The following is a 57,671-nucleotide window of genomic DNA, read 5'->3' on the forward strand; positions in this document are numbered from 1 at the left end:
ACGTTCGATTTCTAGTTCAGATATGCCTAAAATAGTACCTGCGTGGGACACTTGTATTCTCCATTAAATGATTCTTCGCAAAATCAGTTTAATGAATGCGGGTGTCCCCCGTTAATGATGAAGAGCCCACAAACCGACGAAAGTCGGTTTTTTTGTGTCTGAAGTGATGGTATCGCTTCTTAATGATTTTGTATTATTTATCTTTGCTTAGAAATTGAAAAACTCATCGAACTACAGTTTTTTCCACACTGTGTCGATTCATACTAACAATCATGCGTACCTAGACTAATATATATCTAGTGGGATTATATTTGAGTGGTAGCTATTATAGGGGATACCGCGGATGAAACGGTTTAAAGTTTTGCATCAAACGGTGTATGAATATGCAACCCCTGTTCAGTTACAGGATCATACGCTCCGGCTAAGACCCCGTGAAGACCATGATCAACAGATTGAATCATTTGATCTGAAAATCAGTCCGCACGCGGAGCTCAGATGGCACCGTGACGTGGAAAGCAGCTCAGTTGCGATAGCTACCTTTACTGCCCCCACTGCTCGTTTAATGATAGAAAGCACGACGGTTATCCAAAAATATGATGTGTCGCCACATGATTTTTTAATTTCAGATTATGCTGTGACTTATCCATTTGAATATCTGAAGGAAGACCGCATTACGTTAAAGCCTTACTTGCGCGCTAAGAACACAGACAATAATGACCAATTAGATAATTGGATAAAACATATTTTAGTGCAAGGCCAGGCTAATCAGACATTTGAACTTCTTTTGCTATTAAACCAACAAATCTACAAATTTATTCACTACATCAAAAGAGATGATGAGGGTGTACAAAGTTCGTATATTACCCTCAATACCAAAAAAGGATCGTGCAGAGATTTAGCCAGCCTGTACATTGATGTTGTCCGTCACCTTGGGTTTGCAGCGAGATTTGTTAGCGGTTACGTTCACACCGAGTCTTCTGGCGATCTGCCTGAGACCACTCACGCATGGGCTGAAGTATTCATTCCCGGGGCCGGGTGGAAGGGTTTTGACCCAACCCATGGATGTCTGGTAGGCGCTCATCATATTGCAGTAGCAGTTAGCCGATTGCCTCATTTAGTTCCGCCGGTGTCCGGGGCATTCTGGGGCACGCCAGGTTCCTCGCTTACTGTCAACGTCTGGACGACAGACTTGAGTCAATAAACTGTGAGGGAGGAGTAGAAACCCGTTTTATGCATAAAGAAGTGATGGATACGGTAAAGCAGTTAAATCAACCCCAGCGAACTCAATAAACCGAATGCGAAGTAAGCTTAAGATGGCTGATTGGGGGGGTGATTACCGAACAGAACTAACTTTTGGTTAAAAGAATGCGGTTGCCCTGGTACTCACGTAACAAAGGACGGGCCAGTTTTGCAATATATCGCGGGGAATGTTAACTTCTCCGAAACTGTAATTTAACTCTACTACATATGCTTAATTTGTCTGTTGGTCATGGTTATTCAATCATATCTAGAAATTTTTGTTTTATGCTTGCCAACGTTTCTGGCCAACTTAAACCAATAAAATTAACGCTTCTGGATTTACCTCTTATTTACGCAGCACTGCGCTCATCGCACGATATTGACAAAGTCACAGATTATGTAACAGCCAACCCGTTGACAAAAGTAATTGCACCTAAATTAGGGTATTCGGATGTGTCAAATCGATTTATGACATTAGCGCCAGCAATTAAGCCTAACTTAGATAGCAATACATTAACTATATTAGCGTTACCAAATGTGGCTGAAAACGCTACGTTGCCAGAAGAGAATTTCTATTTAAGCAACAATCATAGTATTGAACTAACCAATAATGGATTTGTTACATGGTCAGCTAAACACGATTCATTCTTTCAAATAAGTGATATTGATGTAGCAATTTTATTTTCATTTCAGGGTGGGAAAACAACCCAGCAAGCAATTGACGATATCCAGATTAACGATATGGTCGATTGCAAATCTTCAATCCTGAAACTGATTGAAGCGGGGTTGTTAGTAAAAAAAATAGTGGAAACCCAATCGCTAACTTCAAGTGATGCTAGTAAACCATTTATTGTGGAAAGTGAAGAAGGACAAAAACCAGAAGAAATTGATTGGAAAAATATTAAACCTGATGGAAGAACACCGGTTTATTTTGTTCCGCATATGGAAAATCATTTACCCTTGGCATTAGGTGTATTATTTAATGCGCTAGCCTCACACGAAAACGGAAATTTGCTTGAGCATTTTTTGCTGGTACCTTTGCAATATCTAGGACCTGGTGAGCTTTTAAATGGACCATATAAAAAGTTTGGAAGGGGAGTCTGGCTATTTTCAAATTATATGTGGTCAATCGAACTTAATCTGCAAATAAGCGAAGCAATTTTTAAGCATGACCCTAAAAATATAACGATTCATGGTGGGCCTAGCACACCAGATTATGAACGTGCGTCTGAAAAATTTATGAATGAAAATCAGTCGGTTAGTATATCTGTGCATGGAGAAGGTGAAGTAACAATAACTGAGATTTTTGATGTTTTAAGCTATTCCAGAAATAGTTCTAGTGGTTTTGATTCATTTAAAATGAGTCAAGTTCAGGGAATAACGTTCCGTGACGCATTGTCAAATAAGATTATTCGTACCGAATCTAGAGTGAGAATGAAATATCCCGACGCAATTCCTTCACCTTATTTAAGCGGCACCTTTAATAATTATGGCGGTAGGGTAGAAGCTGCAATTATTGAATCCAATAGAGGATGTCCTTACGGCTGCACATTTTGTGATTGGGGTTCAGCGACAAATCAAAAAATCAGAAAATTTGATTTATCCAGAGTTTTAGATGAGATTACCTGGATTGGTAATAACAAGATAAAGGTAATCTGGATTGCAGATGCAAATTATGGAATGTATGAGCGCGATATCGAAATTTCTGAACATATTGTTGCTACAAAGCGAAAGTATGGATACCCAAAAGAAGTTGTTGTTAATTATACAAAAAATTCGAATAAACGACTTGTAGATATTATTAAAATCTTCAATGAAGGTGGAATAATTAGTCAAGGAATTATATCTATTCAAACTACTGATGAAAAAACGTTGGAAGTTATTAACAGAAAAAATATTAAGACAGAGAGGTATGATGAGTTGTCAGCAATTTTTGCTGAACAAAAATTACCTCTTTCAACAGACCTGATGATTGGGCTTCCAGGAATAACCGTTTCTGCGTTTGAAAAAGATATACAACATTATATAGATATGGATGTGACTGTAAAAGCATACCCTACTCAACTTTTGCCTAATAGTCCCATGGCCGATCCTGACTATATTGAAAAGTATAAAATAAAAGTAGATCAACAAAATTTTGTGATTTCAAGTTTTAGCTTTTCAGAGGACGATTTGAAGTATATGAAGGCATTCTATCAAACTTATGTAATGGCTGACGGATACGGTTTGCTTCGTTACATTATTCGTTTTTTGCAATGGGAATATGGTGTCCAAGCATCAACATTTTTGAGAAGGTTATTGGAGAAAGCCACTGAAAATCCAGGAGATTTCCCGCTGATTACTTGGGCTGTAAAATATTTCAATTCTGATAAGTGCATGCCAGGTGGTTGGAATGCTTTCTATTTTCAGGTGAAAAGTTACTTGATTTCAGAACATGGCGTAAAGCCAGGTAGTGATCTCGATGTGGTTCTCGCGGTCAATAAGGCATCAATGCCCGATGATGGACTTTCTTATCCACTATCTATCTCGATAGAACACGACTTTACATCTTATTTTGTAAGCGGCAAAACCAATTTTATTCCTCTAAAATCGTATTCTGAAGGGGTTTTTGAAGTGAAAGATCCCAATAATATGACAGGCATGGACTTAAATTCTCTCCAGTACGATTCTCACCAGTATTTTTGGGAGTTAAACTCATCCGTTGCACGGCCGAAATCTGTAACTAAAAATGATGAAGCTGCGTAGTAAATGGGAAGTTGGAAGTGGTAACCGAGAGTCTTCTAGCCAGAAGGCTTAAGTGAGTGCGCGAACTACTATAGTGAGATAGTCATGTTCGCTAGAGGCTGTTGGTCTTTGTAAGAAAAGTAATCGGCATAGCAACAAGGTATAAATGTTTCGCCAAAAATAGTTAACCGTAATGGTGCTACGTGGTAAGACCCCAGCAATCTAGATATCTTTAAGCTGCTAATAGTACTGTTCTTTATATTCTATTGGAGGTAGTCCTCCATTTGCACCATGGTTTCTTCTTGGATTGTAGAAGCCTTCAATATAGTCGAAGATATCTGCACGGGCTTGCCGCAGGTTTCACCAACACTTTTTAAATCAATCGTAATATTGCGATAAACATAGGTACAACCGCTTTCCAGCCAAAACTGTGTACTTTTACCCAGTAAGCGGTTGTCGTCTTTCGCTTTCGCACTCGACGGCTGTTTCAGCCACGCATAAAAGCCACAGCGCTCTATGTTGAACACATAACACATGGTTTTAATCGGGTAACGCGGGAGCCGCTCCCTTACGAACGCGTCCTTTTCTTTGGCTCCCCTGCAACCTACAGCGGCTTTCTTCAATAGGTCTCGTTCCTGCGCAACTCGTTTTAATTTTGCTCTGAGTCTACGCGGTGAAGCAGCCTGATCGTCATCTTTTTTTCATTGGCTCGCTGGCTTGTCGTATCGTTTAACCCAATCTGACAATGATTTGTAGCTGACACCTAATCGTTCCGCGACAGACATTAGTGAATGACCTTGCTTGATAACTTGCTCGACGGCCTGAATTTTAAATTCTTCGGGGTAGCGCTCTCCGCTCATGCAAACACCTCAAAGTTTATGCAATTATAAAATTATAAAGTGTCTAGTGCGCAAAAGGCTTACTAAAGGTGTCATTTGTGCCTATTAAAAAGACCTTGGATGTAGTGAGTTTTACCACCTAATTGTGCAAACCTCCCCTAATTATTTACATTGATATTTAACGTTTGCAGCCAACTCGGGTTATGTTAACCGTTTCCATTATGTCAGCTCATTGAGGGTCTCGCGAAGCATGCTTTGTTACACTGGAACATGATTAGGTTCATCGTCAATTTTCAAAACACGTAATGAAATAAGGACGAGTTTTTCTATATACTTAAAGTAGAAGCAGAGTCCTTCCCACTTCAAGTTGTCTTCGAGTTACCGATACCAGTGAAAGCAGTTAAATCAATCCCATTGAACTCAACAAACCGAATGCGAATAAAGTAACTGGCGCGGATATCAGCGTAGTGACGGTGATGATGCTCGCAGCAAGCCTGTGGTCGCCGCCCATGTTTCGTGCCATGACATAGGTAACCGTCGCACTGGGGGCCACGGTTAGAAGGAGAACAATCCCCAGGCTCATTCCACTACCACCCGCGAGGTAAGTAATCAATACCATGAATGCGGGGTAGATCAGACACTTACTTATGGTACTGATAACAATGTTGAAGCCATTTTGGGTAAATGAGCGAAGTTGCAGTGAGGCCCCCGTGCAAATTAACGCTAAGGGTAAGGTTAGCTGAGTAAGATATTCACCCGTCTTAAGTACTAATTGTGGTAGAGGTATTTGGAAATAGTTGAAAGGAACAGCGAGAAGAATGCCAATAATCAATGGGTTTGTCGCCACACTTTTGATGATTTGTCGTATCGAACTTTGGCCGTCTCTGTAAAAATCCAAAATAAAAACGGATAACACGTTATATGCAATGGTGATACCCCCGAGGTAAATCGAGGCTGCAGCCAGGCCGTCGCTACCATAATAATTGACACAATAGGCTAAACCAATAATTCCCATGTTAGCCCGAAATCCACCCTGGATAACGACGCCTCGAGCATTAACATCGCTGACTATGAAGTGACTAAACAGTGTTAGTAGCAAAAAATACGCGACTGTACCAACTACACCAATTACCAGCAACTTCGTATCGAATGTGCTGCCAAAATCGGCCTGGCTAATTGAAAAAAACAGCAGTGCCGGAAGTGCAAGATTGAAAACGATTTTTGCGCCAGACTCGACGAATCCTTCGTTGAGCATTTTATAGTGAAACAGTAACCAGCCCAGTAGCAACAAAAACAGGACTGGAAACAACGTGACGGATATAAAATCAAAGACCATTTTTGTTAATCACCACGTCACAAAATGCGGATGAGAGGTTAGTGTTGAGATTGAAGTTAGGTTGTTATCCGTCACGCTGTTTTAATTTTTGATTCTTAATCGGTTCCTAATTGTTGCGCAAATAACCACGAGAGTAAATCTGGCTCTGCTAAAGCGGGATCCCAACTATTGTGGTTAGCCTCGGGGTAGAGTGTATACTTCACCTGCTGCCCTCTTTTGGACATGGCATCTGCCAACTGACGCGAATACTTATACTCTACGATGTCATCCTTTGCGCCGTGGAAAAACCACAGTGGCAATTCCTCTCGGTAGACGTTTGCCAGCGCGGGGTCAGCGCCACCACAGATAGCAAAGGCGGCGGCAAACATATTTGGCCGTCTGGCTAATATCTCTAACGTGCCCATTCCGCCCATCGATAATCCGCCAATGTAAATACGGCTGTTATCAACATATGCTTCGTCCTGCAAATGGTCCAAAAATGACAATAATCGCGTCATTGCAGCCGTCGGCTCAACCGCATCTTTACCGCGATAAGGAAACTCAAAAGTATAGGGTTTCTTTGATCGATCAGCATCAATCGATGCCCAGTATTCTTGCTCAGGTATTTGTGGAAAAACGACGATGGCCGGAAATGATTCGCGCTTGTCCAAAAACAACTCACCGCCGTGGGTTAATTGTTTTTGATTACTGGCTCCCCTTTCGCCTGCGCCATGCAGAAACACCACTAAAGGATATTTTTTATTTGGATCAAAGTCCGTGGGTAGCAACTTCCTATAAAGTAATTGTCCGGAAGGCGCGTCGTAGGTTTCAAATGAATACGCTGAGTAGTCTTCTGCAACCGTTTCAGACGTTGCCAATAGTGTGATTAAAAGTAATGCCGTAGATAACATTAAACTACGCAACATAATAGTCCCTCTCATCTCAACTTGAGCCAAGTTTGTTAAGCGCTATACCATTGATTGCTGCATCACCAGAAAAGGTAAGCTTCAATCCATCCTGTCCGGCTTTTACAGTAAATTGCTTCTCAAAGGCGACGGTATTTTTTGTAAATTCTGAAATATGTCCTGAAAATAGGACGGAGCCATTCGCTGAAATAGTCATCTCCTCACTATTGTTATGAGTAAGGTTGGCCAGATAAAAGGTCACGGTGTATTGCCCAGCCGGTATATCAAACTGGTATTCAAATTCACCCTGACGCTGCGTTTGAAAAACAGGTTCATTGGATGTATCAAGAATATTCTTATCCGTGCCCACTCCCCGATCCCGGGTCATGAGAATTTCCCCTCCTGTAACGCCCCAACGACCTTGCTGATATGGCTCATCAGGTAACCAATGGCGGTTTTCATTCTCATCAAAAAAATAGAAAGGGCTACCACTGTTAATGAATACGCCTTCGAATTCCTCCGCAGCAAAGTCATCACGGCTAAGCAATTCCATGTTAATGACTGCTTCATCGCTATATTTCTTACCTGCGGTTTCCGTCACGGCGCGCAGATAGTTTTTACCTTCAGCCAGAGGCACATTCCATATAGCCTGATGATCCTGTATACGCTTTTCACCCAGTGACCTGCCATTCAGATAAAGTGTTACTTTTTCTGAATTGCTGTAAACCGGGAATGTCTGGGAGACCACATCATCATCGCCGGGAGCAGGCTGGCTTACTCTATCCACCCAGTTTTTTGAGCCGATATGCAGGATTGTCTCTTTATTGGCCCAGCTTTCAAATAAATAAAAACTGTCCTTCGGCTTTCGATCGAACGTCATCAACCCTTTGCTATTAATAAAAGGCACGGCATCGTTGCGCCCCTGTGAGCCGAAATCAAACATATTCCACACGGCACTGCCGGCAACAAACGGTCTTTGCTGAATCTGTTTAAGGTTTTGCTGCATGAACTCATTTTGCCATTCTATTGAAAAATCAAAGCGTACCGGGTCGAGCGAGCGGATCCGCGGATCCGATCCGGCACCGTATTCGGTGATTAACGTCGGCGTATCGGGATAATGCGCATGGTAGTTGTCGAAAAAGTCCCCTAACCCATCGATGTCTTTTTCGTACCAGCCGTAATACAGGTTCCACCCGACAATCATAGGAATATCAAGTAAGCCCGATTTTTTGTACAACTCGAAATCACCGTGATTCGGGATCATGGTGTAACGGCTGGGGTCTGCTTCTCGGGTAACCTTTTCCAAAACCTTAGCAAACTCGGTAATTTTCATTATGAGAGGCTTATCCCGTTGCCAATTTCGCCCCAACAGCATTTCATTCATATAAGCCCAGATAACGACACTTGGGCGATTGAAGTGTTGATGGATCATTTCCCGTTGCATGCGAATACTATTCTGATAGAAGTCTTCGCTATCAGTGATATCGTGATCCAAGGGTATTTCCATTGTTACTACCAACCCTTGTTGGTCTGCAGCATCGAGTAACGCCGGATCTTGCGGATAATGTGCAGTGCGTAAAAAATTACTGCCAGATGATTTGATCAGTTTTATATCATCTTGGTGCTGGCTGTTTGATAAAGCATTACCTAACCCGGCAAAATCCTGATGCCGATTAACCCCAATTAATTTCAATTGCTCACCGTTTAAGATGAAGCCTTTTTTGCCGTCAAATTTAAACCAGCGGAAACCTATCGGCGTGCTTAGTTTGTCGAACAGTTTCTCATCATTGAGATAAACTTCACTTTCTAATGTGTAAAGGTGAGGATGGTCCGGGTGCCAAAGTTTGGGCTTCGCAACTTCAGGCAAGGTGAGATCGACTTTATTTAGACCTGCTTGCAGCGAAAGTGCCTGTTCGTGAATAAATACTTGTTCCCCGTCAGGAGCGAGGAGTCGGTTAACCAATTTCGCTTGTCGTTCCTGACCGTGATTGTGCATGTGAACTTGTGCAGAAATTGACGCTTCATCGGCACTCACTTCAGGCGTTGTCACATAAACACCGGAAGAGGCGTATTCCCCTCCATCAAAGTGGACCTGGTTGAGTACTTCAAGCCACACATCACGGTATATTCCGCCGTAAAAGTTAAAATCGCCTTTCAACGGTGGAATATTGGCATCGTGTCGATTATCTACGCTAATTAATAACTGGTTATCTGAACCGCTCTTCAAATGTGGGGTGATATCGACAACAAAGGCAGTATACCCCCCTTTGTGCGTAGCCAGTTTCTGCCCGTTTAGATACACCTGGGCCACCTGATTTACGCCCTCGAAACGCAGTAAATATCGTTTTTGCTTTTGCGGCGTAAACGATAGTGTCTTTCGGTACCAGCCCATTCCGCGATGGTAATCCTGGCCTTCAGTAAAGGGATCAGCATTATTCCAGGTGTGGGGTACTGATACGTTTTTCCACCCCAGGGTCGACTCAGTTAATGGGGCGTTATTTTCAGATAAAATAAATTCCCAGCCAGCATTAAGCGAATGGATTTGACGTGCTGAAGACGCAGCGCTTACCTGTAAGGTAACCAACAGTAAAATAAAACAGAAATTTTTTATGCTCATAGAAAAAAGTCCGAACACGCCCCATCACGTAGCAATAAGACCTATTCGGACACCTTGTAAGTTGAAATGTAATCAGGAAGAAGACTTTTTATTTTTAACCCAAACGTTTTCCATCTCTTCTAAGGTTAATCCCTTGGTTTCCGGGATAAATCGCCAGACAAAGAAGATAGTCAGTACGCAGAAGCCGGCAAAAATAAAGTATGGCAAAGCACCATTGAATTGTTCGTTATTTAATTGACTGCCATTCACCAACGGAAAGCTATTGGCAACAATGGCATTAAATAGCCATTGTGCTGCCACCGCAATCGACATGGCGACACTTCGCACGGAGTTCGGGAAAATTTCAGACAACATTACCCACACTACCGGCCCCATGGAAAGTGCAAACGAACCGATAAATGTCAGTATGGCAATCAGCGATATCACGCCCATTTGTCCTGTGTATATGGTCAGCCCCAAGGTCATCAAGCCCAACAACATCCCCAGAGTACCTGTAATCAACAGCGGTTTACGCCCCCAGCGATCGACCGTGAAAATAGCAACAAAGGTAAAGGCGAAATTTACCGCGCCCAGCCAGAGCTGCTGTTTCAGGGCGTCTTCAGGACCGTATCCCAGCGCATTACTGAAGATTTCCGCGCCATAGTACAAAATCGCATTGATACCTGTAACCTGTTGAAATACAGATAGCATCACGCCCAGGAAGAGCACGAACAACATGTTTCGTGTTAGCAATGAAGGACGGTGGTGACGCGATGTGTCCGACAATGATATGCGAATATCATTCAGTTCAGATTCGGCATCATCAGCGGTTTCAGTCAATTTACGCAATACTACCCGTGCTTCATCTTCCCTTCCTTTCATCATCAACCACCGCGGGCTGTGGGGGACGAAAAACAGCAATATAAAAAACGCTAAGGCCGGCAGCAATTCAGACCACAACATGATGCGCCAGCCTTGCTCGACATTGTGATGATGTAACTGTGCAATATTCTCAGGTGATAGCCCTTCGGTGTTTCCGCCACCAATAAAATAGGTTGAAAGAAATACCACGAAAAAGCCGGTTACGATGGCAAGCTGATACAGCGACACCATGCGTCCCCGCTCTTTTGGAGGTGAAATTTCTGCAATATACATAGGGGCAGCCATAGATGCGATTCCCACACCGACCCCGCCTATGATTCGGTATATCACCAGCATATCCAGGGAGTCGGCAACACCCGACCCCCAGGCTGAAATTGAAAATAAAAAACCAGAAAGGATTAACGTGTATTTACGACTGATGCCTTTGGTGAGAATGCCCGCGATCATTGCGCCAAAAAGGCAGCCCCAGATTGCGCTGCTTACGGCCCATCCCTGCTGACCCGGACTGAGCTGAAAATACTCAGTAAAATAAAGCTGACTACCACCAATCACGCCAGTGTCGTAACCGAAAAGCAATCCGGCTAACGCGACGACGATAGTATTACGCAAAATCGTCCGACGATATCCGGGATTGGATTCTGCATCGTTATTCATTGTTTGAGCATTCACAGCGATTCCTCTTATTTTTATTTTTAAATCTTGTTTTTGTAAACCGCGGTTGTACGGGGTTCATCCAGCGTATTGTTATCATGATCGTTATAACGCAGAAATTTCGCTTTTAATCGCGTGATTTCTGATTGATAGCGTTGGTTATCGATCAGATTGTTCTGTTGCTCAAGATCAGTTGCCAGGTCATACAGTTCAGTCGCTTCGTTATGTTCATCTACAACTAACACCAGGCTGCCTTCGCGAATAGCACCCACCTGAGAAAACCCTGCCTGATAAAGCACAAATTCACGTAACGGCTTATTTTCTGGATGCTTGCCAGTTAACACAGGCATCAATGAAACACTGTCCATAGCTTGATCTTCCTGCATCGCTTGTCCAGTCAGCTCATACATTGTAGCTACCCAGTCATGCCCTACAATTAATTGGTCTGACTGACTACCAGGTTTGATAAAAGAGCCTGCCTCTGTGCCATCACCCCACTTGGCAATGAAGGGCACCCGGTGGCCGCCTTCATACACACTGGCTTTATAATCCCGCAACGGTCCATTGTTATCGTGGGCAGGATCACCATAATGCGTAATTCTCGGCCAGAGTGCACCGTTGTCGCTGGTAAAGATGATCAAAGTATTGTCAGCAATGCCCTTCTCTTCAAGTTTAGCGATAATTTTACCCACTTGAAGGTCGAGTTCATAAAGCACATCTGAGGTAATAGCACCCGTTTTGTCTTTGACTTGCTCATCAATTGTAGAAGGGTCTCCATCAAAGTCGAAAGGTGCGGTATGAGGAACATGTATCGCCTGTGAAGCAAAATACAACATGAAAGGTTGTTCGGTGCCCTCGGCTTCAGTTTGGGCCGTGTGATCGTCAATGAAATCCAATGCTTTTGAGGTCAGAATAATCCCTGACTGGCTTGAGTCATAGTCAACGTCAGCACGTGCTGGGTTGCCCTTTGGCGCTTCTACAATTTCTGACAACCCATTGTCGCTAACCCGGTAAAAACCATCTGTTACCAGGTGAGTGGAACGGTTATCCGCAGGCTTTTCAGGGTCAACGGGTACATACTTGCCATTCTCAAAATAAGCATAGGGTTCATGCTGGATACCACTTTGCAACCCAAACGAGTAGTCGAAACCATGTTGATTTAGCGTATCGTCAACACCGCGAGAAAAGTCCATTGTGTTTAACTTATTCTTTTCACGGATGACGTTACCGTCTTTGTCATACACAGTGCCGCCCAAATGCATCTTGCCGAAAAATGCAGTTTTATAACCTGCCTGCTGCATAATATCGCCAACAGTCAGGTGCTTTCCTGCTTTTGTCTTGTCGCCGTTATAGCTAAAGCCCGAACTAAAATTAACATCCCAGCTTCCTCCCGCACGACCGTTTCGATAAGGGTAGCTGCCTGTCATATAACTAAAGCGCGAGGGCGCACATAGGGCTGCCGGAGAATGGGCATCGCTAAAGCGCATGCCCTGTTCTGCCAACTTATCGATATTCGGTGTAGGCATTTTTCCGCCATAGGCACCTAAATCGCCGTAACCCACATCGTCTGCCAAAATAAAGACCACATTAGGCAATGTTTCAACCGCTTTGTCAGACTGTGCGGCCTGGTCCATTTTTGCCTTCGCACAACCACTGACAATCAAAGCAGAGGCAACAAGTGTAGTTAGTTTTTTATTCAACATACTTTGCCTCATTATTTTATTGATGACCACATGGGGGCTTTGGCAGGTTGTAATGTTTTAGATTCCGTCAGCGTAAAGCTGGATTGCTTAACATCAGTAGAGCTGGAGCCAATATAAACATCAAATTCACCTGATTCGTATCCATAGCTCATATCTGCACCATGAAAGGCCAATTGTTCTGGTCGAATTTCAAACTCTACCTGACGACTTTCTCCTTTAGCCAGCATGATTTTTTCAAATCCTTTCAATTCTTTCACTGGGCGTGTGACAGAGCCAACGCGATCACGAATGTATAGCTGCACCACTTCTTCGCCATCATAGTCTCCAGTGTTGGTCACCGTTACCGACGCTTTAATGCTGGCGCCACTGCTTAACGTATCTGCACTTAAGGTGATATCACTGTAACCAAAGGTGGTGTAACTTAAACCAAAACCAAAGGGATATAAGGGTGTATTCGGCGTATTCAGGTAACGAGATACATATTTTTGCTCAGGATCTTCTGGCTTTATAGGACGACCCGTATTCTTCATATTGTAATAAATCGGTACTTGTCCTACCGCACGGGGGAAGGTCATTGGCAGTTTACCCGATGGGTTGTAGTCTCCGAACAACACATCAGCAATCGCGTGTCCACCCACAGTTCCTGCATACCAGGTTTCTAAGATTGAATCGACATTCTCATCCGCCCAGTTGATGGTCATCGGTCGGCCATTCATTAAGACCAAAACCATGGGTTTGCCAAGCTTTTTAAGCTCTTTCATCAATGCCTGCTGATTACCAGGTAAATCCAGATCCACTCTGCTGGCAGCTTCGCCAGTCATGCGCCAGTTCTCACCCATAGCCATCACAATCACATCAGATTTTTTAGCTGCAGCAATGGCTTCATCAAAACCTTCGGTACCTTTGGCATCGAATTCGTAACTTGCACCTTTGGCGTAATGAATCTTCGCCTGATCGCCAAGCTTTTCCTTCAAGCCTTGAAATAGGGTCACGGGCTTGTTCCAACGCTCACCGGCTGCTGACCATGAACCGATCATATCCTGTTTGCTGTCAGCTAATGGCCCTATCAGAGCGATGCTTTGCCCTGATTTTTTCAATGGCAGTACTTGCTGTTCGTTTTTAAGCAAGACCATTGACTTGCGCGCCATATCGCGGGCAGCTTCGATAAATTCCGGTTTATAGATAGTTTGTTCCTGACGTTCCTCATCTGAGTATCTGTAAGGGTCTTCGAATAGTCCCAAACGATATTTCATTTCCAGAATGCGACGAACCGCATTGTCAATTTTCTCGATAGACACCTTGCCTTCTTCTAAAGACTCATTCAGGTGACTAGTGAAAACCGAGCCCTGCATATCCATATCAACACCCGCGTTTAAAGCCAGTTCACCGGCATGTTTTTCGTCTGCTGCGAAACCATGAGGCACCATCTCGTTGATCGCGGTGTAGTCAGTCACAACGAAGCCTTCGAATCCCCACTGGGTTTTAAGCACGTCATTTAACAGGAAATTACTACCGGTTGCTGGAATACCGTTGAGTTCATTAAATGCCGTCATGAAACTGGCAGCACCTTCGTCAACCGTCGCTTTAAACGGCGGTAAGTAGGTGTCCCAAAGTTCGCGTTCAGACATGTTTGTGGTGTGATAATCCCGACCGGCCTGGGCCTGACCATAGGCAGCATAATGTTTGGCACAGGCGAGCACGGTATCAAGTGCTTTGAGGTCGTCGCCTTGAAAACCCTGAACGCGCGCCCTGGCAATTTCAGTGCTTAAGAACACATCTTCGCCTGAACCTTCAGATACACGACCCCAGCGAGGATCGCGAGAAATATCGATCATTGGCGCGAAGGTCCAGTGAATACCTTCCGCAGCCGCTTCAGTTGCAGCGATTCGTGAGCCTTCTCTAATCGCGTCCATATCCCACGATGCCGCTTCGCCAAGAGAAATGGGGAAAATAGTGCGATGTCCGTGGATCACGTCATACCCAAACAACAACGGAATACCAAGTCGTGTCTCTTCCACTGCAACGCGCTGCAGTTCTTTGGTATATTTGGCAGTGAAAGCATTAAAGATAGCGCCCACTTTTCCGCTCTTAATCTGTTCCAGATAATCATCGCTCATGGTGGGGCCAGTTGTGTCCCAATTACTGGTTAGCAAATTAAGTTGACCAATTTTTTCTTCGGTTGTCATTTTTGCCATCAGTTCACTGATGAATTGGTCCATCTGAGTGCTATTGTCTTTCCATATCGTTTGCGAGACGCTATTTTCCTTCGCAGGTCGAACTGACGCATTCGGCGTATCCATACATCCGGCGAGTGTCAGGGAAGCGCCCAATCCGACCAGAGCAAAAAGTTTTGTGATTTTATTAAGTTTCATAAAAAGGTTCCGTACTAAATAAGCAGAATTACGCTGAGCACCCAGCATCACGCCAAATGAAAAATTAATGCGCGTGACGCCGGGATTTTATTGCTCTAAGGGATCAGGGCTGTTCGTTATTGACAGTAAAGCCCAGTTTATTAAGACCACGACGCACATCTGGGTCGCGCATGAAGTAGCGCCACAATAACCCGCTACGATGATTCTCAATCATGCCGACAATCGGCCCCTGATCGATTGCCAGATAAGTTTTTCTGACTTGCTCTGATGGATCATCACTGACACTCAGATTGATACCATCATAAAATCCCATCTCACCAAACAACTCGCGACCATGATTTCGATACAAATTTTTCAACACTTTCATCGACTCTTCTGGCGTATAAGGCATTGAAGATAGCGCTGCAGTAGGTGTTATTGTGCCGTGATCGCGTTGGAAACCCGGTGCATGTGCAGTGTACCCTTCTGGTACTTTATCTCCTGCGGTCAGACCCCAGAAATCTTCACCATAGCCTTCCCAGCCATAGGGATTATCTAAACAGTAAGCGCGATTGATCAGCGTATGTCTGACATTCTGTTGCCAGTAATTGGCATAGCGATCCTGTAACCCACGTGGGTCAAGTCCCATGAAAGAATAGTGCGCAAAAAACAGCGGGCCACCTTTGTGCTCCTTGTTTCCAAGAGGCAGTGACATACCGTAATAATCCTCATAATTGCGGAAAGTAGGTACATTCCAACCCGCCCATCCCTGATGATAAGGCTTATCGCTGGTGCCATGTGTTGGAGAAGAGGCAGCTAACACATAAACAATCAGGGCTTCGTTATATCCTTTAATAGGATGGTCCATTTTCCAGCCATGGTTTTTCGACCAGTGCCAGTAAATAACATCTTCACCCTTGGTATACCAGTCCCACTCCATGGCTTCCCATAATTCGGTAATCTCTTTTCGGAGTTGTTGCTCTTCTGCGCTGTCACCATCGAAATATTGTCGTGCTGTCAGTAAGCCCTGTGCCATGAAAGCTGACTCGACGGTGTCTCCGCCGTCATCATATTTACTGAAGTGAAAAATTTCCTGCGTATCCGCTTGATACCAGTGGCCCCACATACCGTGAAAGCGTTCAAATTCGCGCAATGACTTGGTGAGTTTGAGCATGCGGTTAACAGCCTGTTCCCGGGTTATCCAACCACGCTCTGCACCGGTTATCACCGATGCAATGCCAAAGCCTGTGCCACCTGAAGTGATGATATCGCCATCTTTCATATTAGGGCTGCGTTCTCTTGCCCACCCGGATTTTTCATCAGCAAAATCCCAGAAATAGCGGAAAGTGTATTGCTGAACCATATCCAGCAGTTCGTCGTCATTAAAAACACGCGTTTTTGCGCGCGCTTCAGCAACTTCTTTTTCTTTGCCATTGCTAACGTCAAAGAGCTTATATTTAAGGGATAGCGCGGTGCCCAGGTCATTGACGAAATCGATTACTTTGGATTCTTTCGTCGTGGTCCGCACAGCCCAGTCATCCCCGCCTGTAGAAACTCTTAACTCATATTCAGCACCCTGCTGATAAATGTCAGACCAATCCAGTTCAACGTGACTGTCGTACCCCTCTGCTGTCATGCCTGCTGCGAGCACAAAATGACTCCCAACCAACTGTAAGGTAGATAACAATATTATCGCCCCAATATTGTTAAACCATCGATTATGTCTCATTACGATTCCTCACTGGGTAATAATGAATAAGTAATAAATAAAAATTGATAAGTGAAAAGGCATCAGATGATTCACAGCTGATGCCTGCTAATTTCAGGGCGCTTGAAAAATAAAGCTGCCCTTGTCTTTTAGAAACGCCAGCCAGCCGACAATTTCACCATACGACGCCCATAGGTTGAGCTGTTCAGATTGGGATCACCAAACTCATCACTGTTATCACCCAATATAAAGTCGCGGTAGTTACTGTGATTAAACAGGTTGCTGATATCAAGGCGCACCCAAAGAGCAGAGTCTTTGATTACATAATCTGTCGCAAAATCTTTGCTGATTGACACATCGACACTGTGATATTCAGCTTCATCAGGCTTAATACGGTCAAAGAACTGCTGACCAGGCCCGTTCGCGGTATTAACATACTGTTTATACGGTGACGACTTATAAGTGAACTTACCTGACAACATGATTTCCCATGGCAAATCGTAAGAACCAGTTATAACCAGTACATGATCAGGTACTTCAGCAACCGGGTAAGAACCATAGCCAAAATCTGTAGGGTAATCTAAATTGAACAGATTATTGGTCAGACGGTTTTCGTTCCCATCAGAGAATGTATAGGAGAGGTTCATTCCCCAGTTATCCGTATGCGGGCGATTTAATTTAAAGAAAATGCTGTCAGTGGTTGTTTCGCCGTCATTGCGACCAATAAGTAAGGAACGGCCACGGTCAGGTAACCCAAATCCCCATGGAGGGCCCCAAATTTGACCCGGCTCAAAGAATTCACCATTTTCACGACGGTTACCTAAATACCAGCTAAATTGGTCGTGACTTTCTACCCGGGAGATGCTGATTTCAGTTTGCCATTCACCCAGATTGCTTCTGACCCCGAGGCTCGCTTGATCAGCGTAAGGCAGGTCAAGATCATTTGGAAGCAGGTGAGCTTCATCCTTAACCTCGATGCTCGTTGCCAGACTATCCAGGCCAGCTTGTGTTAAGTACGCAGGATCCCACTCAACACAGTTATTTTGAGCAACATCACACGGGTTGTCCGGATCACCTAGAAAGTTGAACTGAGCTGTGGCGAATGAACCACGGAACACTTCATTTTTAATGTAATCAAACTGGTTACGATCGTAAGAGCGTCCGAAGCCACCGAATAAGCTGTGATCTCCATTATCATCCAATAAATAGGTAAAGCCCACTCTAGGAGCCCAAGCACCGCTATAATTGCTGCGTTCGCTGCCTGTACTAATATATTTACTGATGTCATAGTCAGTATTCTGTACGTTATCCCAGCCGTTTAATGTCGCCACTAAGTCAGCAGGTGTAACATAATCAGTGTAGGTAGGGTTGTCTTCGTAATCGTAACGAATACCCAGGTTTAGTGTAAGACGCTCATTAACTTCCCAGTCATCCTGAATATAGAAACCATACTGTTTCTGTTCTGAAACAAACTCACCGCCAACTTCACTGCCAGCAGCAGGAACAAACCAATCAACCTGATAAGGCTGAACCAGATTGAATGTTCCCGCCCCATTAAACTCTACATTGTATCTGTATTGAGGGTTTGTATTGTGTTGTTGCAGAATTTCAAGGTCGATAACTTTGTACTTAACGCCTGTTTTAATAACGTGATAACCATTCCACTCCAGGTCGAAAATGGTTAAATCATTCTGGATTGACCAACCTTTTTGCCCTTTGGTTTGCAGACCACCGTTTCCACCTACGTTTAACAAACGTTGACGGCTGGCGGTTTCAAGTAACTGTGCAGGTGCAAACTGGGCGGGCGCCTGTGACCACTCTACATCTTCTGTGGTCAGACGTACTTCGTTAGTAAAGTAATCGCCGTCGTAAGTATATTTGAGATTGACACGCTGTTCTTCAACTTGAGAATTTCCAGCATGACTCAGTGTGCTGGCGCCACCAAAATTGTAGCTGTCTTCGTCTCTTATTTTGATTGAGCCTTCCAGCATTTGTCTGTCATCAATGGACCAGTCAAGTTTTCCAAAGAATAACTGTTCGTTAAATTCGCCAGGAAAAGAACCCAGCATCGCCTGATATTCTGCAGGCAAGGTAAAATTGGTAATTTGGTCGCCACCAACTACGTCTTTTGGTGTTTCATACGCTTTTTCTTCGTAAGAAGTCAAAAAGTGCAAGCTGTCTTTAATTATCGGTCCTGAAAATGTCGCGCCATACTGCTCTGTCGATGACGGCGTTTTACCATCAGCTTCGTTAGGCTCTGCTTCGCGTAACCCTTCATCAGTGAAGTCGTAAAACACTTCGCCATGGAATTCGTTGGTACCCGATTTAGTTACAGCTGTAATGGCTGCGCTGCTGACATGCTCGTATTCAGCTTTGTAGTTTTGCGTAATAACTCTGTATTCGCTTATTGCTGCTTGAGGAAAGGGGTTTCCGCGACTGGAATCCTGTCCGGTTACACCACCTTTGAGTACATAATCTTTCTGGCTGACACCATCAAGGAAGACGTTAATCTTATTGATATTCTGAGCGCCACCACGAACGTTGATTTCACCATTACCGCCCCTTTCGATTTGAACACCGGGAGCTAAGTCAGCAAAAGCCAGAAAGTTTCTATCCCCTTGTGGCAAACGTTGAATCATTTCCGGAGTTATGTTTGTGCCCACTTCGCCGCCAGAAAAGCTTTCCAGTCGAACACCTGTAACACTGATGCGCTCAATGTTGTCGCCGGGTGATTGCTCCACATCAAAGTTTACTTTGGCACTTTGTCCGACTAATAAAGTCACCTGTTCGCTGCTTCCGGCGACAGTAACCAGGTACGTTCCAGGTTTAAGACCGGTAAATATATAGGAACCGTCGGCACGGGTTTTCGTTTTGCTTGTGTAGCCCCGTTCAACGTCTCGTGCAACTACTTCAACTCCAGCTTTAGGAATAGTTTGCTCTACAATCTTCCCTCGCAGAGTCGCATCATCAATCCCAGCTAAAGTTGGCAGTGATACAACGCTGAGACTGGCAACAGCCAACGCCACTGAGAGTGCGTTTCTTTTGAACAATCCTGGTTTAATCTTCATGGTTTCACCTTCTAGTTTTCTCTAAGAGCGCTCTTAGCGTTGTTTTGGCGACTAGATAAAAGCGCAAACAAATGAAACCGATTCCCAAATAAAAGGTATTATTGCTATTTTTAATGATACCGATTTCATTTTGTTTCAAAAAAAAGTTCCGCGAGGGGAACGTGAGAAACGATAATATTCATTCACTCACGTGTCAACAATTCATTTACCTATGTTAAAACTTTATTAAAACTAGTTTATTGTTGAACTGTTGTCACCCCCGCGAAGCGTGGCATCACTGATGCCACCTGAATATTCATTACACCGCTCATAGTGCTGGTCCAGCAGCAATCGTTAATCTAACAGACGATCTGCAGCTTGCCAGCTACCTCGGCGCATGGGGACATTCATTGCGTCATCGGCTGCCAACCGATCAAACAAGTCATTTCGCATCTCATTTCGTATCTGCTGGAAAGCAGGAATGTCAATCAGATTATGCTTCTCTTCGGGGTCATTCTTTAAGTCGTATAATTCATTCTTGTCCCAGATACCGTGATAGTAAATGTACTTATACTGCGTCCCTCTAAGCGCGAACGTTGTGGGCGTATGTGGAAAAGCGTGTTCCCAATAATACTCATAAAGAAAATCACGGTTCTTTCCCGAATCTTCGTTTTCTTTTAGCAAACCTAAAAATGATTCACCATCCATTGAAATGTTCGTTTTGCCACCGGCTAACTCTAAGATGGTAGGGGCAATATCAATATTTCTAACCAGAACCTCAGATTTACTGCCTGCTTTGAGCATACCCGGTCCCCACGCCAGCATGGGTACACGAATAGATTCTTCGTAGGCATTGCGCTTATCGATCAAACCGTGTTCGCCCAGTAAGAAGCCGTTATCACCCATATAAACGACCAATGTATCTTCATCCAGACCATGCTGCTCGAGGTACTTTATGACACGCCCGACACTGTCGTCCACGCCCAACAAGGTTTCAGCATACCGTTTATAGAAATCTTCAAACTTCAGATCGCCATGATAGGCATAGTCGACACCATGCCAGCTATCGCGCTGAGCTCTTACCCAATCAGGTTTGCCTTGGTAATTTGCTTCTGTGTTGTCCATGGTTTTGGGGTAGTCTGGCTGCGCGTCTTCATATTGATTTTTGTGCCGGGGGGCTGGTTCAAATTCTGCGTGGACGGCTTTGTGAGATAAGTATAAAAAGAAGGGTTTGCCCTGCTCGCGTTTATCAAGCCAGTCCAGTGCGTAATCTGTCAATATGTCGGTTGTATAGCCCTCATGAGGTATTTTTTTACCGTCCACATTTAATAGCGGATCGGTGTAACGCCCCTGCCCCTTAAAGCTCACCCATCGGTCAAATCCCGCTTGCGGTTCATCATCCACTTCGCCCATATGCCATTTGCCTACGAAGGCAGTCTGATACCCTACGGTTTGTAAATCTGCAGGGAAAAAGGTGGTTCCTTCTGGTATTGGGCTGGTGTTATCTACAATCCCATGATGGTGCGCATAGCGACCAGTCAGAATAGATGCCCGACTGGGTGAACATAACGACGTGGTGACAAATGCATTTTTGAGGTGAACTCCCTCTGCGGCCATTTTATCTAACGATGGCGTCTTTAAGAACTTTGGCGCCTTGGGCATAAAGCTCATAAAATCATAACGATGATCATCGCTTAAAATAAAAATGACATTTTTCTTTTCAACTGCAAATGCGGGCAGCATGAATAGTGTCAGCAAGGTGAACACACATTTTTTAAACATGATTAGTGGCCTTCGTAATGTAAGCTATTAGCAAGTTGTTTGGCTTGTTGTTCAGAAATCTGGGGCATTTCACCCAATAATTTTTCCACGGTCGGTAATGCTTTTTGCATTCGCTCTACTACCTGGGGTGTTGACTCAGGCTGATAGTAAATTTGCATTGGCGCTTCTATGATGCGGGATACCGCTTCAGGCATCGTTGCTCCCCAATCGTCCTCTGCTGCCATTAATTTTAATCGGTTTCCCATCGACTGCAGACGCCTGAATGTGCCAGCTACACCATTGAGGTTTGCGCCAGATTTGGCATACGCTATCTCAATATCCACATCGTTTTGTACTGACATAGCGGGAATGTCTACGATCGCGTGTAATTTGTGTGCATCGTAATTCAGATGGTTGTCTGGCAGAGGCTTACCGTTCACTTTCACACTTAAAAGCGGTAGTCGGTTGGGCAACTCAAGCTGATAGCTGCGCATTTTTCTCATGCCTTTATAACTCCCCTGCACCGCTTTTACTTTTAGCTTAAGACCACCTTTGTGAGATTGACTGCCGATTTCTGTCCAGGCAGCTTCGCCGCGTTGATAGGCCTGCGAGTTTCCGTCATCTTCATATAGCCGAATCGCGTCATCGCCACCGGGAATGAGGGTTAATACCAGTTGCTCTGGGGTGTCTTGCAAATCCTTTACCTGTGGATAACGCGGAATGATACTCCCAGCTTTGATATAAATCGGTATTTCGTCCAGGGCAAAGTTGCGCTTAACCAAATCACCACCGTCTATCAGCGTACCGCTGAACCATTCGAACCACTTTCCCTGCGGGAGCCATGTCGATTGTTCAGCTAGTTGACTGCTTTCATCGACGGGGGTGGTTACCGGTGACACAATCATATCGTCACCCAACATATACTGTTGTTCGGCGCTATATGCAGCCTGCTTTTCAGGGTAGTCGTAATACATCGGTCGAATTATCGATACGCCGCTATCGTAAGCCTGTCGGGCGGCAGTATAAATATAGGGAACCAGTGAATAGCGCAGTTGGATGGCGTCACGCATCATCGGGAAATGCTGTGGGTACATCCAGATCCGCCTGTCAGCAACGTCACTTTTGGATGCATGGGTGCGCAGTATGGGGCTTAAGGCACCGAACTGAAGCCAACGTAAATAGAGCTCACCATCTGATGCCAATTTCTTGTCATTGACAATATGCCCACCAATATCGTGGCTCCAATACCCATAACCTACATTAGACGCAGTAGCGGTAAAGTAGGGTTGAAACGCCAGCGAATTCCACGAGATCACCGCATCACCTGAAAAGCCTACCTGATACCTGTGATTTCCCAGTCCGCCCCAGCGATGAAACAGCAAAGGGCGCTTTTGTGGATACTGGTCCTTCATATCAGTGAAGAACTGGTGGTTTAGCCAAAATGTATTAGACAGGCCCTCAACATATTTGCTGGTTGGCCATTGCTGCCAGTCAAGCCACCAAAAATCAACGCCTTGCTTCTCTAAGGGACGCAACATGTGTTCGAAATAGTTAGCTGACCAATCAGGATCAGCGAGACGGTAAGGTATCCATCCGTCCACAGTGGTTTTATCTTTCAGCCCTTCAAGCATGTCTGGGTACTGATCTTCAAACGGTGCAATGCCATCGGCGGGATGAAGGTTTAGCGCGACTTTCAGGTTTTGCTGTTCCGTCCAGTCCAAAAAACGTTCCGGGTCAGGAAATAATGCCTTGTCCCAGCTATACCCTGTCCATCCTAACATCCCGTTAAAAGGCGTTGGTTCAGGATTTTTGGAAGTTAACCTCATGGTTTTATGCCAGTCCATATCGACAATAAGCACATCCAACGGAATATCATAGCCGTCTATTGTTTTTACAAGTTCACGCAACTCCCAGTCAGAATAACTCCAGTAACGCGACCACCAATAGCCAAAAGCATAACGCGGAGGCATCGGAATTTTACCAGCCACCCGGGTAAAGTCTTTTAACGCCGCTTTATAATCCTGACCATGAGCAAAGAAATACCAATCCATTTGTTTATGGTCGCGGTTAATCGCTACTGAGTGACCATCTTTTTCCTCAATCAGCTGTGTTTTAGAATCGTCTATCAGGCTCCAGCCTGCACGGGATAGGAGGCCTTGTTCCAAGTGAAGTGTGGATCCATCAGATAACTTGGTACGACCTTCGAATCCATCCACGGTTCGCGTGGTACCCATTAAATTGGCCGTATTTTCTATCCCGGGATGCCACTTAACCTCTTTTCCCTCCATCTGAAAAATAATGATTAAATTTTCAGCATTAAATTTACCGCTGTCCTTTTTATAACGCAGCGACATTGCACTCGTCTCGATGACTAACCAGCCATCGTCCTCACGCATATCCAACTCTGGTACGGGTAATATTCTATCGATAAATGCGAGGGATGGACGGTCTTCAAATATACCCTGTTCCTGATATTCCAAACGAACCAGCTGAGGTGTCAATACGGTGAAACGGGCATTGCCTTCAACAACCATTGCCTCATTGGCTGCCGCATCTGAGGGAAATGCCATCAGGGGAATTACAAGCATTATCAGCATAAGATGCAGTTTATTTTTCATTCTAAAGGTCCAGTGGTTGTAGATTTTGAACTGTGTCCGGCAAAATGATACCGATTTCATTTTTTTAACATTAATAAGTTGTTAGTGTCAAACTAAACCGTTAATATGAAATTTCATTGTTATTAACAAACTTAGCCGGTTGTGAACGGTAAATGCCCGAAAGAAAATTGACTTATGCCAGATACTAAAGATTTTGCCATGCAGGATATCGCTAAACGCGCCGGCGTTTGCAAAGCTACTGTATCCAGAGCTTTCAATACACCTGACAGAGTATCTGAAAAAACCCTGAATAAGGTCATGAAAGTTGTCGATGAGTTAGGTTATACCCCGAACAGATTGGCAGCAGGGTTGCGACAGGGGCGTTCCAGAAATATAGCGATAATGTTACCTGACATTACCAACCCCTACTTTCCACCCTTAGTCCGTAGTATCGAGAAAATTGCTCAGGCGCGGGGATATTCAGTCATTTTAAATGACACGCAAGATAATCCAGCCTTAGAACGTGCTTTTGCCAGTATGCTAAAGACCCGACAGGTTGATGGCGTAATCACCAATTCACAGCGCCTGCCCTTTGATATTGATATCATGGATCCCCTGGACAAAGAACTGCCACCTATCGTAAATACATCAGAGTTTTGCGCGTTCGACGGCGTCACCAAGGTGGGTGTTGATAATGTCGCAATAGGCCGAGACGCAACGCGGCACCTCCTGGATTTAGGTCATACCCGAATTGCCGCCATAATGGGGACGCCTGAAATCTTAAGCTGTAAGCAACGTGAACAAGGCTTTCGTGAAGAATTAAGTAAGTCCAACATAAGCTTAGATGATCGCTTACTGTATTCCGGAGACTATTCCAGCCAGTCCGGCGTGGATGGAGTGCGGAAATTGATGCAACTGAAAGACCGCCCCACAGCCATTTTTTGTTTCGGTGATATGGTCGCAATCGGGGCATTACACGAATTGAACGAACTAGGGTACCGGGTTCCGGACGATGTGTCAGTGATTGGTGTCGACGGCATTGCTTTGACCCAATACAGCCATCCCCCCCTTACCACCATCGCCCAGCCCATTCAGGAAATGGGACAACTCAGCATTACCCTGCTTTTGGATATGATTGAGGGTAATGCACCAAAACAGAAGCTAAATATTTTACCCCATCAGTTAGTTGTCAGACGCAGTACCGGGCCAGCACCTAAATAGCACTTTCGAGAGTTTTGGGATACACCCAACGCCATGCGATGGCGCCTGCCAGCAATGCAATAGCAGCCGATAAATAAAATGTTCCTGCATGGCTCCAGTCCCACAGCCAGCCACTTAAGCCAACCCCTACCGCCTGGCCAAGTCCTACACAGATTGAGCAATACAATGCCTGCCCTCGCCCTTGGTTGTGATCGCCGAAATGTTGTCTGATCAGCTCAATAACGGTCGCGTGCACAACACTGAATGAAAGCCCGTGTAAGAGCTGACACGCCGCCAGCATGACCAGTGACTCAGGTAAATAACCAATACCCAACCAGCGAACCGCTGTCATCACCACGCTAAATAAGAACAACGGCCTGATGCCGATGCGATGAAAAAGCTTTGCCATAACAGCAAAGCAAATTAGCTCGGCAATCACTGCCAGTGTCCACAGCATGCCTATTGTGCTGTTGTCTATGCCACTTTCAGCCAGATAAATACTATAAAAACCATAATAAGTACCATGACTCAGGTAAATGAGTGTCACCGAAACGATTAACCCGAGAATAAGGGGGTTGCGGATATTTTCAGTGATGGGGGTGTTGGCTTGTTGGCGTACTGATGCGTTTCTATCACCCACCAGCAGGGTTGTTACCCACATAAATAACAAAAGCGAAAGCACGATTATCGGTAAGTAAGTAAGGGGTTGAGATTCGAACACCCAGCCAAGTGCTGAAACGGCAGCGATAAAGCCAACTGAGCCCCACAGCCGGATTTGGCTATAAACGTGCACACGTCCGGTCAGGTTATTGAGGGTAATAATCTCAAACTGAGAGTTCAGTCCCTGCCAGCAAAAACTGCAGACAAAAATCAACCCTACCATCGTGTAAAAGCTATCGTCCATCCACAGACAAGCGAAGCTTACCGCAGCGATAAAGTTTCCGAGCCGAATAATCGATATTCTTCGCCCACTGTGGTCACAAAGCCATCCCCAAAAGTAGGGCGCGACAATATTACTCGCCATTAACACTGCGCTGATGATACCGATTTCAGCATAAGCAAAACTTAAAGAGCTCATATACAGCCCCCAATAGGGCAATATGGCTCCTAATACGGCACAATTAAAAAAATAAAAGCTGGATAATCGCCAGTAAGGCAAACTAGGCTGTTCTTTTGTCACACTAAAAACTCTTGAATTAAATGTCACTCTCTACGCACGGCGTAGCGGAAGTCGTTGTCTGAAAAACACTGTTCTTTTACAAATCCACTTCAGTGAAACTGAACTCGTGTTCCGGGTCGGTTTTGTACTTGTTTAACCAGGGTGAAAAGGTTTTAACAGATATCGTATTCGCTGCTTTGTCCACTTTGATAATGCGCAAGTATCCAGAGTCACCCCGTTCTACCCCTTTTACGTTTTTCTGATAATTTGCCAGCATTTGATAAACGTTTTTTTCATTATCATTTTGATTAACTAACTGACCTACCCCGGTGCCTAAAATGTGCCCTGAAAAAACCATAATACTGTGAGGTGTGCTTTTCACTAATTTGTTCCACAGTTGCCCACCATGATTTACCTGCTCGTCTCCTTCTTCCTTGCCAACACCATACCCCTGCGGTAAATACCAGTCATCGCCATCCTGTAAGGTGTTATCTTCATATAGGTAGGAATGAGTATTAAAAATCACCCTGTGCTGAGGATGGTTTTTAATAACACTTTTTACCCAGGCTATGGTTTTATCGCGCGGACCAAACTCCAATGAACAGACTAACCAGCTTAATTTGATCAGTACATACTCGGCACAGGAGTTATCGATTTGATTAGCTGGAAACGAAGCAATAATATTGTTATTTTTTGCGTAGTTATTGTACGAAAAATAACGATTCGCCAGACTTGAATTGCGAGTATCAGCAAATTTTCCAGGGCGACTCCCCATATCATGGTTGCCTAAAGCCAAATGGTAAGGAACTTTACCGTCTAATAACGCTAATCCTTTTCTGGCGATCTGCCATTCTTCATCTGAGTTGTTCTGGGTAATATCGCCTACATGTAGGACAAACGAAAATCGCTTCCCCTGACTTGCTACCCATTTCATTTGCTTCATATAAATATCGGGAAACTCTTCCACATACGTCTGGGTATCGGGGATGACAACAAACTCAAAACTACTTTGGCTGTACGTCGAAAAACTTAACATTACCATCAGTAGTAGCGCACACCATTTCATTTCTTTGATTCCCCGTTGTTTACAATAATTGTTAGTTAATGAACGTTGCCTGTACCATTTTTCAATTAGCTTTTCCCAAACTGGCAAAAGGATACAAGAGCTAATGTCTCAACAGCTTAATTAATTCATTATAGGTTTTGCGGTCATTTAGCTTTCTTGCCAGAGATAAACCTAACTCAATTAATGTCTGATTATTCTGATATTTATTGAGTGTCATTTTTAACATCGCCAGCGCCTGACGCGTTTTGCCCACATCGTCCAATGCAATAAAATACACATAGGCGAACTGCACATTGTGTGGCTCGAGTTTGATTGCTTTAGCAAGTAAGTCAACTGCAGCCTGTTTTTGCCCCTGACGAATGCGGAACATGGCGAAACTATAATGCAAAGTAGCGGAGCCAGGCACGGCGTCTAATCCCTGTTCGAGAATTTGTTGTTCTTGCTGTATCGCCCCAACAGCACGGTAGATATCCGCCAGATTAATGTAAGCAACGTCGAAGTAGGGGTCAACGTCAATAGCGTGGCGCAAGGATTGGATGGCTGCGGAGTATTGTTGCATCTGCATTTGGATTAGACTCATATTCAGAGCACCTTCGCCCCGCCACAAATTGATTTCATTCGCGGTCATCATTTCGTCAAACGCACTTTTTATTGAAGCCAACTCAATGCCTTCTACACCAACAAGGTGTCTGACTGCCTCCACACGTATCGCCTTATATTCATCAGTAATCAGTTGGCGATACGTTTTCAGGCGTTGCTCAACTGGCAATAAATTTCCAATCTGAGCCGTAGCCAAGCGTATCAATGGAAGTTCCGACGTAACCCATTCCTTGATATCACTATCATTCAGAGTTCGAAATGAATTCGGTAATAATGCGATGGTGCTCGCACGATATATCTCATTTAACGACTCATCATTAATAATCGCCAAATGTTGTTCTGCCGTCAGCATTTCTCCGTGCTGCAGTCGAATGTACGCTTTTTCATTGCTACTGAATGGATTCTTGTGTCCATACATTTTCGCCACCTTCTCGATGGCCCAGTTTACAGATTCATCCTGATGGCATCCGTTACATGCATTTGGCACCCCAAGCTCTTTGGTAAGTTCAGGTCGAGGAACTTTAAAACTGTGATCGCGTCTGGAATCCACACCCATATAGGTGTTTTCAGGCATGTGACAATTTACACACTGCGCCCCCTCAGATTCGATTGGGTGATTTAAATGGCTACTGGTTTGGTACTCATTACTGTTATGGCATTGCAGGCACAAGCCATTCGTATCGGTTTTCACCTGCATGGTGTGCTTGTCATGACAATCGAGGCAATTCACACCTTCACGAAACATTTTGCTTTGTAAAAATGAGCCATACACATACACTTCTTCACTAATTTGTCCATCAGCATGATAAAAAGGCTGGCTTAATAAAATAGGCGAGAACTGATCAAGAAAGGGCTTGTCTGCTTCAAATCCATCAGTTAACGGAGATCGCAATGAATGACAGGCAAAACAATTTTGCATAAAGCGATTATCACGGGCTTCTCCCTTCCAATGGGCCACTTTTTCCGTATCGTTCAGTAGCCACTTTCCCAGTCCATCCAGTTCATTTGCTGTCATTCCCAGCGAGCGGTCAGATCTATCGGAAGTTTTTTCGCGATAATGGGTAGAAGACATGGTGGAATGACACGATTGGCATCCAACATTTATATTGTCCCATTTAGTATCGAATTGATCCTTACCGGCAGTATAATTTCGCTTGAGGCCATCCGAATGACAATCAGCACACATACCGTTCCAATTTTGCAATGGCTGAAGCCAGTGCAGGCGGTCCTGAGGTGTCACGTCTTCCTCAGCGTAAATCGGATACCAGCGTTGCCCACCCTCTTGTTCGGGGCGTGAATCCCATGCGAAAGGAAAGACCTGAAGTCGCCCGGATTCAGTTTCGATGAGATACTGTTGTAATGGATAGTGACCAAAGGTATAGCTCACCCTGTATTGGGTGATAGTGCCACCTTCATCGAATTGAATGAAGTACTCGTCATCCTTTTTATAAAATCGGGCTGTTTGCGAATAGTGATTGACACTTTGGTTAGAGAAATCTCCCAATACCGTTTGCTCTGTTGCTGTTGCCATGGCTTTGGCATGATCAGAGGTTTGCCAGTCTGAGACTGCTTCTGCATGACAGTCTACACACTGCTGTGTACCTGTAACAATGCCGCTCCAAATGATAAAAAGAATGGCTAAACGCCTAAAAACAGAAGACATGGTATGAATTTTTTTGAACGCGAGTTGGAGGCGAATCTTAAATGCTGCGTTTCAAAACCTCAATGAAAGAACGTTTGATCTGCAAAAACAAAATAAATTACATAGGTGGCTACGCAGGTGATTGTACCTGCTATCAATACTAAATAACGAAGGACGCTTTGCTATTGCTAAAAAGTTTCTCCACAAGCTTTAACCCACTTTCTAAGAGGACGCATACCCCGGTGCAATAGCCAGATTTTTCACACTATTTAAAGTAAACCGGTTTTGCAGCCAAAGCTGATATTCGGCCCCTTTTAACGTACCGCGCTCAGTACAGTCCACGTTCCAGCGTCTTAACAAGTACCCCGCCATTGCTGAGCGCACTTCAATCAATAGCTGTTTGTTCTCCATACCATAATCCATTTCGATGGCGGTGGGATGCTCAACATTCATTGGATGCGGCACCAATTGAAGCGGAATAAGTCGCTGCCATTCGGTATCTTTCGGGGCGCATTCATCCTCATCAGGTGCATCTTTTATCGTAACCTTACTAATGCGTGTTAGCACAAAATCTCTAAAACTGTGACTTTTACGATCGAAGGCACGCACATGCCAACGAAGCCCATTATCGACAATCGCATGTGGCACCAGTTCCCTTGCACCTGAACCGCTTGATAATGAGGTATAGATAACACTTACCGCTTTGTTGTTGAGGATTGCCTGTACCAGTCGTGCAACAATGAAAATATCTGGAACGTTCAGACTAGACGGAGCTTCAACAGGAAAGTGAATATCGCCGATGGCGTCGAAACCATCGGATATGTCGTTAGCAAGTTTAGTCAGGGTTCGCTTAGCATCATGCTCAAATAAAGGCTTAAACGCAGAAGTCTGAAAGTAGCGTTTTTCGCGCGAGTCATATGACAGGTTATTTGGAACAAGCTCTTTGTAGAGACTGAAATCACGTGAACCTGCGGATAAACCAACTTGAAAGCGATTTATTAAATCCTGACGATATATTGCCCCTTTGAACAGCAGACAAAAGTCGATAAAAGCAAGGCGTTGTTTTTGCGCGAAACTGATTTCTTCAAACATTTTACAAGCAGCTACAGTTATTGTAATCGCAGTGTGGTTTATTTTGGTTCGGATGTAAAGTGTTCGCACCTTCCGATGGTTATAAAACGAATTGTTAGTTGCGCCTTTTGCACTTTCTTGCGAATGCGTTTGCGCTGACATCAGGTAAATGTGACTTTATTAAGCTAACGTCAAGATCAGGGGAAAAAGGAAAAGTTCGTGTTTGGCATGGGTGAGTAAAATATCCGTTTTTCACTGACGCCTGATCAACACAGATATCAGACAGCGGATAAATTGACTCAACCTTGATAATTAACTAAATATTACAGCTTTTTTTGATTGTTTCTCTAAATAGATAGCAGCCAGGAGACAAACTTTTTTGTTTCGATGGAATTTTCCAAATTCACATATTTTTTAGCTTTACTATCTTCAAACGCAACAGCGAACTTATTGACCGAAATAGTTAGTAACGGGGGTATCACATTAATGCTATTAGCATTAAAAGTATTCGTCATAATTAATCTTATTATTGGTGTTAAATAAAAAATGGAAGTTAAATCTTTAGCAGAATTTAAGAGGGGAAAAATATATAGGGCTAGTTCAAGCTAGCCCTCGAGGACGGACAGGTATTAAACAGCGACTACGTTAGAAGCTTGTGGACCCTTTTGGCCTTGTTCAATAGTAAATTGAACTTGCTGCCCTTCCACTAAGGATTTAAATCCCTCAGAGGTGATTGAACGAAAATGAACGAATACGTCCTTGCCGCCTTCACTTGGCGTTAAAAAACCAAAACCTTTATCATCATTGAACCACTTTACTGTACCATTTACAGATTTAGACATATTTAAATTCTCTTATTAATTAATAATTTGGTGGTTATCCACCGCTAACGCGATAAAAAGAGTAAAACATTAACCAATAGAGCAAATGTAAATACTAAATCGACTTTGAGTAACTTAAAGAAGAAAGAGAAAAGCAAAAGCAGTAACAGATAAGGTATTATTTTTTTAAAGCCAGATGATAGTACGCTAGTCTAAGCCGTCTGTATAGCTTTTAATTATTAAAGTAAATTTACTTTGAATAAAAATGAAAATACAGGTTCTGGCAATGGTCGACATTTCTTATCAGGACTGAGATAAATTAAAAATAGAGGCTGCACAATTTCTTAGCAATTAACAGTCTAGCATTAAATAAAACCCGTACATCTTTTTTAGCTTATTCTTCCGCATTGTTATTGTTCGTCCATTTTTAAATTGATGAGCGATTCCCAGCTGAAGTTATTCATTACGTTTTAGCTCACAACCCGCTTTCTCTCATTAATCGAAGGGTAGACTGTTGACAGTATCCATTTAAATTTCAGGTTTATGAGCATGTGCTCCATCGGGTTAATGATGCGCCTATATCCCAAAAGTTTGCTCGACGCCTCATGTTTTGCCTCATGAAATAACTCTCGTTGAGACCAGGACTGGCTCTATCTTGTTGAAATATCGTAAAAACAACCGTCTTTGTCGGTTTACTTAACATTTCCTATTCAAACGCGATGCTGTCTTCTAAAAGCGTCTTCGAGATTAGTCTGCAATCACAGATATAATCCACTAAATTAATTTGTTTTTACCTCATTGCAGCGGATAACGATTTGTATTATTTTTCTTCCATACTTAAGCGTTATTTGCATTCGGAAATTAATGAAAAGTTTAAAGGAATTATCAGAGCGTTTAGCTGTTCTTTGGAAAGTAAGTGGTGAAGCTGGTGCTAAAAACAGGCTCACTCAATTTTTGGAAATGTTCAGGCTAGCAGGAACGCGAGAGCTCTCACCGGGTGAATACTGGGTATATGGTTTTCATATGCGTGACAAACCAAAGGCCGCGATTCATCAATACTTACCTGCAAGAGTTTATTTTAATCAGGTTTTACCTAAGTTGAACCGTCGCAGGTCGATAGCACTCCTGGAAAACAAATGGTTATTTTTCCTCCACTTTAGAGAGGCTAAAATTGCCACTCCTAAGTGTTATGGAGTGTTTCATCCGGCTTCTGGATTTTCCTTAAATGGCGACACCTTAAGATCTCCGGAAAATCTTGTTGAATTGATACGTAATCAAGAAATATCGCAATTCATTGCCAAACCAGTGGATGGAATTAATGGGCACGATATTTTCAAAGTCGAGGTTGAAAAGATTGGTGATAATGAACTTCTGTTCAAATTCAAAGATAAGCAGCTAGATCAGCGTGCCATGATTGACTTTTTGTCAGCGAGGCTTTCTCACACAAAAAGTTCCGGGTTTCTTATTCAAGACTGTGTTGAGCAGCACCCAGAATTGAGTAGATTATCTCCCAGCGCCTGTGTGAATGTCAGAATTGTAACGGTTGTGCATCCTGGCGGCAAAGCCGTATTAACCAGCGCCTCAGCTCGATTAGGTAGAGTCGGTTCAGTAGTGAGTAACGCTGGAAGCGGTGGAATGGTCGCCAAGATAGACATTGAAACGGGTAAAATCGTTCACTGCAGAAATTCTTATCGTATTGGCGCAGAAACCGTGAAAAATCACCCCGATACCAACGAAGACATTTTCAACTTCCAACTTCCGTTTTGGCAAGAAGCTGTCGAACTCTGCCTTAACGCTGCAATTAAACTTCCTGACGCCAATTCAGTAGGCTGGGATGTATTGATCCAGTCAGATGGCCCGATTTTACTTGAAGGCAACCATGACTGGGGCATTATAAGTGAGCAGCTTTTTGGAACAGGTTGGTTATCTGAAAAAAACCGTTCGCTGCTGACTGATCATGGAATTAAGTTATCGTATGACGATTCCCCAAAATTTCGAATTAAAAAGCTGTTACAGTTCGTAAATTAAATTAACAGTACGAGAGCTGGATTAAAGTGATTACTTGAGAAGCAAGGTCAACTTAGCGAGTTGGACATCGCTAAGTTTGCTTTACGTCCAGCTCAGCTAAAAATTGCTTTGCTTCCTCAGATAAACAACGGTCGGATACATATGCGCGTCCTCCCTGGTGATGAATCAACCATCCCTGCCTTGTTTTCTCAATGCGATTGACCTGCGCCCAAAGAATCGTACTCTCTACGTAAGACGATGTCGTCTTCAAACCTTTATCGTCAATTGTCAGCGATAGCTCACTATTAGCCGCTTTGCTTAACATTTGTCGGGCCAGCCACCACGGCCTTCTAAAGCGAACGCTGACCGCCTCTAATGCGCCAAGCGCAACAAAAAACCAACTGAGATAGGCTGTTATATCCGTAAAGATGAGCATCACTGCACCTATCGAAAACAGAATGATAGCTTTGAGGTAACGTTGCAGAAAACCGGACTCAATGAACGATTGGTCAAAGGTTTCGGCAAAGTGACTGCGGTCTAATTTGTAGCGGGTGGTATAGCTAAAAGGCATGTTCATGTCAGATCGCGATTATTCTAATAGGTGCGCGTGAGTGCATCAAAAATACCCGCATGATAAATCAATTTTTACCTGCCTGCACAAATCGATATCGCCTTGAACCAAATTGGCAGGCAAAAATATTACTCAAATGAACCAAACGAAAACAAATTGTTCTTTTTTACTTATTAGAGGCTCACTTTACAGCTCACACATTCATTGACTTAGCTTGCTCTACTCCGAGTCACGCATGGTGAAATGTTTTTTGGGTTTTAGTGACTGATTAGCCCACGGAAACAAATAGTCTTCCCAGCCGAATGTTCGTTTACTCGCGGAAAGATTTAGAATTGGGTTTGTCAGATCTATTATTCGTTGCCTAAAAAGACTTCTCCAAACATCAACCATTGTTCTCATGGGTGAAAACCCCATTACTTTTTGGGTTGGAATATTGTTGAGCTTTAGAAATTTTTGATATTCATTTTTCAATTTTGGAGAAACAGGCAGTAGTACAAGATCATCAATAGTTGTCGCACTTTTTTGAATACCGAAATGGGTTCGTGGGATACCAACCTCTTCCACCAACCTTCTAGGTACAGGCCTGTCGTAATCGCCTGCTACAGACCATGGCGTCATATAATCGCTATTACTTATCTTTTTAATATCAGAAACGTGTCTTATTCCCCAATACGGCACCGGACAGTGAATTACGCCCTTTACTAGTCTATGCTCACAAAATCCTAACCCAGTTGAATCTTTTCGTTTAAGAAAGTCGGCTTGTAAGTTCTTTTCTTTTGACCAGACCATATCTCCGTTAAACCCGGTGAATAATACAGAAGGCCCTTTAGGATAACTAAATACAGAGAAGTTCATGTCTTGCAGACTTCCATTAGCTGCCCAGTACCATTTTTCATCGAGAATATTCTTTCGCTCGAAAACATATTCTTTGCACTGCAAACCAAGTAGATCAGCAATCTCTTTTCCAGAGTCTTCCCTCGGGAACACACTGCGAGCAGCTTTTAACGTTAGCGCTTTTGTCGCGCCTGCCTTTTTCGCCAATAGCGAGGAGACCGGACTGTCATAGCCTTTAGATACCGTAGTAATGACCTCTACAGGCAAACGGCGGGCGGGGTCGCGGGCGTTATCGCCAATCGCCAGGGCTGTTTCATACAAAAACCGAGAATAATCCTCAAACTGTAAAAACGGCTCTACGTTAAGACCCTTCTCTTTAATTTGAAGCATCCCACTCGTCAGGCATATATTTTCAAAATAGTGCACTTGCAGCGTACCACGAGATACCGGAAAATCTTTCTGATAATCGCGTCCCTTGACAATCGTTTCGACGGCACTGGCATAATTGGAATTTGACTCAATTAGATCGATATCTGCTGCGGCTAACAGGCAAGGAAGTGAATTAGAAACCGTGATAGTCTCAGCATCCTGATGTACCCATAGTCGGTCAACAGTTGAACAGGAACTGACAAAATATACTTCGTCATCTATCACGCGAAGGCCACTGCCATAGAATAGTTCTGAAGCCACAAACTCTAATTCCGTAAAAGCACCGGGCCAAACGCCCTCGACAACAAAATTGTCTCCTTTCTCGACAAGCTCACCACAAAAGACGTCGAGATGCTCTGGTGCACCAGCAGTATGTTGCGCAACCCAAGCCAGTGCAGGAAGCGCTTCAGTAGGTAATTGTTTAAACTCAAGTTTCATGTGTAATGACTTCTTTTTTATTAGTTGGGCTGAATTAGTATATGCCTGTGGGCTCACAGAAGTTGTGCGCTAAATTCTGCGTATTCGAGTCGCTGCCAGCCGGGTTGAAGAAACCCAGCGTAATGGCCTTTGAGATCATGTCAAACAAAGGATAAGAGCCATCACCCGAACCATTAACAATGGCTTGTTTAAGTTTGTTGGTATCCCATAGATGTGGCGATAACAATGGCATCAACTCGTCTATCCATTCTGGTTGTACTATATCGCGAAAATTGTTCCATCCAAATCGACAGTCGCCGTAACGCGAGTGGGCACTATAAAATTTGTAAGCTCTACTGTTTCCCTCAACAACTTTTCTCGCTGCGCGCGATAATTCCTGCATTAACAGAGGGCGTTTGGCGCTTGTGAGGGTTGCCGCCATAGGAAATTTTAACAGCTCGGGTTTTAACCTCTGAATGATGGCTTTATTCAGTTTGTTATGTGCTCTCATCGAAAAGGGAATCGACGCTACAGTTTCAACCAAATCTTTGTTGGTAAAAATATTGCGGTAATTGAGCCCACGAGCAGCGTTGGTCAATTGGCGATTAATGTACTGACCACCTCGGTGCTCGGTGTAGTACCTTTCAAACATTAACTGTATATCATCCATTCCCTGACTTTGATAAGCAGTAAACAGTTCCTCTAGCCGCTGATTTGACTCTTCGATCAGGTTCTTGCTTTTAAGCGCTTCACGCAGTTCCTCATTTAAGAACCAAAATACGTGGTAACTTGAAACTTTAAGATAATTAAGAATCACTTGCGAATCTCGCTGCATCAGCATGTGATCAAATTTTCCACCCACTCCCATCATATGCAAGAGCAGAGACAAGTATTTCTTTTTACCCGGTAATACATTGATTGTACCGTAATGCCCGCCGAGCATTTCACCGAATGTCCCTGCTGTCATCACCAGATTCTTGTTCTGTGCATAGTGACCCGCTGCATCCCAGTGAGTAAACATCGCCGATTCATTGCGTGCCAGATATTGACGAAACAAATTACTATCAAAACCACTTGGATCGAATGCCCGCTCCACAAGCGGGAGCCCGCAAAGTTGGGCTATATCCCGCACAATAGCAATCTCTCTGCTGTGTAAATCGCCGTGGGTATACAGTTCGGGCCTTCGTTTTTCCAGTGCCGCCAATAATAGTCTAGAATCCCAGCCACCAGACATCATCAGTTGTGGTTCTTCAAACATGTTAGCTTCAGTGCGAACAATATCTATCAGGTCATTAACACTTCTGGTAGAAACATAATTACGCCCCACCCAAAAGTTTTTTAACGGGAAACTTCGTGCAGAAAAGTAAGAATCGTTAACTTCTATTTTGAGGCCATGGTTAGCCTTAAGCCTTTGCACGTCTTTATATAGGGAGTAACCGCCAATGGTGTATCCAAAACACAAGAATTGGTAAAACGACACCCAGTCAGGTACGGAGCCTGTAAATGGTTGAAGTGAATCAGAAATAAGTGCGTTCTTTGAGTCTTCACTATTATTGAAGAATATGGGAAACGCACCGAAACAGTCGTTAAAAATGTAGATTAGATTGTGGTTTCTTTTTACCGCAATCAGCACCCCTCGCATGCCCCATAACGCAGTCAGACTTTCCGCTTCGAGCAAACTCTCAACCCGCTTGAAATCAGGTTGCGTATTGTGCTCGCCATACCATATAAACTCCCAATTCGCAGAGCCAGATCGTGAGGTCACAAATGGATCGAATAATAATGAGTAGTGAGTTCCAATCGGCAACACTGACATATTGCTACACTGGATTTCATTTTCGCTTGAGCGCCTATCGGCCTGGGTCAGAGTGAAAATAGTCATGAACCTTCCTTGCTTCTCTCTTCTTGTTTTTATTGTCGTGGCTCAGAAAAAACTACGGATATAACCGCTGCCAACATCAACGGTTCGAATATAGGTTTGATAATATTCTTAACATATTATCAAGATATTTGGGAAGACAGCTATCATTATTCAGTTAACGATAAGGAAAGGTTTAGATGAATCGTTACGAGTTTGTTTTCCCTTTGAAGATAACGTGCGAAGATGGTTTCTAGACCAATTGTTTTATCAATGTCCTTATTAGTTTATAGGAAAATGACACCTAAAAAATTTAGATGCGCTTTAAAATTATGTCTTATAGGGTTTAATTCACTGCTCTCGCCAGTCCAAACTTACTTCTTATCTCAAAGCTAAATTTCGAGAACAGCTTGCTTTGACGATTACTCCGTGTTCAGCAAACAATTTTTTGTCACTGTATTTTAAATCGATAAATTGAGTAAAATTTAAGCCTCGGATGCAGGCTTCGGCAGCTTCTTCAATTTTAACGTTAATAGATTTGAGAGCGACGCACTTAAAATCACGCCAACCGATAGTATTAAGGCTTGCTCTTGAATTTTCAGCAGAAACAAAATATTCACAATAAATAATGAAATAAAATCTGCACTGATGAATAGTTTCATACCAACAGATTACGCAAAATTTTCAATATGACTTACCCATCTCATCAAGCAAAAGTTACAGTCAAGGTCATTAGTAGACAATATCTGACAGAACGAATCGCTTTTTTAAAAAGGCCTGGGACTCGGGGCTGGCAGGCTGTCATGCCAAACCAGCCTGTTGTCGCTTTAACCCATATTAGTGCTTATTTTCAAGCTGACCAAACTCATATTGGGATGAGGGAAACTGCTCCAGCTGCTCTACGACTTCATTCTTTTCGCTGTCGCTAAGCTCACAAAAAATCAACGTCCTTTCGTTGTCCAGGGCGTCCTCAAACTGCTTAACCACCGGGCTACTTTCGCTTACCCCAATCATGGTAGCCGACCATGAACCGAATGCCGCACCACCCGCCGTCATGCCGACAATAGCAGCGCCGCCAGCAGCAATACCCGCAACGGGAAAAACACTCACTAAAACACCTGCAAGTAACCCTGCACCGGAGCCCAGTAACGCGCCGCGTTTAAGTGATTGCGGAATAGCAGACTTTTCTGTTAGATCAGCTTGTGGCAAATCAGCGCGTACAATATCGTTGTCTCTGCTGACCACGCCTATTTGTTCTTCGCTAACTCCTGCGCGCTTAAGTACTTCGATAATGTCTACTACGGTATCGACATTATTCACAACAAAATAGTGGTTGAAATTTACGTCGCTCATGCAGTTCCTCCATTCAATTCATTCAAGTGTAGCAGCTATCAACGGGTCAACAACGAAAGTGGAAAATTGGGAGAGGATTATCTGACTGAATGTGTGGGGTGCACTACTTTGAAGTATGCTTAGTTTGGTGCGAGTTTATCGATTGCCTTCGTCATTGCAGGTTAGTCTTACTTAGTGCGATAGGTTTTATAGAATACCCAGACGAGGCCGATACCGACAGTCCAATTTGATTCAACCTGCAACAGTGGGCTATCTGCCTGAGCTGTATTATAGAAATGCTGATACCGGATGAAACTTCCAAGCCAGATATTATCAAATTTGAGCGTTATGCCAGACGATAGCTCTGTGCCTGAGTAGCCGGAATGTGTATCGAACTGAGGACGTGATGACGTCGCATACTGCGAAGACACTCCATAAAAGTACTCGAGGTTTTTATCATTGGCCCAATTTACCGTAAGCCTGCTTGTCCACGTCAGTTCCTTGTTGAAGAGCAGGGCTTTTTGCACGAATTCGCCTCCTACTCCCGCCTTCAGACCCACCGAGTCAATCGAACCAAAATCGGTCGCGATGGCCTTTCTTAAAAAGGTGTGAGCGCGCAAATAACTGTCGCTTTCCTCAGTTCCTGAAAAATAGTACAAAAGCCGCGGACCTGCTTCAGCTGTCCAGTCAAGATCAGGCATCCCCTCTCTGACAGCAGCATCTTCACTGCGCACAGGGATCCCTCCCGCAAACGACAAATCAATTTCCCAACGGTTACCTTCAAATAAACTGCCAACTAAACCTTCTCTATCCACGGTAATCCGGTCATCTTTGTAGTAAAAATAAGGGAAAGGCAGAATATAGCTACTTTGATCTTCAGAACCGGGATAGGCCGGTAGCGTAATGGCAAACCCTCCCATCCCGGCTTCAATTTTGCTTTGAGCGAATGTGTCAAAACAGAGCAATACTGTCCACAGGAGAATTATGGGGCCTAGTAAAATGTCTTTAGCGCGTTTACAGGCGAAGATAGTTTTGTTACCTCAATGCATTAATCTGTTTCTGTGTATGTAGTTGCTGCGTCTGCAGCAAACTATATTAGTTATTCAAGTATTCTTTTTTATCAAGCAAATTTTTACTTTCGTTGCACCTAACTCGATAAATATGATAGCGAATAACCAAGTTAATCGCGACCAGCATAGTTTGTACGTCACGCTAAAAAAACTATCTATAGGTTCAGTAGGCAACCTGAATACTCATTGTTACAGTTTAATTCGACCATGTGGGTCGTACTAATTAAAAGGAAATTACTTATGCAAGAACTAGTTTTAAAGGATACTGAAATTGTGGCAGGAGGTTCATGGGGCCATGTAGCCGTTGCCATCGCAATTGCAGATGCGGCCTATGATTTTTATAGAGGTTATTCAGAGAATAGGAATTAAGGGCGGCTATGAACGATATAAATGAATTTCACATGCGGGAGCTCAATAGTGCTGAGGTAGAGGCAATTGCTGGTGCTGGATTATTTTATGACTTGGGTAAATTTTTTGCTCAAGTCGCCAATGCAAATGATTCGATCTACCAACAATATGGCAACACCAATATGAACCATTGGCCACGTTGAGATCAGTTCGAGGCTGCAACGGTAGCCTCTTTCATATTAGGTAAGACTATGCTGTTTTTTAATCTTAAAACAATGCTTCGTTTCGCTGCAGCTCTTTTTCTTCTTGAAAGCGGTTGGCAACTAATTATTTCTCACGACAGGAATATGTTGTACGAAAGCTTGCAAATAGGGCTGCTATTTTTAATTCTCTCTGAGCTCATTCCCCGTAGTTGCAACATCAAAGCATCGTCGAGCGAAACAGATATTGCTGATAAGACGAGCGTTGATGCTAACAATCGATAAGCCTTAAAGGCTAATGCCTGTTCGCGTATCACTTAATGTTTAACATCCGGTACCAGCATTTTCGATGGTACTTTCTCACTGACATGCTTTTTTCCTTAAAAATTTTGAGCTGGGCAATAATGCTGTAAAAAGTCCTGATGCGAAGGCAATTGGTTAACCTTGCGCACATTCTGCTGCTCAATTTGGGATAAAAAATGTTCCATTTCTTTTTCACTCATCAAATCAGCGACAGGATGATGTTGCTGTGGCACTAACCCCTGCCCCAACATCACCTGTACCCAGGAGTTCTCACCAAATAGCTCATTGGGCACTTTAAATACTTTTCCGGTTTCCTTAAACAATTCCAGGCGATGGCTTAAGGAATCGGGAATTGGCATATTCTTACAATAGCGCCAGAAGGGGCTGTCTTCTCGTTGTGTCACATGATAGTGCAAGATAATGAAGTCGCGTATATTGACCACTTCGTGTTGTGTCTGCGCGTTAAATTCATCAATATCCGCCTGCACGATACCGGTGGACGGAAACATCTGCAGCAGCCTGACAATACCACGCTGAATCAGATGAATACTGGTTGATTCCAGTAGCTCAATAAAACCACTCGATAGCCCCAGCGCGATACAGTTTTTATTCCAATGCGAACGACGCTGTCCTGTTCTAAAGTTGATCACTCTGGGCTCGGTAAGCACGTCACCCTCCACATTCTCCAGCAGCAATTGTTTTGCCGCGTCATCACTTAAATAACGGCTGCAATATACAAGACCATTGCCTGTGCGGTGCTGTAAGGGAATGCGCCACTGCCAGCCAGCAGCATGGGCGATCGACCGAGTGTAGGGGCGAGGCGCTTCTACACTTGCTGTTTGCACGGCAATCGCGCGGTCACAGGGTAGCCAGTGCGTCCAGTCGTCGTAACCGGTATGTAGCGCTTCTTCAATTAACAGCGCACGAAATCCGGTACAGTCTATAAACAAATCACCTTCGATTACCCGACCTGACGCCAACGTTAGTGATTTGATAAAGCCAGACTGATGACATAAATCAATCTGATCAATCTTACCCTCTACTCTCTTTGCCCCATGTTGCTCTGCCATGCTTCGCAAGAACTTTGCATACTGTGTGGCGTCCAGATGGAAGGCATAGTTCAGCCCCATATTTGGCAAGACGGCAAACTTGTTTTGCTGAGCAGCCAGCAACTCTGCGCAGTAAACCCCATACTCTTTAGCTAAGCCCATCTGCTGCCCTTTCAGCCAGAAATGCTGAAAGCCTGCGGCCCAATGGTCTTGCCCGGTGGTGCCGAATGAGTGAATGTATTTTTCGCCTACCGATTTCCAGTTCTCAAATTCAATGCCCAGTTTGAAGGTCGCCTGTGTCGCCGCCATAAATTCCTGTTCATTAATACCCAACAACTTATGTAGAGTTAGCAAAGGAGGGATAGTTGCCTCGCCCACCCCCACGGTACCGATAGCGTCAGACTCGACTAATTGAATATCAAGATGCTTTCCCATCAATTTGGCCAGTGATGCTGCACACATCCAGCCAGCGGTTCCTCCACCGGCGATGACTACACGTTTGATTGGTTGAGATTGCATGAAAAGGTCTCGCTCATTAAATTATCGGTTAAGCTTGTTTAGCAATTCAGCACGCAGTTGACGCGCTTGTAATTCGTTGATTTCGCCTGCAATACCTTGCTGCTGTTTCGGGATGTGCGCCATCTTTGCTTCATCACGATTAAACACAAAATGCTCGAAATGGCTTCGCCAGGCCTCTCTTTGTGCGTCTGGCAACTGGCCAACAGAAAGCATTGCCAGCTTCAAGGCCAGCATGGGGTTACCAAGATACCCGGGAGTAGTTCGCCACCAATAGTTGACTAAACCATTGACCTGACTGAGTCCTTCCACGTGGTGCCACCACATGCTGGGAATGATGATGCCATCACCGGGCTCTAATTCAGTTATCGTGGCGTGTGACAGCGCTTCTTTGAAACGTGGATATTTCGAGAAATCCGGCGCATCAAAATCGACTAAACTTATCGCCTGCCCCGCTGGGGTAAAGTCGAGAGGACCAATATAAAGGTTTTCCAGTTGGTCGGGCGGAAAAAGGGTAAACCGCCGTTTGCCTGCTACTACGATTGCCAGGTTTTGTGGAAAATCGCAATGTGCTGCAATTCGGCTGTGGTTACCTAGCCAGAGGCTTACCAGTGGGTCAATGCCTGACAGACTTATCGGGTTTTCTGTGCGCAATTCAGGAAACCAACGATCCACCATGGTAGAACCCATGTAGAGTAGTTTTTTATCTTTTGTTAACTGGTTGCAGAAAGCAGGGAAGTCACTCTGCACAGGCTGAAAGTTGAAGCCCGAAAGGTCGTGATTATAAAAAACCCGGGGATCGTCTTCGGTCAGCCCCTGATACGTGACAACAGGTTCACCACTGTGATAGTCGTTAAGCAATGATAAAAACGCCGCGTCACTGTTTTTGGCCGCCTGCGCCAACGGCCAGTCACCTGCAATTCCGCGCAACACTATCGGTGTTGTGCTCTCCAGTAAGCCGGGATCAATTTCTCGGCTGCTAACACCAGCATGCTCAGCAACGTGCTTATCAACCGCGATCATCAGGCTAAGTTCAACTGCTTGTTCTTCCTGCTAACCAGGTCAGCAAACTGCGACTGTGATGCCAGCATCATATAGATTGAGGTCAGGTAACCCTTTGCTCGCAGTGTCAGATACTGTTCATCAGTAAGCTCATTTAAGGTGTCTTCATTAATGGTGTAAAAGCCCAACAATTGATGCTGAGAACCATCGTTTAACGTTACATCAAGCGTAAATGATTCGATAAGCTTAAACTCTAATAAGCACTCAACAAAGCCTTTATTTTCTTCTACGCCATGGTGCAGCGCTTCCAGCATGCCACTGACTTTTTCCAGATAAGGGGCGTGCCCGCCAAATTCCAAAAATAATGGTTCTCCGTCTGCGCTCACTTTCGCGCTGTCTGTGTCGATATTCACTACACGCTGCCCGTCCTGCACACCGATAGAAAAAGGCTGTCGTGAGACATTAATCGGCACGTAACCAGCGTCCCATTTCCCCTGATTGAGAAACAAATTTTCCTGCTGCTGAAAACCCAATAACACTACTGGATAAAATTGACCGGACTGCGCATCTTTGTGAAACACAATAGGATAATAAGCTTGGGCAGAGCGAAATTCAGCCGGAAACGTGAGCGAAAACATCACGTTATCGCCAAGCTCAGGGCTATACGCAGTGTTAATCTTTACATCTTTGTGACTAACGTTATTTAATCGTTCTATTGTTGCCATATGACACCCTAAATGGTTTGTAATCCGTGCGACGCAATCTGTTTCAACAACGTGCGGTTGTTCGGTAAGCCAGCCTTAAGCTGCTGCTTTTGCGCAGCCATGTATTGAAACTGTTGTAATGCACGTTGTTGAAAACGTGGGTTAACCGGTTTGCTTTTCTTCCCCGCGCAATGCTGTAGCCCATACAAAATATACTGGTAACTGGCTGCTGGAAACAGCTCTTCAGCCATCGGCACATCATATCGACTTGGCGAATGACCCCGCCATACTTCAAGCATCTCGCTCAGCGACTCAGGTATAGAGGCTGCATCGCGATTATCCCTCCAATAGTCTGAATCTTCCCGCTTCGATAACACGTAGTGTAGCTTGAGAAAATCAATAATTCGTTCCCATCGGTACCTGAATGTTTCATTAAATCGTTTCGCAGTAATCGCCATTTGCCGTTGACCTGAAGGTAACTGCTCGCTGATGAATTTGGCGGCCAGCTCTACCATTACCAGCGCTGACGCCTCAAGAGGCTCAATAAACCCTGCAGCCATGCCTACCCCGACACAGTTGTGCTGCCAGAATGTCTCACGAAAACCGGGCTTGATAGCAATTTTTCGGACTTCAACGTCAGCACCCTGCTCACCAATATAGCGACGTAATGTGTGCTCGGCATTCTCATCTGAACTGTGCGCTGATGAATAAACATGGCCAATTCCACGCCGAGTCTGTAAACCAATATCCCAAATCCAGCCAGCCGACTGCGCAGTAGCTAGCGTCGCTGATGCAATTGCTGTCTCAGGTTCTGCATAATTGACCTGAGCAGCCAGTGCGCAGTCGTTGAAAAGAACATGCCGCTGCTCAAGGAAATTGATGTCGTAGTGCTGCCCGAGTAACAGGGAGGCAAATCCGGAACAATCGATAAAAAGGTCGGCTTCAATCAACCCATGTTGAGCAGTTTGAATGGATTGAATCGGTTTATCTTTGTCACCATTCACCGAGACGACGTTGTCTAAAATATGCTCCACTCCCAATTGGTTTACCGCATGGCGTTGCAATAACTGCACAAATCTACCCGCATCCAGGTGGTAGCCGTAATTATTGACAAACGCGTATTCGGGAGTGGTGATTTGTTTTGGTGCCAGCCCTGCCTCAATCATTGCCGCCTGCGTTGACACTGCATGGGCAAAATCGACCTTATCGCTATGAGGAAACCAGTAAGGCGCAATATCAAACTCAGCGGCAGCTACCGGAGGGGTAAAAGGATGATGATAATGGTTAGGGTGCGTATGCGTATGCCAGTTGCGAAACCAGGAGCCTTGTTTAAAACTTGCGTTACAGGAAACGATAAAATCAGTTTCTGATAAACCTATACGCTGCAAAGTCCCGCGCATGGAAGGCCAGGTTCCTTCACCTACCCCGATGTGCTTTACATCAGGTGATTCAACCAGGCTGATTTGAACACTTTTGTCAAAACGATAATCCGCCGCGAGTAAACTCGCTGTTAGCCAACCAGCGGAACCACCGCCGACGATTAATATCTTTTTCACAGAAGTATTCATCAAAACTACTATACAATGACGCCGCAATAAAAAGTAGCCATCTGTTGATGGCTACTTTGTTACGAACAGAGCACACAGTTAGAATGTATAGCGCACACCAATATTGTAGCGCGGTCCGTATTCAGCGTAATTGACTAGCTGGTACGACGAACGTTCATGCACACGCTTGGTTTCATCGGTAATGTTAAGGGCTTCAACAAACACGGTCAGGTTTTCGTTAAAGTCATAACTGGCATTAACATCCCATTGGCCGTACTCTTCAACAAAAACAGGATTGAGCAGGCCCTGACCATTAACGGTATTCGACAGGAACTTATCACGCCAGTTATAAGCTACACGCACCTGAACACCGTCTTTCTCATAAAAACCAATTAAGTTGTAAGAGTCGCTGACTCCCAACAAGCCCCCCTGCGATTCAAGGCTGGTGACGTCGTATTCAAAGTCTGAATCAACAATTGTAGCGTTGGCAATGACACCGAACCCCGTTTCCCAGAACAGATGCTGAACAGCAATCTCCCAGCCATCGGTACTTTCTTCATCCTGGTTAACCGGTACAGCGATGTCAAAGGTAGCAATGTCATCTTCCCCCGGTACACCGAGAATAAAGCCATCTGCGTTTATCGTTTCCGGATAATTATCAATAATGTATTGTCTGATTTGTGCAGTGGTCGCGCCCGAGCCTAACTCAGCAACAGCTTCATCATAACGAGGGCCCTGCGCGGGGTGAGGTAAACCAAAGGTCTGCTCTTGCACGATACCCGTGTTAACAAAGTTTTCACCGTCTTTTTTGAAATAGCCAATTGACGCATAGCTACCTTCATCGTAATACCACTCCAACGCCAAATCGAAGTTGGTGGATTCAAACGGCTCCAGCCCCGGATTACCCCGCGCGCCGCTACCGCCGTTGATGCGCACAAGCGAGTTGAGGGTCTGCCCACCTTGAATGTCGCCATAACCTGGACGTGCCATGGTTTTGCCGTACGATGCTCTGAACATCACGTCATCGGTCAGATCTAAATTAAAATCGATGCTGGGAAGAAAGTTTTCATAACTGCCTGACAAGTTGGTAAACTCTTGTTCACCTGTAGCGATAAGAGAGAATTCGTTATCACCCGCCCAGGCAATGTTACTGTACGTGGGAACCAGGGCACTGGAATTAACATCTGTTTCTTCATACCGGGCACCTAACGACAATCGGTAAGGCATATCACCTAAATCACCCACCAGATTAAATTGTACGTATGCGGCATTAATTTCTTCTGTAGTCCGACGGTCCGTGGTCATATCAGATGATGCACAGAATGATGTACCACAATCACCTACCGCACCCAGCGCACCATAAGTGCTATCAGCTATGCTGCGGATGGTATTGAAATCCCATATGAAAAACTCGTCCTGAAGCGCGGGGTCGCCACTGGCATCCGCGTCAAATTTATCGCCAATGCTTTCCAGCATAAAGACAGAAGGATCGATGTCTCCTGCCTCGCCCAGTCCACCCCAGTTGTCCTGTTGAACGTTAGAAAAGGCTGAGCGGTTCTTCATTTCTGAATTGCTCACACCAAAATCAATGCTTTCCAGTAATCCACTGTCAAAGGTATAGCTACCACTGAGTTGAGCCTGCTGAATTTCACTGCGCATCTGACTGTTGCGGAATGAACTTCCTGTTACTCTTACATCCTCTGCACGTATATTAGACACCCCATCCGGGTAAGTGATATCAAGTACAGGGAAATCACGACTAAAATCAACAGAAGTGACCGCTCTCACCCAGGTTGCGGTGCCAATGGTGTTATTGCTTCCAAACGGGCTGTCAGGACGCGATTCGGCAGATGAATCGTGAACATCCAACACCAGTTCCAGGTTGTCTGATGCTTGCCACTCCAGGTTCAGGCCCAGTGACTTGTTCTCATTGATGGTTGAAAACTGGCCAGCACCCATGGCTAAGTCGCCAGGTGCAGCGAACGCTTCTGAATAGACTAACGGAGCAACAACAGGTCCATCAGTAAAGGTTGCTGTTGAAGGACCAAAGTTAAACCAGGCTGAAACATCGTTATAACGATCTTCAACTTCGTTTTTAGCATAAGTGTAATCCAGAGTGGCTGTTACATTGTCAACTGGACGATATTGCAAAGTCAGTTGACCATTGGTGCGCACCCGCTCTATCTCATGAAATGCATAACCGACACTTTGTGGAACTGAATAGATATCGGTTGGCTCAGGATAATTCTGATAGGCATTATCGCCATCGGGAATCAGACCACCCCAGTCAGCGTTGCCACCATCCCAGTCAAAACCATTTACGGTTCCCGGAAACGTTCGCCAGCCCCCTGTAACCGCTTGTCTGTTACCGCTATGGCGCTCCTGATATGAGCCTGAAAGCGCTACACCAAACGTATCGTCTGCAAAGGTATTACTGTACAAACCTGACAACTCCGGCGTGACTGAGTCACCTTCTTCAGTTGAGTCATCTACGACCCCTTTCACACCGAACGTCGCCTTCAAACCCGGTGAATTCAGGGGTTTGGTTGTCAGAATATTGATCGTGGCGCCCATACCACCGGTTGGCACGTGGGCCTTGCCGGTTTTGTAAAGCTCTACGCCAGCAACACCTTCAGAGGCGATGTTGGCAAAATCGTAAGAACGCGAAGTTGAGGCTGATGTGGCTTCCAGTGAAGACGCTGGCATATGTCTACCATTTAACAACACCAGGTTGTAATCTGGCCCAAATCCCCGCACGGTAACTTTGCTGCCTTCACCGTTTTGACGGTCAATCGACACCCCGGTAATACGCTGTAACGACTCTGCCAGGTTAGTATCGGGAAATTTACCCATTTCTTCTGCTGAGATTGCATCGACGATACCTTGAGAAGAGCGCTTGATATCCATTGAACGAATGACTGAGCCACGAATACCAGATACTTCAATAACCTCTACCATCTCATCATTAGCATCGGCAGTTGCCTCTTGTGCAATCGCAGAATGCATCGTCGCGCCAAGTAACAATGACATGCTGGTAGCGATTCTTGTCTTTCTAAATATGTGTTGTTTCATGTGTGTCCCCTGATGCGGTTGCATCTAGTTGCCAATACTTCTGAACTATTAAGCCTCAACTCGATTACAAAATGTATGCGCTTTCAAATTTTAACAAATATCATCTTCGATTTACTTTCATTTTATCGATAATACCCGACAAAAAATCACCTGTTAAAGCATAGCGTAAATCGACAGATACGACGTCCGATGACAGCAAATTGTATTTTGTAAACGCTTACATTTTTTATAATTTAGTCTTTTCTATTTTGTGATGCAAGTGTTTTTTTTTTGTTAAAACTACGAAATGGTAAGAGTAGATTGGTTGACGGCCTCAGCCCTTATAGAAAGCGGCTGGGCCAAGAGGGATACTGTTGGTGAAGGGGGTGAGGCAGATTAGTGGATCAGCAACAACTGATGCGCGGTAAATTTATTGTTAATTTATTCTGATAATACCGGCAGTGCATTGTTCCTGTATTGACGCTGCTAACCAAAATGGGTGGTCGAAATCGTTTCCAGATCTTCTAGCAAAATGGGTTTATCGATAAAGCCTTTAACACTGGCAAAGCGGGCGGCACGTTCTTTATCGGTCTCAAACACCGACGATGAATGCATGAAAATGAGTGACGAGAACCGTTTGTGAAACCCTTTTTCTTCATATTTTTCCAGAAAGTCCCAACCGTTCATGGCCGGCATATTAATATCTAAAATAATGATATCGGGAAACGTTTCCAACTCTGCCAGGTAATCCAGCGCCTCTTCAGCGCTGGTCATAAACGTCAGTTTCCCATTGTAATGGTAATCATAAAACGCTTCCTGAGTGAGAAAGTTATATTCGTCGTCATCATCTATACACAGCACATCTTGAAAACTTCGCATGTTATTTATCTGACTCTCTTTTCATATCCGGTAGTTCAATGATAAATGTGGTGCCCTCTCCGGGCTTGCTAGTGAAGTCTATGCTTCCACCACACATCTCTACTTGTGACTTGGTAATATATAACCCCATCCCCTTGCCGCCTGCATCTTTGCTTAAACGCTGAAATAACCCGAACACTTTTTCTTTTTGGCTTTCGTCCATGCCAATTCCATTATCTTTAATGGTCAGTAAAACCGATCCGGAAAGCTGTTTAGTAACTACGTTGATCAGCGCTGAACGTTCAGGTGAGCGGTAACGGATTGCGTTGGTTAGCAGATTCTGCATAATGCTTTGTAAAAAGCGCGAAATATAATTTATCGATTGTGCCTCAGAAAAATCTGAATGAATAGACGCACCAGAATCCTTTATTTGAACTTCTAAATCTTCAAGGACATCTGAAAACACATCGGAGAATCTAAGTTTTTCGACTTCTTCTTCGAATGCTTCTTTTGCGGTGACCACTTCAATTAAATCGTGCAGGGTATTTTTGACGCGGGAAATGGAAAGCTCAATACGTCTGAAAATGTCGCTGTTGTCGCCATTTACATGGCCACGTTTCCTAAAAATTTTGACCATACCATCCAGATTTATGATGGGGGCGCGCAAGTCGTGAGTAGCAACATAAGCAAATTGCTCAAGGTTCTGCGTATGTCTTAACAACTCCTTTTTTTGTTCTTCCAGTTGTTGCTGCGCATCCTGAGCAACGTCCTTAGCTAAATTAGCCTCTTTCAGGCGCACCAGCGCTTCTTGTTCAGCTTTTTCAAGTCGCTCATTTTTCAGCCGTAATTCAGTCAGGATTTTTTCATATTCTTTTTGTTTTTCAAAAACATTAGAGCGCATGAACGTTTTTACTTTAGACAGCAGAATTTCTTCGTTGATCGGTTTAATTAAATAGTCAATTGCACCAATTTTATAGCCTTGCAATACGTTTAAATCATCTTTGTCATACGCGGTTAGGAATATGATCGGGATATTTTCTGTTAGCGGGTTAGTGCGGATGTAACGTGCCGTTTCGATCCCGTCCATAATCGGCATTTGGATATCCAACAAAATCAGGGTGTACTCATGCCTGATGAGTTGATGCAATGCATTTTGTCCTGAATCGGCGGTGTGCACATCAACGTCTAATTTTGACAGTAACTTTTGCATGATGTCGCGTTCTGTCTGGCGATCATCGACAACAAGAACCTTGGGCCGTTGTTTTAGTACCTGTAGTGGGTCATCTGCTTTCATAAACACCTAAACGGCAATTTTCTTGTAAATATTATGTTCGGAATCAATCAATTCAAATTGATCCCGGACTGGCGACAATGCCAGTGATTCATGCGCACCCAAACACAAATAACCCGCTCTGCATAAGCTATCGGCAAACAGTTTCAGCACGCGGTTCTGCAACATTCGGTTAAAGTAAATCAGCACATTTTTGCAAACGATGAGCTGCATCTCCGCAAACATGCCATCAGTCACCAGGTTGTGGTTGGAAAACACGATATTTTTACTCAATCTCGAATTCAACTTTGCCGCCCCGTAGCGCGCATGGTAGTAATCCGTCAGTGACTTTTTACCCCCTGCCTGAAAGTACAACGCCTGACCAACCCGTAATTCACTGACCGGATAAATGCCTTTATTGGCCGTTTCTAAAGAGCGATCATTAATATCCGTAGCATAAATCTGCGTGCGGTCATACAAGCCATATTCTTCCAGCAAAATTGCCATAGAATACGCCTCCTCGCCCGTCGCACACCCAGCATGCCATATGTTCAGAAACGGATAGGTCTCCAATCTTGGAAACACCCTGTTGTACAGTGCTCGAATTGATACTGGATCCCTGAACATACAGGTCACTGTCACTGAAATATCAAACAGTAAGCGTTTAAATTTAACGTGACTATGCAATACCGCCGGTATTAATTCGGCGATATTGGTATAACCGTGAACTTGTACATGCTTGTCAATTTGCTGCACCAGGGATGCGAATCGATATTGACGAAAGTCGTATCCCCAGCGCTGATGTATTGCTTCAATCAACAAACGGGTTTCAAGTTCCTGTAACGCTTTGTCTTGCATTTGATGCTACTTGTATAACCATACACGCATGATGTTCAGCAACTTCTCTACATCAACCGGTTTGGTCAGATAATCATTCGCCCCCGCGCTTAAACACTTGCTTCTGTCTTCTGCCATGGCTTTTGCCGTTAACGCAATAATTGGCAGTTCTTTATGCTCATGTTTTTCACGAATACGCCGCATGGCTTCATAGCCATCCATAATGGGCATCATCACATCCATCAGAATTATCGACACGTCAGGTTCCTGTTCCAGCTTCTCCAGCGCCATCATGCCGTTATCCGCCAACACTACCTGCATACCTGCATCCGCGAGCACTTTAGATAACGCGTAGGTATTACGAATATCGTCATCCACCAGCAGCACTTTTTGATTTGCCAGCAATTTTTCAGGGTCGTGAAGCGCAGAAAGGATCGCCCGTTGCTGATCAGAATATTTACTCTCCATGCTGTGGATAAACAATGACACCTCATCGAGCAGACGTTCTGGCGAGGACACGCCTTTAATCACGATACTGTCGGTGTATTTACGCAGCTGTTTGACTTCTTCTTTAGTTAGTTCCTGTCCTGTGTAAATGACGATAGGGACATCTTTTATGGCGCCGCTGCTGTGCAGCTTATTCAGCAAACCAAAACCGGTGGTATCGGGCAAGTTCAAGTCCAGAATGATGCAATCAGGATGGGTGTCATCCAGCAACTCTTCCGCTTTTTTACCTGTCTTTGCAGTAAGTATCTTAATTTGGCTGTTGGATAATATGCGTTTTAGGCTATCAATACTTGCCTCGTTATCTTCAACCAGCAAAATCGTTTTAACGGTGGTTTCCTGAATACCCGTAATTTTCTTGATGACATTATTAATGCTGCTTAACGAAGCCGGTTTGGATAAAAAGCCGATCGCGCCTTTACTGAGCGCCTGTGTACTCTTATCTTCAACCGAAATGATGTGCACCGGAATATGCCGGGTTTTAAGATTAAACTTTAACTGGTCCAGCACGCGCATACCATCCAGATCCGGTAATCGAATATCCAGGAAGATACCTTTAGGCTGGAACTGAGACGCCAAATCAAGCCCTTCACGTCCCTCTCTGGCCACTAATACGTTGTAACCGTGAGATTTAACTTCGCGTTTAAGTATCTCGGCAAAGTTCTGATCATCTTCAATAATCAGTAACGAATCATCTTTTGACGAAATATCGTTGCGATCGTCGCTGACGAAAGGCTTGGTGGGCGAAGGTAATTCTGGCGTTGATGAATTTGCCAATTGAGATTCTTTGATATCGTACTTCGGATACTCAATGGTAATTTCGCTTTCTGTATCATCATCAAGCGCACCGGTTTTAGACAAATCGATAGGGATGTATACAGTGAATTTACTGCCCTGATTTGGTTCACTCCAGATATGAATTTCACCGCCTAATAAACGCGACAGCTCCCGCGAGATGGTTAAGCCCAGGCCGGTGCCGCCATATTGTCGGCTGGTGCCACCTTCGGCTTGCTGGAAGGCTTCAAATATCTGTGCAAACTTCTCTTTGACAATACCGATGCCTGTATCCGCGACAGAGAAAGCAATCACATCTTTATGTGGTGTGGTGATTTTTCTGAATTGCACATCTTCAGGCACTTTTTCCGCAGCAAGGATAATTTCACCTGATTCGGTGAACTTAAACGCGTTGGACAGCAGATTTTTAATAATCTGTTCCAATCGCTGATCATCAGTATAAAGGTTTTTCGATACCCCCTCTTCGATCTCAATGTTAAAGCTTAAGCCTTTGTTTTTCGCAATCGGGTTAAATTTGTTTTCCATGCTGGTCAGCAACTTCTGAACACTGATGGTTTGAGGATGCACCTGCAGTTTACCCGCCTCCACCTTAGACAGGTCGAGAATGTCGTTGATCAGGTTAAGCAAATCATTACCACCATCATAGATAATGTTGGCGTCTTTAATTTGCTCGTCGTCCAGATTACCTTTATCGTTTTTGGTGAGCTCTTTGGCTAATATCAGTAAGCTGTTCAGTGGGGTACGCAATTCGTGGGACATGTTCGCCAGGAATTCAGATTTATATTTACTGACCAGCTCCAGTTCTTTCGCTTTTTGCTCAACTTCAACCCGTGAAGACTGAATGTCTTCTTTCTGACGTTCGAGGTCGCGGGTTTTGATCTCAAGATCTTCGTTAGCCACCTGCAATTCTTCAGACTGCGCACGCAATTTCTGTTGCTGATCAAGCAATTCTTCCGACTTGCGCTGTGATTCTTCAAGCAGCAATTTCATCTTCGAACGGTCTTGTGCAGAGTTAATCGCAATCGCGATGTTTTCTGCCACCACCCGCACCAGTTCTAGCTGGTTGTCGGTAAACTCGTAGAATGAGCCAATTTCGATGATACCTTTCACTTCGCTACCTATCAGACAAGGTTGCACCAGCAGGCTGTTAGGTTCTTTGCGGCCAATGGCAGAAGAGATGAGTACGTAATCTTCTGGTACGTTGGTAATGACAATGGCTTCTTTTTCCAGTGCAGCCTGCCCTACCAGCGATTCACCCACCTTAAACTCATTTACTGCATCCTTACGCTTGGTATACGCGTAGGTCGAGGTCAGTTTAAGGACTTCGCCCTCTTTGGTGTTTTCTGTGAGATACAAAGCACCAATTTGGGCTTTTAGGTACTTGGTCAGATAAGTGATGATGTTTTTCGATAGTGCATGCAGATCCAATTCACCGCGCATCTTATCGTTCAAGTTGGCCTGACCGTTCTTGATCCAGGCTTCGTTTTCATTTTCTTCCGAGATGCGTTTTAAGTTTCGCGTCATCGAGTTAAGCGCGATACTCAACTGGTCGGCGTCACTTCGCAGTGGCATCTCAAGGGCAAAGTCACCTTCTGCAATCGAGTTGGCGGCTTTAACGATGGTGATAAATGAGTCAACCATCGCGTTAATGTTGTTTTTAAGTTCCTGTACCTCACCACGTACATGTACTTCGATTTTCTTCGAGAAGTCACCGCGGGCAAGCGCCGTTGATACCGAGGCGATTTCCCGTACCTGTGCGGTCAGGTTGCTCGCCATGGTATTTACGTTATCGGTCAGATCTTTCCAGGCCCCTGCCACGTTCGGTACTTCGGCCTGTCCACCCAAGATACCTTCGGTACCTACCTCACGGGCTACGTTGGTTACCTCATCGGCGAAGATGTTAAGTGCGTCAACCATTCGGTTGATCGTGGTGGAAAGCTCGAGTACCTCACCTTCTTTGGCCTCTTCGGAGATTTTCTGCGACAAGTCACCGTTGGCCACGGCAGTGGTTACCGAGGCGATTTCCCGTACCTGCGTGGTCAGGTTACTCGCCATGGTGTTTACGTTGTCAGTCAGGTCTTTCCAGGTGCCGGCGACGTTGGGCACTACCGCCTGACCGCCCAGCTTACTTTCTGTACCAACTTCACGTGCCACCCGCGTTACCTCGGCGGCGAAGATGTTCAATGAGTCAACCATCTGGTTGATGATGTCTCTTAAGTCAGCAATCTCACCACGTGCATCGATTGAAATTTTACGGCTCAAGTCACCGTTTGCTACCGAGGCCGCAACCCCGGCGATTTCACGTACCTGAGCAGTCAGGTTACTGGCCATGGTGTTTACGTTGTTAGACAGGTCGAGCCAGGCACCGGCAACGTTTGGTACGTCTGCCTGTCCACCCAGCACACCTTCGGTCCCTACCTCACGGGCAACCCGGGTTACCTCATCAGATAGTGTCTGCAACGAGTCAACCATTCGGTTGATCGTAATCGATAGTTCAAGTACCTCGCCCCCTTTGGCTTCCTCGGTGATTTTTTGTGACAAGTCACCGTTTGCCACCGCTTTGGTTACGGAGGCGATTTCCCGTACCTGTGTGGTCAGGTTACTCGCCATGGTGTTTACGTTTTTAGTCAGCTCCATCCAGGCGCCGCCCACGTTGGGTACTAAGGCCTGTCCACCCAGTCGACCTTCTGTTCCTACTTCCCTTGCAACCCGCGTTACCTCGTCTGAGAAGATGTTCAGTGAGTCAACCATCTGGTTGATGGTTTCTTTCAGTTCAGCAATTTCGCCTTCTGCGTCGATGGTAACTTTTCGAGTCAAGTCACCTTTCGCTACCGCGGTAGCAACGTTAGCGATTTCCCGTACCTGTGTGGTCAGGTTACTCGCCATGAAGTTTACGTTTTCAGTCAGGTTCTTCCAGGTTCCGGCGACGTTGGGTACAGCAGCCTGCCCGCCCAGCTTACCTTCTGTTCCTACCTCACGGGCAACCCGCGTTACCTCGTCCGAGAAGATGTTGAGTGAGTCAACCATCTGGTTAATGGTTTTTGTCAGATCGGCGATTTCGCCCTTTACGTTGATTTTGATTTTCTGTGACAAGTCGCCATCGGCCACCGCAGTTGCCACGTTGGCGATTTCCCTTACCTGTGTGGTCAGGTTGCTCGCCATGGTGTTTACGTTATCGGTCAGGTTTTTCCAGGTTCCTGCCGCGCCAGGTACCACCGCCTGACCACCCAATGTACCTTCTGTACCTACCTCGCGGGCAACCCGCGTTACCTCGGCAGAAAACAGCGTGAGTGAGTCAACCATGTTGTTGATCGTATTCGAGAGAACAAGTACCTCGCCCCCTTTACCTTCTTCGGTAATTTTTTGCGACAGGTCACCTTGTGCTACCGCTGTAGTAACCGAGGCGATTTCCCGTACCTGTGTGGTCAGGTTACTTGCCATGGTGTTTACGTTATCGGTGAGATTTTTCCAGGTGCCGGCTACATTAGGTACCGTTGCCTGCCCACCCAGCTTACCTTCGGTTCCTACCTCACGGGCAACCCGCGTTACCTCATCAGAGAAGATGTTCAACGAGTCCACCATCTGGTTGATGGTTTCTTTCAGCTCGGCAATTTCACCTTTTACGTTGATGTTGATTTTCTGCGAAAGGTCACCATCGGCTACCGCGGTAGCCACGTTGGCAATGTCCCGTACCTGCGCGGTTACGTTGGAGGCCAGCATGTTTACGTTATCTGTAAGCGCTTTCCAGGTACCGGCCACATCAGGTACCACGGCCTGTCCACCCAGTTTCCCTTCTACGCCTACCTCACGGGCAACGTTGGTTACCTCGGCGGCGAAGATGTTGAGTGAGTCAACCATTCGGTTAATCGTACTGGACAGTACCAGTACCTCGCCCCCTTTACCCTGCTCGGTAATTTTCTGGGTCAAGTCACCCTGGGCGACCGCCGTAGTTACCGTGGCGATTTCACGTACCTGCGCGGTAATGTTACTTGCCATCTGGTTTACGTTGTCAGTCAGATCCTTCCAGGTACCGGATACATTAGGTACCGACGCCTGACCACCCAGTTTACCTTCAACCCCTACCTCTCTGGCTACCTGGGTTACCTGTTCGGCAAAGGTGTTCAAGCTGTACTGGGTGCGGTTGATAACGTCCGCCATGGCGCGGAAGTCTCCGGTTACGGTGAGACTGAATTTGTCCTGCAGGTTACCTGAGGCGATACTGTTTAGTATTCGGCTTACTTCCAGTACCGGGTTTGAAATCGCCTCAATCAAAATGTTGATGTTATCAATAA

Annotated in this window: 37 protein-coding genes (1 of these 37 running past the window's edge); 6 read left to right on the top strand and 31 right to left on the bottom strand. The window is 44.7% G+C overall.

All coding sequences use genetic code 11. The annotated features are described in order from the left end of the window. Positions 1–343 precede the first annotated feature (343 nt). Both HCJ96_RS15725 and HCJ96_RS15730 read left to right on the top strand, forming a co-directional pair. Complete coding sequence (locus tag HCJ96_RS15725; RefSeq protein WP_169212045.1) at positions 344–1,201, top strand: transglutaminase family protein; 858 nt, start codon at positions 344–346, stop codon at positions 1,199–1,201. Between the two features lie 323 nt (positions 1,202–1,524). Further along, the gene (locus HCJ96_RS15730; RefSeq protein WP_169212046.1) at positions 1,525–3,984 is read left to right on the top strand and encodes a B12-binding domain-containing radical SAM protein; all 2,460 of its coding nucleotides are present in this window, start codon (positions 1,525–1,527) and stop codon (positions 3,982–3,984) included. A gap of 219 nt (positions 3,985–4,203) precedes the next feature. Here HCJ96_RS15730 and HCJ96_RS16575 read toward each other — a convergent pair whose 3' ends face one another. From HCJ96_RS16575 to HCJ96_RS15790, 12 genes are all read right to left on the bottom strand, one after another. Next, positions 4,204–4,320, bottom strand: a complete 117-nt coding sequence (locus HCJ96_RS16575) for an IS3 family transposase (RefSeq protein ID WP_169212101.1) — start codon at positions 4,318–4,320, stop codon at positions 4,204–4,206. A 344-nt stretch (positions 4,321–4,664) separates the two neighbouring features. After that, a complete protein-coding gene (locus HCJ96_RS15740; protein WP_169212047.1) occupies positions 4,665–4,823 on the bottom strand; it encodes a transposase in 159 nt (52 codons plus the stop codon). Between the two features lie 379 nt (positions 4,824–5,202). Further along, complete coding sequence (locus tag HCJ96_RS15745; RefSeq protein WP_169212048.1) at positions 5,203–6,138, bottom strand: AEC family transporter; 936 nt, start codon at positions 6,136–6,138, stop codon at positions 5,203–5,205. Between the two features lie 95 nt (positions 6,139–6,233). Continuing rightward, a complete protein-coding gene (locus tag HCJ96_RS15750; RefSeq protein ID WP_211162860.1) occupies positions 6,234–7,043 on the bottom strand; it encodes a carboxylesterase family protein in 810 nt (269 codons plus the stop codon). Positions 7,044–7,059: 16 nt separating this feature from the next. After that, positions 7,060–9,639, bottom strand: a complete 2,580-nt coding sequence (locus HCJ96_RS15755) for a glycoside hydrolase family 2 TIM barrel-domain containing protein (RefSeq protein WP_169212049.1) — start codon at positions 9,637–9,639, stop codon at positions 7,060–7,062. Between the two features lie 72 nt (positions 9,640–9,711). Beyond that, the gene (locus HCJ96_RS15760) at positions 9,712–11,169 is read right to left on the bottom strand and encodes a sugar porter family MFS transporter (RefSeq protein ID WP_211162861.1); all 1,458 of its coding nucleotides are present in this window, start codon (positions 11,167–11,169) and stop codon (positions 9,712–9,714) included. Positions 11,170–11,192: 23 nt separating this feature from the next. Next, the gene (locus HCJ96_RS15765) at positions 11,193–12,854 is read right to left on the bottom strand and encodes a sulfatase family protein (protein ID WP_169212050.1); all 1,662 of its coding nucleotides are present in this window, start codon (positions 12,852–12,854) and stop codon (positions 11,193–11,195) included. Positions 12,855–12,865: 11 nt separating this feature from the next. Continuing rightward, positions 12,866–15,226 (bottom strand): beta-glucosidase BglX, encoded by a 2,361-nt coding sequence (gene bglX, locus HCJ96_RS15770; protein ID WP_169212051.1) that lies wholly within the window; start codon positions 15,224–15,226, stop codon positions 12,866–12,868. Positions 15,227–15,329: 103 nt separating this feature from the next. Continuing rightward, positions 15,330–16,934: a glucoamylase family protein gene (locus tag HCJ96_RS15775; protein WP_246261487.1), complete on the bottom strand. Its 1,605-nt coding sequence runs from the start codon at positions 16,932–16,934 to the stop codon at positions 15,330–15,332. A gap of 128 nt (positions 16,935–17,062) precedes the next feature. Further along, positions 17,063–19,981, bottom strand: coding sequence for a TonB-dependent receptor (locus tag HCJ96_RS15780; protein WP_169212052.1), 2,919 nt, complete (start codon positions 19,979–19,981; stop codon positions 17,063–17,065). A 333-nt stretch (positions 19,982–20,314) separates the two neighbouring features. Continuing rightward, the gene (locus tag HCJ96_RS15785) at positions 20,315–21,742 is read right to left on the bottom strand and encodes a sulfatase family protein (RefSeq protein ID WP_169212053.1); all 1,428 of its coding nucleotides are present in this window, start codon (positions 21,740–21,742) and stop codon (positions 20,315–20,317) included. A 2-nt stretch (positions 21,743–21,744) separates the two neighbouring features. After that, positions 21,745–24,339 (bottom strand): glycoside hydrolase family 31 protein, encoded by a 2,595-nt coding sequence (locus tag HCJ96_RS15790; RefSeq protein ID WP_169212054.1) that lies wholly within the window; start codon positions 24,337–24,339, stop codon positions 21,745–21,747. 174 nt (positions 24,340–24,513) lie between these two features. Between HCJ96_RS15790 and HCJ96_RS15795 the strand changes: the two genes are divergently transcribed. After that, positions 24,514–25,539: a LacI family DNA-binding transcriptional regulator gene (locus HCJ96_RS15795; protein WP_169212055.1), complete on the top strand. Its 1,026-nt coding sequence runs from the start codon at positions 24,514–24,516 to the stop codon at positions 25,537–25,539. On the opposite strand, the gene HCJ96_RS15800 is transcribed toward HCJ96_RS15795, so the two are convergent. The 5 genes from HCJ96_RS15800 to cspE all read right to left on the bottom strand — a co-directional run bounded on the left by HCJ96_RS15800 (position 25,532) and on the right by cspE (position 31,898). Then, the gene (locus HCJ96_RS15800; RefSeq protein ID WP_343034742.1) at positions 25,532–26,725 is read right to left on the bottom strand and encodes an MFS transporter; all 1,194 of its coding nucleotides are present in this window, start codon (positions 26,723–26,725) and stop codon (positions 25,532–25,534) included. The two genes, HCJ96_RS15795 and HCJ96_RS15800, sit on opposite strands and share 8 nt — an antisense overlap. 49 nt (positions 26,726–26,774) lie before the next feature. Continuing rightward, entirely contained in the window at positions 26,775–27,743 is a 969-nt protein-coding gene (locus HCJ96_RS15805; protein ID WP_169212057.1) for a metallophosphoesterase, read from the bottom strand. Positions 27,744–27,843: 100 nt separating this feature from the next. After that, entirely contained in the window at positions 27,844–30,006 is a 2,163-nt protein-coding gene (locus tag HCJ96_RS15810) for a multiheme c-type cytochrome (RefSeq protein WP_169212058.1), read from the bottom strand. Positions 30,007–30,207: 201 nt separating this feature from the next. Beyond that, positions 30,208–31,077 (bottom strand): WYL domain-containing protein, encoded by an 870-nt coding sequence (locus HCJ96_RS15815; protein ID WP_169212059.1) that lies wholly within the window; start codon positions 31,075–31,077, stop codon positions 30,208–30,210. Between the two features lie 608 nt (positions 31,078–31,685). After that, positions 31,686–31,898 carry a transcription antiterminator/RNA stability regulator CspE gene (gene cspE / locus HCJ96_RS15820; RefSeq protein WP_169212060.1) on the bottom strand — a complete coding sequence of 71 codons (213 nt, stop codon included), beginning with the start codon at positions 31,896–31,898 and terminating at the stop codon, positions 31,686–31,688. Positions 31,899–32,741: 843 nt separating this feature from the next. Between cspE and HCJ96_RS15825 the strand changes: the two genes are divergently transcribed. Then, complete coding sequence (locus HCJ96_RS15825) at positions 32,742–33,905, top strand: sugar-transfer associated ATP-grasp domain-containing protein (protein ID WP_169212061.1); 1,164 nt, start codon at positions 32,742–32,744, stop codon at positions 33,903–33,905. A 70-nt stretch (positions 33,906–33,975) separates the two neighbouring features. Here HCJ96_RS15825 and HCJ96_RS15830 read toward each other — a convergent pair whose 3' ends face one another. From HCJ96_RS15830 to HCJ96_RS15850, 5 genes are all read right to left on the bottom strand, one after another. Then, on the bottom strand, positions 33,976–34,461 hold the full coding sequence (locus tag HCJ96_RS15830; protein WP_169212062.1) for a YcxB family protein: 486 nt from the start codon (positions 34,459–34,461) through the stop codon (positions 33,976–33,978). 213 nt (positions 34,462–34,674) lie between these two features. Continuing rightward, positions 34,675–36,156, bottom strand: a complete 1,482-nt coding sequence (locus HCJ96_RS15835; protein WP_169212063.1) for a hypothetical protein — start codon at positions 36,154–36,156, stop codon at positions 34,675–34,677. A 34-nt stretch (positions 36,157–36,190) separates the two neighbouring features. Continuing rightward, complete coding sequence (locus HCJ96_RS15840) at positions 36,191–38,017, bottom strand: asparagine synthase-related protein (protein ID WP_169212064.1); 1,827 nt, start codon at positions 38,015–38,017, stop codon at positions 36,191–36,193. An 813-nt stretch (positions 38,018–38,830) separates the two neighbouring features. Next, the gene (locus HCJ96_RS15845) at positions 38,831–39,346 is read right to left on the bottom strand and encodes a hypothetical protein (RefSeq protein ID WP_169212065.1); all 516 of its coding nucleotides are present in this window, start codon (positions 39,344–39,346) and stop codon (positions 38,831–38,833) included. A gap of 167 nt (positions 39,347–39,513) precedes the next feature. Then, positions 39,514–40,290 carry a MipA/OmpV family protein gene (locus HCJ96_RS15850; RefSeq protein WP_169212066.1) on the bottom strand — a complete coding sequence of 259 codons (777 nt, stop codon included), beginning with the start codon at positions 40,288–40,290 and terminating at the stop codon, positions 39,514–39,516. A gap of 345 nt (positions 40,291–40,635) precedes the next feature. On the opposite strand from HCJ96_RS15850, the gene HCJ96_RS16490 reads away from it, so the two are divergent. Together HCJ96_RS16490 and HCJ96_RS15855 are read left to right on the top strand one after the other, a co-directional pair. After that, positions 40,636–40,764 carry a hypothetical protein gene (locus HCJ96_RS16490; RefSeq protein ID WP_281358658.1) on the top strand — a complete coding sequence of 43 codons (129 nt, stop codon included), beginning with the start codon at positions 40,636–40,638 and terminating at the stop codon, positions 40,762–40,764. Positions 40,765–40,772: 8 nt separating this feature from the next. Continuing rightward, entirely contained in the window at positions 40,773–40,946 is a 174-nt protein-coding gene (locus HCJ96_RS15855; RefSeq protein WP_169212067.1) for a hypothetical protein, read from the top strand. Between the two features lie 377 nt (positions 40,947–41,323). Here HCJ96_RS15855 and HCJ96_RS15860 read toward each other — a convergent pair whose 3' ends face one another. The 9 genes from HCJ96_RS15860 to HCJ96_RS15900 all read right to left on the bottom strand — a co-directional run. Continuing rightward, entirely contained in the window at positions 41,324–42,814 is a 1,491-nt protein-coding gene (locus HCJ96_RS15860; RefSeq protein ID WP_169212068.1) for a tryptophan halogenase family protein, read from the bottom strand. Positions 42,815–42,835: 21 nt separating this feature from the next. Next, positions 42,836–43,834, bottom strand: coding sequence for a cupin-like domain-containing protein (locus tag HCJ96_RS15865; protein WP_169212069.1), 999 nt, complete (start codon positions 43,832–43,834; stop codon positions 42,836–42,838). Then, entirely contained in the window at positions 43,834–44,538 is a 705-nt protein-coding gene (locus HCJ96_RS15870; protein WP_169212070.1) for a SapC family protein, read from the bottom strand. Before HCJ96_RS15870 ends, HCJ96_RS15865 begins: the two co-directional genes overlap by 1 nt. 8 nt (positions 44,539–44,546) lie before the next feature. After that, on the bottom strand, positions 44,547–46,085 hold the full coding sequence (locus HCJ96_RS15875; RefSeq protein ID WP_169212071.1) for a tryptophan halogenase family protein: 1,539 nt from the start codon (positions 46,083–46,085) through the stop codon (positions 44,547–44,549). 78 nt (positions 46,086–46,163) lie between these two features. Continuing rightward, the gene (locus tag HCJ96_RS15880; RefSeq protein WP_169212072.1) at positions 46,164–49,136 is read right to left on the bottom strand and encodes a TonB-dependent receptor; all 2,973 of its coding nucleotides are present in this window, start codon (positions 49,134–49,136) and stop codon (positions 46,164–46,166) included. A gap of 465 nt (positions 49,137–49,601) precedes the next feature. Continuing rightward, positions 49,602–49,994 carry a response regulator gene (locus HCJ96_RS15885; RefSeq protein WP_169212073.1) on the bottom strand — a complete coding sequence of 131 codons (393 nt, stop codon included), beginning with the start codon at positions 49,992–49,994 and terminating at the stop codon, positions 49,602–49,604. 1 nt (position 49,995) lies between these two features. Next, positions 49,996–51,267, bottom strand: a complete 1,272-nt coding sequence (locus tag HCJ96_RS15890; protein WP_169212074.1) for a sensor histidine kinase — start codon at positions 51,265–51,267, stop codon at positions 49,996–49,998. 6 nt (positions 51,268–51,273) lie between these two features. Continuing rightward, complete coding sequence (locus HCJ96_RS15895) at positions 51,274–52,101, bottom strand: CheR family methyltransferase (RefSeq protein ID WP_169212075.1); 828 nt, start codon at positions 52,099–52,101, stop codon at positions 51,274–51,276. Between the two features lie 6 nt (positions 52,102–52,107). Next, positions 52,108–57,671, bottom strand: partial view of a HAMP domain-containing protein gene (locus HCJ96_RS15900; protein WP_169212076.1) — the 3' portion only. Its footprint extends 454 nt past the window's final position; only the last 5,564 of its 6,018 coding nucleotides appear in the window; its start codon lies off the right edge, out of view; the stop codon is at positions 52,108–52,110.

It is taken from the genome of Alteromonas ponticola, assembly GCF_012911815.1.
Taxonomy (GTDB): Bacteria; Pseudomonadota; Gammaproteobacteria; order Enterobacterales; family Alteromonadaceae; genus Alteromonas; species Alteromonas ponticola.

Excerpts from the sequence above, each read along its gene's own strand:
- HCJ96_RS15765 (WP_169212050.1), bottom strand. The coding sequence starts at position 12,854 with ATGTTGAATAAAAAACTAACTACACTTGTTGCCTCTGCTTTGATTGTC.
- HCJ96_RS15890 (WP_169212074.1), bottom strand. The coding sequence starts at position 51,267 with ATGAAAGCAGATGACCCACTACAGGTACTAAAACAACGGCCCAAGGTT.
- HCJ96_RS15895 (WP_169212075.1), bottom strand. The coding sequence starts at position 52,101 with ATGCAAGACAAAGCGTTACAGGAACTTGAAACCCGTTTGTTGATTGAA.
- HCJ96_RS15855 (WP_169212067.1), top strand. The coding sequence starts at position 40,773 with ATGAACGATATAAATGAATTTCACATGCGGGAGCTCAATAGTGCTGAG.
- cspE (WP_169212060.1), bottom strand. The coding sequence starts at position 31,898 with ATGTCTAAATCTGTAAATGGTACAGTAAAGTGGTTCAATGATGATAAA.
- HCJ96_RS15805 (WP_169212057.1), bottom strand. The coding sequence starts at position 27,743 with ATGAAATGGTGTGCGCTACTACTGATGGTAATGTTAAGTTTTTCGACG.
- HCJ96_RS15860 (WP_169212068.1), bottom strand. The coding sequence starts at position 42,814 with ATGCAATCTCAACCAATCAAACGTGTAGTCATCGCCGGTGGAGGAACC.
- HCJ96_RS15785 (WP_169212053.1), bottom strand. The coding sequence starts at position 21,742 with ATGTTTAAAAAATGTGTGTTCACCTTGCTGACACTATTCATGCTGCCC.
- HCJ96_RS15750 (WP_211162860.1), bottom strand. The coding sequence starts at position 7,043 with ATGTTGCGTAGTTTAATGTTATCTACGGCATTACTTTTAATCACACTA.
- HCJ96_RS15775 (WP_246261487.1), bottom strand. The coding sequence starts at position 16,934 with ATGAGACATAATCGATGGTTTAACAATATTGGGGCGATAATATTGTTA.
- HCJ96_RS15830 (WP_169212062.1), bottom strand. The coding sequence starts at position 34,461 with ATGAACATGCCTTTTAGCTATACCACCCGCTACAAATTAGACCGCAGT.
- HCJ96_RS15780 (WP_169212052.1), bottom strand. The coding sequence starts at position 19,981 with ATGAAGATTAAACCAGGATTGTTCAAAAGAAACGCACTCTCAGTGGCG.
- HCJ96_RS15835 (WP_169212063.1), bottom strand. The coding sequence starts at position 36,156 with ATGAAACTTGAGTTTAAACAATTACCTACTGAAGCGCTTCCTGCACTG.
- HCJ96_RS15880 (WP_169212072.1), bottom strand. The coding sequence starts at position 49,136 with ATGAAACAACACATATTTAGAAAGACAAGAATCGCTACCAGCATGTCA.
- HCJ96_RS15810 (WP_169212058.1), bottom strand. The coding sequence starts at position 30,006 with ATGTCTTCTGTTTTTAGGCGTTTAGCCATTCTTTTTATCATTTGGAGC.
- HCJ96_RS15885 (WP_169212073.1), bottom strand. The coding sequence starts at position 49,994 with ATGCGAAGTTTTCAAGATGTGCTGTGTATAGATGATGACGACGAATAT.
- HCJ96_RS15745 (WP_169212048.1), bottom strand. The coding sequence starts at position 6,138 with ATGGTCTTTGATTTTATATCCGTCACGTTGTTTCCAGTCCTGTTTTTG.
- HCJ96_RS15815 (WP_169212059.1), bottom strand. The coding sequence starts at position 31,077 with ATGTTTGAAGAAATCAGTTTCGCGCAAAAACAACGCCTTGCTTTTATC.
- HCJ96_RS15875 (WP_169212071.1), bottom strand. The coding sequence starts at position 46,085 with ATGAATACTTCTGTGAAAAAGATATTAATCGTCGGCGGTGGTTCCGCT.
- HCJ96_RS15795 (WP_169212055.1), top strand. The coding sequence starts at position 24,514 with ATGCCAGATACTAAAGATTTTGCCATGCAGGATATCGCTAAACGCGCC.
- HCJ96_RS15790 (WP_169212054.1), bottom strand. The coding sequence starts at position 24,339 with ATGAAAAATAAACTGCATCTTATGCTGATAATGCTTGTAATTCCCCTG.
- HCJ96_RS15740 (WP_169212047.1), bottom strand. The coding sequence starts at position 4,823 with ATGAGCGGAGAGCGCTACCCCGAAGAATTTAAAATTCAGGCCGTCGAG.
- HCJ96_RS15725 (WP_169212045.1), top strand. The coding sequence starts at position 344 with ATGAAACGGTTTAAAGTTTTGCATCAAACGGTGTATGAATATGCAACC.
- HCJ96_RS15865 (WP_169212069.1), bottom strand. The coding sequence starts at position 43,834 with ATGATCGCGGTTGATAAGCACGTTGCTGAGCATGCTGGTGTTAGCAGC.
- HCJ96_RS15870 (WP_169212070.1), bottom strand. The coding sequence starts at position 44,538 with ATGGCAACAATAGAACGATTAAATAACGTTAGTCACAAAGATGTAAAG.
- HCJ96_RS15845 (WP_169212065.1), bottom strand. The coding sequence starts at position 39,346 with ATGAGCGACGTAAATTTCAACCACTATTTTGTTGTGAATAATGTCGAT.
- bglX (WP_169212051.1), bottom strand. The coding sequence starts at position 15,226 with ATGAAACTTAATAAAATCACAAAACTTTTTGCTCTGGTCGGATTGGGC.
- HCJ96_RS15730 (WP_169212046.1), top strand. The coding sequence starts at position 1,525 with ATGCTTGCCAACGTTTCTGGCCAACTTAAACCAATAAAATTAACGCTT.
- HCJ96_RS15755 (WP_169212049.1), bottom strand. The coding sequence starts at position 9,639 with ATGAGCATAAAAAATTTCTGTTTTATTTTACTGTTGGTTACCTTACAG.
- HCJ96_RS16490 (WP_281358658.1), top strand. The coding sequence starts at position 40,636 with ATGCAAGAACTAGTTTTAAAGGATACTGAAATTGTGGCAGGAGGTTCA.
- HCJ96_RS15840 (WP_169212064.1), bottom strand. The coding sequence starts at position 38,017 with ATGACTATTTTCACTCTGACCCAGGCCGATAGGCGCTCAAGCGAAAAT.
- HCJ96_RS15825 (WP_169212061.1), top strand. The coding sequence starts at position 32,742 with ATGAAAAGTTTAAAGGAATTATCAGAGCGTTTAGCTGTTCTTTGGAAA.